Raw genomic sequence first — 56289 nt, 5'->3', positions numbered from 1 at the left:
GACGGGGACCCTTCCGCGACGTCGAACGCCGCGGGTCGACGGGAGGGGAGGGGCCCGATGCCGGACGCGACCACCAGATTCTTCGAGGACCTGGACCGGCGGGGGTACGAGCCGCTGCTGGTCAAGACATCCGGAACCATCCGCTTCGACCTGCACGAGGGGCAGCAGACGACGCACTGGCTGGTCGCGATCGACCGGGGCCGGATCAGCGTCAGCCGGGAGGACCGCGAGGCGGACACGGTCGTCAACACCAACCCCGTCCTCTTCGAGGACCTCGCCGCCGGCCGGGAGGACGGCATCGCCGCGATCCTGCGCGGTGACATGACGGTCAGCGGCGACGCCCGGCTGGTGGTGCAGGTGGAACGCCTCTTCCCCGGCCCGCCGACCAGCCAGGGCCCGCGCCGGCTGTTCCAGAGGGAGGCACGCTGATGACGGAGGGCAACACGATCCGGATCCTCGACGGCAGCACCTTCGTCGTCTCCGAGGACACCGGCGACATCGAGGCGACCCCGAGCGAGCCCACCGGCATGTTCTCCCTCGACACCCGGTTCCTGTCCCGCTGGGTGCTGACCGTCAACGGCGAGCGGCTCAACACGCTGTCCTACGACGACCTCCAGTACTACGAGGCGCGGTTCTTCCTGGTGCCGGGGATGGCCACCCACTACGTCGACGCGAAGCTGTCGATCATCCGCGAGCGGGTGGTCGGCGGCAGCTTCCGCGAGCAGCTCACCATCCTCAACCACGACGAGAAGCCCGTCGACCTGCGGGTCCGGATGGACGCCGGCTCCGACTTCGCCGACCTGTTCCAGGTCAAGGACGAGATCGTCAACAAGAAGGGCGAGCTGTACGCCGAGGCGGAGGCCGACCGGCTGCGCCTGGGCTACCGCCGGGGCAACTTCCGGCGCGAGACGGTCATCTCCTGCTCGCGGACCGCCAGGTACGACCGCAACGGCTTCGAGTTCAGCGTCCACCTCGAACCCAACGAGCAGTGGAGCACCGACATCGACGTGCAGACGTTCGCCCTCGGGCCGGGCGGGCGGGACCTGCGGATGGGCGTGCGGGCGCACGGCACCGAACGGCTGGCCCTCCAGCAGGACCTCCAGGAGTGGATCGCCGCCGCGCCGAAGGTGAACACCGAGTGCGAGCACCTGGCCCGCACGTACCAGCGGAGCCTGGTCGACCTCGCCGCGCTGCGCTTCTCGCCCCTGTCGCTCGGTGGCAGCACCCTGCCCGCCGCCGGCCTGCCGTGGTTCATGACGATGTTCGGCCGGGACAGCATCCTGACCTGCCTCCAGGTGCTGCCGTACGCCCCGGCGCTGTCCAAGACGACGCTTCGCATCCTCGCCTCGTTGCAGGGCACCCGGTTCGACGACTTCCGCGACGAGGACCCCGGCCGCATCCTGCACGAGATGCGCTACGGCGAGACGGCCGCGTTCGAGGAGCAGCCCCACTCGCCGTACTACGGCTCGGTCGACGCGACGCCGCTGTTCGTGGTGCTGCTCGACGAGTACGAGCGGTGGAGCGGCGACGAGTCGCTGGTGCGGGAGCTGGAGCAGGAGTGCCGGGCCGCGCTGAAGTGGATCGACGACTACGCCGACCTGGTCGGCAACGGCTACATCTGGTACGAGCGGCGCAACACCGACACCGGCCTGGAGAACCAGTGCTGGAAGGACTCCTGGGACTCGATCTCCTACCGCGACGGCACCCTCCTGCCGTTCCCCCGGGCCACCTGCGAGGTGCAGGGGTACGCGTACGACGCGAAGATGCGGGCCGCCCGGATGGCGCGCGAGTTCTGGGGCGACCCCGCGTACGGCGACCAGCTGGAGCGGGAGGCCACGCTGCTCAAGGAGCGGTTCAACCGGGACTGGTGGGTCGACGACGGCCAGTTCTACGCGCTCGCCCTCGACCCCGACGGCCGCCGGGCGGACGTGCTCAGCTCCAACATCGGCCACCTGCTGTGGAGCGGCATCGTCGACGACGACCGGGCCGGACGGATCGCCGAGCACCTGGTCGGACCGAGGCTGTTCTCCGGCTGGGGGGTGCGGACGCTGGCCGAGGGGGAGGTCCGCTACAACCCCATCGGCTACCACAACGGCACGATCTGGCCGTTCGACAACTCGTTCATCGCGTGGGGGCTGCGCCGGTACGGCTTCGCCGAGGAGGCCGCCGTGATCGCCAACGGGATCCTCGACGCGGCCCGCTACTTCGACGGGCGGCTGCCGGAGGCGTTCGGCGGCTACCACCGGGAGCTGACCAAGTTCCCGGTGGAGTACCCGACGGCGTGCAGCCCGCAGGCCTGGTCGACGGGCGCGCCGATGCTGCTGCTGCGCACCATGCTCGGCATCGAGCCGCACGAGGGGCACCTGGCGGTGGAGCCGTGCCTGCCCGTGGGCATGGGCCGGATCGAGATGCTGGACATCCCGGGCCGGTGGGGCAAGGTCGACGCGTTCGCCCGGGGCCGGCTGGACCTGCACAACCTGGCCGACTGACGGGTCGCCACCGGGGGTGGCGGCCCGCCGGCCCCCGGTGGCGGCACACCGTGGGAGGGCGCGTGCGGCCCTGGCGTGTCCCCACCCCCAGCAGGGTAAAGTCGCCGGATGCCGGAACTCGTGTATCCGCCCGTGATCGCCGCCGCCAAGACGATGTTCCGGGTCCTCGACCTGCGCCTGACCGTGGAGGGCAGCCACCACGTGCCGCGCACCGGCGGGGCGGTGCTGGCCAGCAACCACGTGAGCTACCTGGACTTCATCTTCTGCGGCTACGGCGCGCACGCGTCCGGCCGGCTGGTGCGGTTCATGGCCAAGCACGAGGTGTTCGCGCACAAGGTCTCCGGCCCGCTGATGCGCGGCATGAAGCACATCCCGGTCAACCGGCGGGCCGGCGCCGGCTCCTACAGCACGGCGGTCGACGCGCTGCGCCGGGGCGAGGTGGTGGGGGTCTTCCCCGAGGCGACCATCAGCCGCTCGTTCACGGTGAAAGACCTCAAGAACGGGGCGGCCCGGATGGCGCAGGACGCCGCCGTGCCGCTGCTGCCGGTGGCGCTGTGGGGCACCCAGCGGCTCTGGACGAAGGGCCGCCCGAGGACGCTGACCCGCCGGCACACCCCGATCACCATCCTGGTGGGCGAGCCCATCGACCCCGCCGACCACGCCGACGCGAACGCGCTGAGCGCCGAGCTGAAGACCCGGCTGGCCGCCCTCGTCGACCGGGCCCAGCGGACGTACCCGGACACCCCGGCCGGGCCGGACGACACCTGGTGGCAGCCGGCCCACCTCGGCGGCACCGCGCCGACGCCCGAGGAGGCCGCCGCGCTCGACCGGGGCGGCCGGCGCACCTCCGCCGCCTGACCGGGTCCGCCCGGCGTCGCCGGGCGCGGGGTGCGCGGCTGGTCTAACCTCGCGGCCATGCGGAAGTTCAAGGGCGGCCGGGGCAGGTCCGTCGACCTGGTCGCGGAGGCCCGCGCGGACGCGGAACGGCGGCACGCCCACCCGCAGGCCGACGCCGGGCCGCGGGCCGAGCGTGGTGCCGCGCCGACGGCCCCCCGGCCCGCCCACACCGGGGCGCTGCTCGGCGTGCTGCTCGTGCTCGGCCTGGTCGCCTTCCCCATCGCGTCGGTCGTGATCGGCCCCGCCAGCCGGGAGTGGATCGAGGGGTACGCGTGCGCGGTCACCGGCTGCACCGGGCCCGGCATGGCCACGGCGGGCTGGCTGCTGATCACCGTGCCGTTCCTCTACGTGGTGACCGCCGTCGCGTTCTGGTCCCGGCTGCCCGGCCGGGCCCGCACGGCGGTGGCCGTGGTGGCCGCGCCCCTGGTGCTGGGCGCGTACCTCTTCATCCCCGGCCGGCGTCGCGACCTCGACGACCTCCTCGACGGCCCCGCCCGGTACGCGACGGCCACCGGCATCACCTGGGCCTGGGCGGGCCTCGCGCTCGCCCTGCTCGCCCTCCTCGTCGTCGCGGTGCTCGCCGACACCAGGAAGACGGTGCCCGCCGAGCGCAGGAGACCGGTGCCCGCCGAGCGTGGGAAGGCGGCCCTGCCGCCCGTCTGGGCGCCGCTGGTCGCGGCCGGGGCGTGCCTGGCCATGCTCGGGGTGGCCCTGGGCCGGGCCGACCCCGTGCCGGTCACCGCCGACCTGGCGTTCCCCGAGCGCACGTTCACCGTCGCGGGGGACACGCTCACCCGCACGTCCGCCGACGACCAGCGGGGCTGCGCCGGGGTGCTGGACGACGACGAGCGGCTGGCGGGCTGCGTGCGTACCGTGCGGGGAAGCTGGACCACCGACGACAGCGACGCCGTGGTGCGTCTCGCGGCGGTGCTGTTCCCGACGGAGGACGCGGCCCGCGAGCGCCGGGGCCCGCTGCGCTCCGGCACCGCGCAGGCCGGGCTCGACGGCGACACGGCCGACGTGGTGTCGACGTCGAAGAACTGGGTGCTGTTCGTCAGCGTCGGCCACGCCGACGGGCGGGCGATCGACCGGGCCGACCGGGGCCACCTGATGTGGGCGGCGAGCCAGGTCGTCTACCGGTTCATCGGGCACCAGGTGGGGCTGCTGGTCGCGCCCACGCCGAAGGACGGCATCGGCCCCCGCACGCCCTGACCGGATCCGGTGGGGCGCAAATCCGGTGGGGCGGCGGCGGGGTGGCCGGCTATGGTGCCCCGATGCCCACCCCACGCCTGGAGAAGATCACCCCGGCCAACCTCGACGCCGCCTGTGAGCTGCGCATCCGCCCCGACCAGGAACACCTGGTGGAGCCGGTCGCCCGGTCGCTGGCCGAGGCGTACGTCTGGCCGGGCGTCGCCTGGCCCCGGCTCGTCTACGACGGCGACGACCTCGTCGGCTTCCTGATGGGCTTCTTCCGCATCCCGTGGCGCGAGGACGCCCCGGGCGACCTGCGCTCCGGGCTGTGGCGGCTGAACATCGCCGCCGACCGGCAGGGGCGCGGCTACGGGCGGTTCGCCGTGCGGGCCGTGGCCGAGGAGGCGCGGCGGCGCGGCGAGCGGCGCATCTTCACCACGTGGGAGCCGGGCGGGGGCGGGCCGGAGGGGTTCTACCTGCGGCTCGGGTTCCGCCCGACGGGGGAGCGCAGCGGCGGCCAGACCGTCGGCGCACTCGACCTGTCGACGCCGTCACCGGCCGACACGGCGTCGGACGCCGGCTGAGAGCGTGCCTGACGCTGCGTCACACGCGCTGTAGGTTCCACTGGAAGGTGCGCAGCAGGGCGTCCCGCATGACCGGCGGTTGGCCTGGGGCCCGGCTGCCGAAGAAGATCTGCGAGTGCCCCTCCATCTGGAAGTCCAGGCGGATCTCCAGCGTGATGATGAGCGGATGGTGGGGGTCGAGGTTGAAGTCGACCCGGGGAAACTGGATGAATCCGGGCAGGTCGTGCACCTCAAGCCGCTCGCTGTCGGAGATGAAGAAGACGTTGCGGTGGTCGTGCCCCTCCGCGATCCGCGCGCCCGCCGGGCCGCCGTTGACGAACTGCGCCACGTGCAGCCAGCACTTGGACCAGTCGTCACCCCAGGTCCAGCCGGTGGCCCCCGTCATCTTGCCGAACAGTTCGCAGTGCGGCAGGGAGGTGAACCGTCCGGGGCCCGGCATCCGGTTCGTGTCCAGCACGAACTTCGCGAGGACCTGAAGGCTGCCCTTCCACAGGTCGCCGTCGGACCAGATGCGATTGCCGAAGAGGTGCGCGCCGTCCGGCTTGAACTCGACCTGGTAGCCGGCCGGGAACGTGGCGTCCGTGCGGGCCCACCACAACTCGCCGATGATGCCGGTGATGGTGCGGTCGATCGGGGGCGCGGTGAAGGCCCGTCCCAGCTCGACGTCCCCCCGCTGGCCGGTCGGCGACGCCTCGATCATCTGCTGGGAGGTCTCCTGGTGGGCCCGCAGCCAGCCCTGGTACTCCTCCTCCACGCCGATCTTCCGGGCGGCCGTCTCCCAGAGCCGCCGCTTCGCGTCGGCGACCCCGCCCCGTCGCACGACCTGCGGTCGAAGGCTCGCCTGGCCGGCCTCCTCCTGCGCCAGCAGGCGCTGCATGGCGGCGTGCACGGTGCCGTCGGCCGAGCCCCGGCCGTCTGTGGTGCTGAGCAGACCGGCAAGATCCGCTTCCAGTGACGGAACGCTCATGTGTCCTCCTCGGCGATGAGCTGTGACCGGCTTGTGCCGGGCCGACCCGGTCTGCGGCTGAGGCAGGCCCGATCTGCCGCTACCGTAGGCAGGCCGGCCGAGATCCTTTTCGCATTCGCCGAAGTTGGCTCGCCCGGCTGCGCCGGGCGGAACCGTCAGCCCGACAGGGGCTATCCGGTCGCGGTGTCGTAGGCGGCCTGGTTGGCGGCGACCTCGTCCGTGTGGGTCTCCGCCCAGACCTTCAGGCCGCGCATCATCTGGTGCAGGGAGAGACCGAGCTCGGTGATCTCGTAGGACACGGTGACCGGCACGGTCGGCGTCACCGTGCGGGTGACCAGACCGTCGCGTTCCAGCGAACGCAGGGTCTGGGTGAGCATCTTCTGGCTGACGCCGGCCAGGAGCCGGGACAGCTCGGAGTAGCGCATCGGCCGGGGCCCGCCCGCGCAGTCCGGGCCGCTGCCGAGGGCGGAGAGCAGGAGCATGACCCATTTGCCGGAGATCCGCTCCAACATCTTGTGGCTCGGGCACACCGCCAGGAACGCGTTGTACTCCGCCTTGCGCCGGGCCCGAACCTCGGCCGCTGTCGTCGTAGCCATCGGATGCTCCCCTCCCGCCATCGGCAGCCGCCACCCCGGACCGGCAACTACTTCCTGATGGAGAGTAGCGCCCACCGGTTGACGAGATCATTGGTGCGCGGGGCGTTGCGGTGCAGCGCCAGGTCGTGCGCCGCGTCCTCGATCACGACGGCGTCGACCCGCGACGCGGCGCTGAAGGCACGCTTCTGGTCGGCCCCGAACGCCGCCGGATCGCCGCCGACGTAGAGGTAGTCGTGCTCGCCGACGACGACCAGGACGGGCACGCGGACCGTCGCGGCGAACGTGCCGGTGGTCAGTTCCGCACCGAAGCCGGGGATCTCGGCGGCCGTCGTGGTGGCCTTGGTGGCCTCGTCGGCGGCGAGGGTCGCCGGATCGGTGTTGGGCAGGTGGTAGAAGAACGCCCGTGAGTTCGGCGCGGTGGTCAGGTAGCCGGCGGGCCGGGCCGGCACCAGCTCGGGGAAGCCCTCGAACGACGGCAGCGTCGCGCGGTACATGAAGCCGGTGACCACCAGCGCGTCGACCTTGTCCGAGACCCCGGCGACCCCTTCGGCGACGACGCTTCCGTAGGAGTGACCCACCACGACGATCGGGAGGTGGGGATACCGGCGGCTGAGGTCGTCGATGAAGTGGTCGATCGACGCGACGTGCACCGCGGTGGTGACCGAGTCGGCGGGGGGCCTGGTCGACCGGCCGGTCCCGATCCGGTCCAGGGCCACGGCCAGCCAGCCGGCGCGGGCCGCCTGCCGGGCCTGGGAGACGGTCCCGTTGCTGGTGGGGAGATCGAAGTAACGGTGGTCGTAGGTGACGCCGGGGATGAGCACCTGGATGCCGCGGGCGCGCCGCTTCGGCGCGTACTGCTCGGCGTGGATGGTCGCCGCCGGGACCCCGTCCACGCCCACGGCCACGCGCACGTCCAGCGAGCTGTGCTGCCAGGGCCGGGCGTGCGCGACGGCGGGTGACGCGAATCCGGCGACGCCGGTGGCGAGGGCGACCGCGGCCGCGACGGAGGCCAGCCAGGCCCGGATCGGGTTCATCGGCCGATCCGATCGAGCTCGGCGACGTCCTCGTCGGTCAGGGTCACGCCCGTGCCGGCGACGTTCTCGCGCAGGTGGGCCACCTTCGAGGTGCCCGGGATCAGCAGGATGTTGGGTGATCGTCGCAGCAGCCAGGCCAGGGCGACGGCCATCGGGGTGCTGCGCAGGCGGGCCGCGACCGCCGAGAGCGCCTCGGACTGCAACGGAGAGAAGCCGCCGAGCGGGAAGAACGGCACGTAGGCGACGTGCTCGGCGGCGAGCCGGTCGATCAGGGCGTCGTCGTGGCGGTAGGCCAGGTTGTACATGTTCTGCACGGCCACGACCGGCGCGATGCTCTGGGCCTCGGCGACCTGCTCGGCGGTGACGTTGCTGACCCCGAGGTGACGGATCAGGCCGTCCCGCTGGAGGTCGACGAGCGTGCCGAACGCCTCGGCGAGCGAACCGGCCTGCGGCCCCTGGGCGTCGCCCATGCGCAGGTACACCAGGTCGAGGGCCGCCACGCCGAGACCGTCGAGGTTGTCGTGCACCTGCTTGCGCAGGTCCTCGGGGCGTCGGGCCGTCGGCCACCCGCCCTGCGCGTCGCGGAACGCGCCGACCTTGGTGGCGACGAGCAGCGACTCCGGGTACGGGTGCAGGGCCTCGCGGATCAGCTCGTTGGTCACCCGGGGGCCGTAGGCGTCGCTGGTGTCGATGTGGGTGATGCCCAGTTCGACCGTCTCGCGCAGGACGGCCAGCGCGCCCGCGTGGTCGGCGGGCGGCCCCATGACGTAGGGGCCGGCGAGCTGCATGGCGCCGTAGCCGAAGCGGGACACGACCGAGCTTCCCAGGCGCCAGGTGCCGCCGGGGAGGGAGGTAGTGGAGTTCGTCATGGCTCTACTTTTACCCGGTAACTCTCCATCGGGTAGTACGTACTTCCAGGTGCGTTAGTCACCCGGGGTGAAGTCGAGGGCCCCTCGGGTGGCGTCGCCCCCGACCGCCGCCCGGCCCGGCGGCGGAGGAACGTGCGCCGTCGGCGGTTCGGCCGCCCCGATCGCATTCACCTCGTCACGATTTTCCTATCCGACGATGAGCGTCAATGTCTGTAGTATGCCCGGAGTGTCTCCCGCGCGACGTCAAGGAGAACTTCGTGTTTCGGTCCCGCAATGTCGCCAGCGCTGTCGCCACCGCCGTCGCAGCCATCACCGTCCTGGCCGGCACACCCGCTCACGCCGGCTCCCGACCCGGTCCACCACTGAGCCTCGACCTCGACCGGGCCGAGCTGCACCAGAGCATCGACGGCTTTGGCTACTCGATCGCCTTCCAGCGCTCCACGCTGGTCCACGACCTGTCCGAGGCGAAGCGCGCGGAGGTCCTCGACCTGCTCCTCGACCGGCGCAAGGGCGCCGCGCCGACGATCCTGCGGCTCGGCATCGGCTCGTCGGCCACCGACGTGTACGACAACATGCTGTCCATCCAGCCGACCGACCCGGGTGGCCCGGCGGCCACCCCGAACTACCAGTGGGACGGCTGGGACGGCGGCCAGGTGTGGTATGCCAAGGAGGCGCGTAAGCGCGGGATCAACCGGTTCTACGCCGACGCGTGGAGCGCGCCGGGATACATGAAGAACAACGGCACCGACGCCAACGGCGGCAGCCTCTGCGGCCTGTCGGGCGTGACCTGCGCCAGCGGCGACTGGCGGGAGGCGTACGCGCGTTATCTCGTGCAGTACGCCACGTTCTACCGGCAGGAGGGCATCCGAATCGACGAGATCGGGTTCACCAACGAGCCCGACTGGACGGCCCCGTACGCCTCGATGCGGTTCACCCCGGCGCAGGCCGCCGAGTTCGTGAAGGTCATCGGCCCCATCGCCGAGCAGGCCGGGGTGGGGCTGGTCTGCTGCGACTCGTTCGGCTGGCAGCAGTCGGACGCGTACGCGCAGGCGATCGAGGCGGACCCGGAGGCCCGCCGCCACCTGGACCTGTTCACCGGGCACGGCTACGCCAGCCCGTCGGACCGCCCGCTGCCGACGACGGCGCCGACCTGGATGACGGAGTGGGCCCCGTCGAGCACCTCCGACGGCTGGAACGAGGCGTGGGACAGCGGCAAGGTCACCGACGGCATCGCGGTCGCCCAGCGCATCCACGACACCCTCGCCAAGGCCGACGCCAGCGCCTTCGTCTACTGGCTGGGGTCGTCCCGGGGCGGGACGGCGGCCCTCGTGCAGGTCGACAACGCCACGGACAGCTACCGGGTGTCCTCCCGGCTCTACGCCTTCGCCGCGTACAGCAGGTTCATCCGGCCCGGGGCGGTGCGGATCGGCGTCGACGGCGCGCCGGCGGGCCTGGCGGTGTCGGCCTACCGCAACGCCGACGGCACCGAGGTGGTGCAGGTCATCAACACCTCGACCGAGGCGGTGCGGACCACCGTCGACCTGCGCAGGCCGACCGCCTACCTCACCGACTCGACGCACAAGCTGGAGAAGGTCGACGGGCTCGTCTCGGGGCACGGCGCGCACCGGACGGTAGAGCTGCCGCCGCGTTCGCTCACCACCCTGGTCGGTGGCCGGGGCTGAGTCGGCCGGTCTTCACCCCGCGTGGCCCCGGGGCCGCCCGCCGGCACGGTGGGCGGCCCCGGTCGCGGTGTCGGCACTGGTCGCGGCCCCGTCGCGGTGCCGGCCCTGCCGCGGGCCCGGTCGGCGCTGCCGGCTGTGGTCGCGGCCCCGGTCAGCGCGGGGGGCGGCCCGCCTGGTTGACGAAGGCGGTCCAGGCCGTCGGGGCGAAGCGCAGCGCCGGCCCGGCCGGGTCCTTGCTGTCGCGTACGCCCACGACGCCCGGCAGGTTGGCGGCCACCTCGACGCAGTCGCCGCCGCTCCCGCCGCTGCGGGTGCTCTTGCGCCAGACGGCACCGGCAAGGTCAGTCATGCGCGCTCCTCGATGATCATGTTGATCATTTTCTCTGATTCTGCCTCATCCGAGGCGAGCATTTCCAGGTCGGACCAGACGTGCTCGTAGGCGGCGACCTCGGCCGGCCGGTCGAGGTAGAGCGCGCCGGTGATGTTCTCCAGGTAGACGGTCGTCGGCTCGGTCGAGGCCCGGCCGAACGCCTGCGGGAAGTCGAGCACCACGAAGGTGCCCGTCTCGCTGGCCAGCGGCGGGCCGGCGGCCAGCGGGAGGACGCGCAGGCTCACGTTGGGCAGCGCGGCCATGTCGAGCAGGTGGCGCAGTTGCCCGGCCATCGCCCGCCGGTCGGGGATGGTGCGGCGCAGCACGGCCTCGCTGAGCACCGCCTTCAGCGTGGGCGCGCTGGGCAGCCGCCGGGTCAGCACGTGCTGGCGGTGCATCCGCACCTCGACGAGCTTCTCCCGCTCGGCCTCGGTCATCGTGGGATTCTTGCGGCGGAAGAGTTCGGCGGCGTATTCGCGGGTCTGGAGCAGCCCCGGGATAAGTTCCGAGTCGTATCGACGCATGAGCGCGGCGGTGCTTTCCAGCCCGACGTAGAGCGAGAACCACGGCGGGACGATTTCGCCGTACGAGTGCCACCAGCCCTTGGCGCGGGTCTCCTTCGCCAGGCCGGTGACGATCGCCTTCATGTCCTCCGGCGCGCGGTAGATCTCGCACATGGCGCGGGCGTCCACCACCCGCACCGGGACGAGGCCCTTCTCGATGCGCCACACCTTCTGCCGCGAGCAGTCCAGCCCCTCGGCGGCGGCGTCCAGCGAGACCGAGGCACCCTCGCGGAGCTGCGTGAGCAGCCTGCCGAGCTGCCGCCGGGGCACCGTCGACCCGCTTGTTTCATCCGTCATGCAACATCACCGCGCCCCTCGTGCAACATTCCGCTCCCATTCCCGCGCATTTCCTTCCTCCATTCCTCGGGGATTTATTTGAATCGAGGCTAGAGGGGATGGGTTGTGTTGCGCAAGGTGGTGGGCGGGTTGCAATCTGTCGAATGTCGGCAGGGTGGCGCGGGGCCGAGAATGGCGTCGGCAATAGCCCGTCGCCCCCCTGCCGGCCCGCTGTCCCGCTCGTTGCGAGTCACGCGCGGGCGGGGCGGCGCAATTCTTCGGCGGCGCTGTTCTTCGGCGGCGCCATCCCTCGGGAAGGACGCCCGATGTGCGCTCTGGAAGGACGCCCGACGCGCGTGACGTACGAGGAGTACGTGGTCGCCGTCGCCCTGACGCTCGCCCGCCGGCACCGGCCGGTGTGGAGCTGGAAGCGCTGGCGCAGGGTGTGCCGCTGCGGCGCGGAGCTGCCCTGCCGGGCCCGCCACCGCATCCCGATCGGCCGCGCGCACTGGCCGGGGGAGGACGGTCGGCCCGGGGCGGGGCAGGGTGGCCGACGCCCGTCCGGGAAGGGCGCTCGGCGCGGGTCGGGGGAGGGGCCGTGACCGGCGGTCGCCCGCCTTCGGTCACGGGCGCGGCGGTGCGGGGCGCGGAGGTGCGGGGTGTGGAGGTGCGGGGTGCGGCGGTGCCGAAGCCGGGCGACCTGGTGCAGGTGACCCGGGCGGCCAGCGTGCAGTTCGTCGAGCCGATCAGGTGCCGGGTCGTCCGGGTGCTCGACTGGATCACCTACGACGGGTGGGTGTGGCTCGACGTCTACCAACTCGACGGCAGGGGCGACGCCGTCGCCCGCAGGTCGATCTTCGTGCGCCCGGCCGGGCTGCGCGTGCTGCGGCCCGCCCCTGCACCCCGCCCGACCCCGGGCCGACGCGCGACGGCCGACGCCTGACCGAGCGCCGCCCCCACGCCCCTCACCGGTGCGCGCCCCCGTGCCCCCGTGCCCCCCGTGCGCCCCCGTGCCCCCCGTGCGCGGCGATCTTGCAGTTGTGGCCCCGGCAAAAGGGGTGAAGCGCCCTTCTGCGGGGCCGAAAGTGCAAGATCGGTGCGGGGAGGGCGGGAGGGAAAGTGCGGGGAGGGGCGAGGGGAGGGGTGAGGGGAGGGGTGGAGTTGCTTGTCTAGGGTTGAGCCATGTCGATCACCGATGTGGCGTTGGCCGTCGGCGCGGCGCAGGCCGGTGCTGCGGTCGTCCGGGCCCACTACGGATCGGCGCTGGGGCGCATCGACAAGGGTGGGGGCGACTTCGCCACCACCGCCGACGTCGAGGCCGAGGCGGCCATCGTCGACGTCCTGCGTGCCGCGCGTCCGGACGACGTCGTGCTCGGTGAGGAGGGCGGACGCGCGGGCCGGGAGGGGAACGGCCGGGTGTGGCTGGTCGACCCGCTGTGCGGCACGCTGAACTACGCCGCGAGGAACATGCTGGTCTCGGTCAACGTGGCGCTCCAGACCGGGGCGCGCACCGCCGTGGCCGCCTCGGCGGACCCGTTCGCCGGGGAGGTGTTCTGGACCGACGGCGACGCCGCGTACGTGCGCAGCCGGGGCGGGGACGAGCGGCTCGTCCCGTCGGCCGAGTCCAGGTTGGTCGACGTCAACCTCGACCCGCCGTTCCCGAACAGGGACACCTTCCTGGCCGCCCGGATGCTGGCCGACGAGGGCTTCATCGAGCAGTTCCGCCCCCGCGTGGTGTCCACGACCCTGGCCGTGGCCTGGGTCGCCGCCGGACGCCGCGCCGCGTACGTCACGGACGGCCACCTGCGCGACAGCGTCCACTTTGCCGCCGGGATCGCACTCTGCCAGGCGGCCGGTTGCGTCGTCACCGGAATCGACGGCCAACCGCTGCACACCGGCGTCGGCGGGCTCGTCGTGGCCGCCGACGATCGGACACACGCTGACCTGCTGGCTCTCGTCCGCAGCGGCACGTGAGCCCACCGGCTTGGGCGGGCCCACGACCTCCGGCGTAACACCTGCGCCACGGTCCTGATCGTCCTCGGCGCGCACGCGAACCGTGTCGCGGCAGTGCCGAGATCCCGGGCCGGGGCGACCGCGGGTGAGGTCCCGGTCGCGCTGGCCGCCGTACGCGCTGGGGTGTGGGAACCGGTCCGCCCGCCCGGCTGGGGTCCCGGGGGCGGACCCGGCTCCCCGCGTCGGGGCCCACCGGGTCGGAGAGGCAGGAACGCGCCCGCCGCCCCTCGGCTCGCCGACGATGGGCGAGGGGTGTGCCGAGGGTGCGGAAGGGTCGCCTGCCGCCGCGTCTCGTGCAGCATCGACTGCCGGGAACCGGGCCGCTCACCACGTGGATGAGCAGGACGCGGCCGGGCGAACGGCGTCGCCTGAATGTGGGCAGGGTGCTACGAGACGCGGGGATCCCGATCAGAACGGAACGAGCGCCTTTCCGGCCCCGGTGCCGGGGCGGATGGCGGGGAACTCCGGCCCTTTCCAGTGGCCGATCGGCGCGCGGGAGATGGCTGGAACGGCCTCGGGGGGCGTCTCCAAGCTCATGTCCACTCCCGGGTCGACGGGCCGGCGCTGTCTGTTGGAGAAGCTAGCCGCCGCCGTCTGCCCCGTCAACCGGTGAAGGCGGATCGTTACGCCTGCTCAACCCGCCTGTCGGTAGGCGGGGCGGCCGGCCCCGCCGATTCGATCCTTCGCGCGATGCGAGATCCCATTCCGCATCTTGACAGGGTTTCGGGTGCCGCGTACGTTCGCTCCAAGTCGGCGAGGCGTCAGGGTGCTGCTGGGGTGCAGCCCGAGCCTGAACCGACCGGCGACCAACCTGCTCGGCCATGCCGTGAATCCACCGGGGCCCCTGCGGCGTCGGGCCGGCTCCAGCCGAAGCGGGCACGCGGTCACCCACCCCCTTCCATGCCAGGGCAAGACCCGTCGTACCGAGACCGCAGGGCGATTCCACACGCCAGGCGGGCGGGTTCGCAGCGGTGGAGCCCAGATCGCGCAAGCGCCTACCCGCCACCAAGAACCGCCATTGCCAGCAGTGGTGGGAACACCGGGTCACCTGCGAGCACATAGGAGCGACAAGATGATTTCCCGACGTATCGGTGCGGCCGCGGCCGTCACCGCCATGCTTCTCGTGAGCGCCTGCGGCGGGGGCGACGACGCCGGCGACTCCGCGGACGCCACGACGAAGGTCTCCGTCACGACGTTCGGCTGCGAAATCTGGAACACCTGGGCGATCTCGAAGGGCGTCTACGCGAAGCACCGCCTCGACGTCGAGCTGGTCCGGTCCGGGGGCGGCTCGGCCGCCGTCGCCGCGGTGCTCTCCGGGGCGGCCGACTTCGGCTACGTCAACGGCTACACCGCGATCAACGCCTACAACACCGGCTTCCCCATCCAGATGGTGTCCGGCGCCAACGTCAACGCGCTGCCGCCGGCCAAGCCCGCGCAGGGCGTCTTCGTCGGCAAGGACTCCCCGATCACGTCGCCCGCCGACCTCGCCGGCAAGAAGATCGCGGTCAACGAGATCAACGGCATCAACCAGATCGTCACCGCGAGCTGGCTGAAGGCCAACGGGGTCGAGCCGGACAGCGTGAGCTTCGTGGCGCTGCCCTTCGCCGAGCAGATTCCCGCCGTGCTCAGCGGGCGGGTCGACGCCGCCCAGCTCGGCTACTCGCTGCTCGGCAACAACAACGACGGCGTACGCAGCCTGGCGGACCCCTTCGCCAGCAGCGACAAGGTCTACATCGCGACCTACGTCGCCGCGAAGAACTTCGTGGCCAAGGGCGACGCGGCGAAGCGCTTCCACGAGGCGATGACCGAAACCGCCCAGCAGCTCAACGACCCGGCCAACAAGGACGAGTCGTTCCGGCTGCTCTCCGAGTGCCAGAAGGTGCCGGCGGAGACCCTCGCCGCCCAGCCGCAGAACGCCATCGAGGCCGCCGTCGACCTCGGCGCGCTGGACCGGATGGCGCAGCAGATGGTCGACCTCAAGATGATGCAGAAGAAGCCCGATCTTGAGCCTTTCGTCACCGACTTCGCCCGGTCCTGAACCGTCTGCCGGCGACCGACCGACCGTCAAGGGAGAGGACGTGACAGGGGTGTCGAGTCACTCGGTCGAGTTTGACGTTCCCGCCCCGTCGCCCTCCGGCGTGCCCGCCACGGCACGCCGGAGGGGCCCGACGCCCGACTGGGCGTACGGGCTGGCGGGCATCGCCACGATGTTCGTGGTGTGGGAACTCGTGGTACGCACGGGGGCGGTCTCGGCGGACTCCCTGCCGTACCCGGCGGCCACCATGCAACGGGCCGGCGAGCTCCTCGTCGACGCGACGTTCCTGACCGAGGTGGCGCAGACCCTGTGGGCCTGGCTGCTCGCCATGCTCGTCGCCAGCGCCGTCGGCATTCCGCTGGGCCTGACCCTCGGCTACTTCTCCGCGTTCTACCGGCCGTCGTCCTCGGTCGTGCACGCCGGCCGGTCGATCCCCTCCTCGGCGTTCCTGCCGATCGCCATCCTGCTGTTCGGCCTCGGCACCCAGATGAAGGTGTCGCTGGCGATCTACGCGATCTTCTGGCCGATCCTGCTCAACGCCATGTACGGCGTGCGCGACACCGAACCGCTCATGCTGGCCACCGGCCGGAGCATGGGCTGGGGCAGGACGCGGCTGCTGACCAGGGTCGTGCTGCCCTCGGCGGCCCCGTCCATCGCCACCGGCCTGCGGGTGGCCAGCTCGACGGCGCTCATCGTGGTGCTCTCCGCCGAGCTGCTCGGCGCCACCAGCGGGGTGGGCACGGTGATCACCACGTACCAGCAGGCGCAACGACCCGACTTCGTCTACGCGGGGATCCTCCTCGTGGGGCTGCTCGGAATGGCCCTCTACTACGGCTTCAACCTGGTCGAACGCCTGGTGGTCCCCTGGGGCCAGGCCCAACGGGAGAGCGGACGATGAGCGAACACGGTGCGAAGCGGTCGAGCGTGGCCGCCACGGCGCAGGCGATGGGACGCGGCGTGCAGTCGCTGTGGCTGCTCGCGGCACTGCTGGTGGTGTGGGAGGTCGCCGCCCGGCTGGCCGGGTCCCTGTTCGTCCCGCCGGTGTCGCAGATCTTCGTCGCGTTCGTCGACACCTGGCTCTCCGGCTCGCCGTCGTCGCTCTTCCTCAGCGACCAGTTCCGGGCCGACGTCCTGCCCAGCCTCGCCCGACTCGGCCTCGGCTACGGCGCGGCGGCGGCGATCGGCATCAGCGCCGGCATCCTGATCGGGGTGTGGCGACCCGCCGGAGCGTTCTTCAACCCGTTGATCCGGCTGGGCATGTCCGTGCCGGTGACCGCGCTCCTGCCCATCGCCATCGTGATCTTCGGCATCACCAGCGGGATGAACGTCTTCCTCATCGCGCTGGGCTGCCTGTGGCCGATCCTCATCAACACCTACGACGGGGTACGCGGACTCGACCGCACGGTGGTCACCGCCGCCAAGAGCATGCGGCTGACCCGACGCCGTTACTTCCTCCAGGTCCTGCTGCCCGGTGCCAGCCCCGCGATCTTCGCGGGAATGCGGATCAGCATCGGGATCGCCCTGGTGCTCATGGTGATCTCCGAGCTCTACGCCGCCACGGCGGGCCTCGGCTTCTACATCGTGAGCCAGCAGCGGCTGTTCCGGTTCCCGGAACTGTGGGCGGCCATCGTGCTGCTGGCGCTGCTGGGCATCCTCTTCAACGCCATCTTCGCCGTGGTCGAAAGGGTGCTGCTCAGGTGGCACCGCAACGTGCGGCCGGAGGGCGCGGAGAGCCACTAGCGGGGGCCGCGCCCCCCAGTTCCCTGCCGCCAACCGCTCTCCGCACCGCCGATTCCCTGCCGCCACATTCCCGAGCCGCCGACGACAACGACGACACCACGTAGAGGAGTCCCGGATGAAGTCCGTGACGATCCAACCGCACCAACCGGGCCCCGGCACCGACACGCCCGTGTTGGCCGTGCAGGAACTCGGCAAGTCGTACCCCTCGCGCAAGGGCGACGTCCTGGCCGTCCGCAGCATCGACTTCGCCGTCCACGCCGGCCAGTTCGTGTCGGTCGTCGGCCCCTCCGGCTGCGGCAAGACGACCCTCATGATGTGCATCGCCGGGCTCCTGCCCATCACCACCGGGAGCGTCATGTTCCGGGGGGACCGCATGTCGGGCCCGCGGGACGGCGTCGCGGTCGTCTTCCAGGACTACAGCCGGTCGCTGTTCCCCTGGCTCACCGTCGAGAAGAACGTCGCCCTGCCCCTGCGGGACCGCGGGCTGCCCCGCACCGAGATCCGCGACCGCGTACGGGAGTCACTGGAGATGGTGGGCCTGGCCCACGCCGCGGCGCTGCACCCGTGGCAGCTCTCCGGCGGCATGCAGCAGCGCGTCGCCATCGCGCGGGGTCTCGCCGTACGGCCGGAAATGCTGATCATGGACGAGCCCTTCGCCTCGGTGGACGCCCAGACCCGGGCCAGCCTGGAGGACCTGCTGCTCAAGGTCTGGGCGGAGACCGGCACGACGGTGCTGTTCGTGACCCACGACATCGACGAGGCCGTCTACCTGTCCGACCGGGTGGTCGTGCTGTCGCAGGGGCCGTCCGTCGTCGTCGAGGACCTGCCGGTCGAGCTGGAACGGCCCCGCGACCAGATCGCGACCAAGCAGACGGCGCTCTTCGGCGAACTCCGCGAGAACGTCTACTCCCTGGTCATGGCGTCACAACGGCGCACCTCCCTGTCCGGCGACCCGCACTGACCCGTCGTGGGCCGAGGCCCGGTCGCGCCGCCCGGCAACCGTCGCCGGGCGCGTGACCGGGCACGTCGGCGTCGCGCCCCGCCCGCTGGTGCCGGCGTGCCCGGCAGGACCTGTGGCCCTGTGGCCCTGCTCAGCGTCTGGTCTCGTACCTGGTCAGGAGCACGCCGTCGGGGAAGGTCCGGGTCTCCACCAGGGTCAGGTTCACCCAGTTGTCGAGGGCGGTGAAGAACGGCTTGCCGCCGCCCAGCAGGACCGGGTGGGTGACGAGCGTGTACTCGTCGATCAGCCCGGCGCGCATGGCCCCGGCGGCGAGGGTGGGGCTGGAGATGTCCAGGGAACCGCCGTCCTCGGCCCTGAGCCGCGCGATCTCGGTGACCGCGTCGCCGGTGAACAGGCGCGCGTTCCAGTCGACCGTGCTGATCGTCGAGGAGAACACCACCTTCGGCATGTCCCGCCAGCGGCGGGCGAACTCGACCTCCGCCGGGGTGGCACCCGGCCGCTGGTCGGCGGTCGGCCAGTGGGAACTCATCGTCTCCCACAGCCTGCGCCCGTACAGCCCCGTGCCCGTCGCCCCCACCCGGTCGGACCACCACTGGAACAGCTCGTCGCTCGGCACGCTCCAGCCGAGGTCGTCGCCGGGCGCGGCGATGTAGCCGTCCAGGCTCAGGTTCATGCCGAAGGTCAGTTTCCGCATCGTGCCAGCCTTCCGTGGGTCGGTACTCGGCATACAGACCAGCACGGCGCGGGAGAATCATCGGTCAGGCCACACCGAAGGCTGGCTCACCGGCGGGAGAGGCGGCGGGCACCGGATGGCGGTGTCGGCCCGGCTGTCCTGATCATGGGCACCGGGCCGGTGGCCTGTGGTGGTGGAGGTGCGCCCGGCAGGATTCGAACCTGCGGCCTTGGGATTAGAAGTCCCCTGCTCTATCCGCTGAGCTACGGGCGCGCGCTGGTGGGTCTCGCGCCAAGAGGGTACCGCCGCGCCGAGGGTGCCCGGCGCGACGGGGCGGCCCGTCGACGCGCGTTCAGCGTCGCACGGCCCGGCGTCGCCGGGCACCCCTGTTTCGCCCGGTCAGCCCGCTGCGGCGGCCCCCGTGCTCTGCGTGGTCGCCTCCACCGACGACCGGCCCGTCGGCACCTGGGCCGACGGCACGCCGCCCTGCTCCCCAGGCGTCGAATCGTCGCCCGGCACGGTGGGCGTCGGCTGGTCGGCAGGCTGCTCGGGCGTCGGGCCGGCGGCGAGGAACGCCTCCGCCCACCGGCCCACCTCGACGAAGACCTTCTCCCGGACGGCGGGGCCGGAGAGGGTCAGGTCGTGCATGCCGCCGTCGAAGCGGGCCAGGGTCACGTGCCGGCCGAGGCGGGGGGCCCAGCGGACCATGTGCTCCACGTCCAGGACGGCGTCGGCGAGGGCCGCCGAGTCGTGCCACTTCGTGCCCCGGAAGGTGCGGGTCGAGCAGGCCAGCAGCACCGGCACCGGGATGTCGAGGCCGGCGCGGAGCTGCCGCTGACCGGCGCGCACGGCGTTCAGCCAGCCGGCCCGGACCGGGAACCCGGCGAGCGGCTTCCACGCCAGGTCGTACGTCCACTCGCCGCGATGGTCGGCGTGCAGGCTCTCGCCGTACACGGTGCCGAGGCCGAAGGGGAGGCGGCGGCGCGGCGCGCTGCGGCCCAGGCGCGAGACGGCGGCCGCGAGGGGTCTGCGGACCACCCACGGGGCGTTGATGTCGAAGAAGGGGCTGTTGAGCACCAGCCCGTCGACGATGCCGGCGTCGCGTCGGGCGTGCGCCCAGAGGGAGATGACGAGGCCGCCGGTCGAGTGACCCATGACCAGCAGCGTGTCGTGGCCGTCGTCGGTGCGGACGATCTTCGCGGCGGCGTCCAGCTCGGGGAAGTAGTCGCCGAGGTCGCGGCAGAAGTTCGGGGTCTGGTGCGCGAGCAGGCTGCGGCCGTACTTTCGCAGGTCGAGGGCGTAGAAGTCCCAGCCCCGCTCGGCGAAGAAGTCGGCCACGTGGGTCTGGAAGAAGTAGTCGACGTAGCCGTGCACGTAGAGCACCGCGCGGCGGGTCGGCCGGTCGGCCCGGCGGCGGACCAGGGTCGCGACGACCGGGCCCTCGTCGTCGGTGCCCAGGTCGATCGTCTGCCGCTCGTACGGCGGCCCCAGCACATCCGGTTCCACGACCGCGACGGTACGCCCGCAACCTACCCGACGGTAGCCCCGCCGGGGAGATGGCGGACCGCCGTGGCGGACACACCTCCCCGACGGGGGTCGGCTCAGGCGGTCTCGGCGTCGACCCGGTGCGCGTCGCCGCTGGTGCCGTCCAACTCCGTGCCGTCCTGCTGCGTGTTGGGCAGCTCGGGCAGCTCCGTGTCGGGCAGGGCCGCCTCAGGCTGGCCGGTGTCGCGCAGCCGCTTGTTGTTGCGCGGCTCCTGCCGGGTCTTGGCGTCGTTGAGCCGGCGGCGCAGGTCGTCGCGGACGTCGTTGAGCGCGGCGTGCAGGTCCTCCTCGGCGGAGGTGGTGACGATCTTCTGCCGGCCGGCGATCCAGCACTCCAGGGTGACCTTCTGCCCCCGGGCCTCCCGGTCCTTCACCGACACCTCCAGCTCGGTGGCGTCGGCGTGGAAGCCGGCGAGCCGGGCGTCGAGGGTGGCGAACTGCTCGGCGATCCAGTTCCGGTCGCCCTGGGAGAACCCGGCCCCGACGCGCAGGCACTCGGCCACGGTCGCGGGGTTCGCCACGGCGCTCATCGCAGCGCCTCGCCGTCCGTGCGGACGAAACCGGTCGTACGGGGTCGGCAGGAAGTCATGTCCCGTGGCCTTTCTCATCGGACGGCGTGCCGTCGGTGGTGCTCGCTTGATCGAATCTGTACCCCGTCACGGGCCGTCCGGAAACGCCTCCGACGGGGGCGCCCGGGCGGCATCCCGGCCGGGGTCTAGCACATCCGGGCTTGATCAGGTCTTTGTCCACAGGCCGCCGGCCTGTCCACAGGTGGCGGCCTCACGGTGGCGGCGGGCGGGCCGGAGCGGCCAGTGTCGGCGGCGGGTCGACTCACCACGGCAACCCCGATCTCTTCCCTGGAGGGACGATGTTCGACACCCACGTAACGATCGTCGGCAACATTCTGACGGCGCCGGAGTGGCGGCGTACCACCCAGAGCGGCACGCTCGTGGCCAACTTCAAGGTGGCCTCCACGGCCCGCCGGCTCGACCGGGGCAGCGGCCGGTGGGTCGACGGCAACAGCCTCCGCGTCCGCGTCAACTGCTGGCGGAAGCTGGCCGAGGGGGTGGCGGCCTCCGTGATGGTCGGCGACCCGGTGGTGGTCGTCGGCCGGCTCTACACCCGTGACTGGACCGACGACGCGGGCAACCACCGCACGGTGTACGAGCTGGAGGCGGTCGCCGTCGGCCACGACCTGTCCCGGGGGCGGGCCCGGTTCCTGCGCAACCGACCGAACGTGGCCACCAGCACGGTCGAGGACGCCGAGGCGGAGAGCCGGGTGCACGGCGAGCCGACCGAGCGGGTCCCGCGTGAGCAGGCCCCCAGCGGGCCGCCCCTCAGCGGGCCGGAGGGCCGCCCCTTCGACGAGGACTTCGAGCCGGACGACTTCGTTCCGGCCCACGTCTCCTTCGACCCGCGCGTCGTGGACGCCGCCCACGGCCCGGCGGCTGCGCAAGGGCTGGGTACTGCGCACGGGCTGGGGGCGGTGCACCGGCTGGGCGACGCCCCGCGTGGCCTGGACGACCTCGACGAGCGGGACGACCTGGACGACGACTCCGAGGGCGACTCCGACGAGGACGACTTCGGGAACGACGACTCCGGCCACGACGGGCTCGGCGACGACGGCGGGCGTGGGCAGGGCTCCGGCCTCGACGCCGGCTCCGGGTTCGGTGCCGGCACCGGCGGGGGCTCCGGGTTCGGTGACGACGGGGAGCCGGCCGAGGCGGGCGCGGCGGATGGCGGCCCGCCCCCGTCCGGTGGCGCCCTGGTCCCGCCCGCCGGGCGCGACGAGTCGTCCGCCGGGCTGGACCAGTCGTCCGCCGGGCACAGCGAGTCGTCCGCCGGACGCGACGGGTTGTCCGCCGGGGTCGGACCCGACGGCTCCGCGCCGCCCGCCGGAAAGCCCACCGGGGAGCTCGACGGGGTGACGCCGACCCGGCGTGGTCGGCGGGGTCGGGCCGGCGTGCCGGCCTGACGCCCCGACGGCGGACCCCCGTCGGGGCCCGGCACGGGGCGGGCCCCGACGGGAGAAGCGATCATGTCGGGGAGATGGGGGTGTCCCGGCGTCGGGATACCCCCATCTCCCCGACATGATCTTGCCTAGTGAGCCCCGGCCGGCATGAGGCCGCCCTGCTGGGGAGCGGCGGCTAGGCTGCCGGCCGGAGGTGGTGGCAGGTGCGGCAGTCGATCGCCGTGGCGAACGCGGCAGGGCTGGTGGCGGGGTACGCGCTGGACTCCCTCCTCGGCGACCCACGACGCTGGCATCCCGTGGCCGGGTTCGGCCGGGCGGCCGGGGCGCTGGAGCGGCGCGTCTACCGGCCGGACCGGGCAGCCGGTGCGGCATTCACGGCGCTCGCCGTGGGCGTGCCGGTGCTGGTGGGAGTGGCGGCGACGGTGGGCACCCGGCACCGGCCCCTCGGTCGGGCCGTGCTGACGGCCGCCGCGACGTGGACGGTGCTCGGTGGGCGCACCCTGCGTCACGAGGCGACGGTGATGGGGCGGGCGCTGCGTGGCGGGGACGTGCCGGCGGCCCGCCGCCGGTTGGGGCACCTGTGCGGGCGGGACCCGTCGGCGCTGGACGAGCCCGAGCTGGCGCGCGCCACCGTCGAGTCCGTCGCCGAGAACACCTCCGACGCGGTCGTCGCCCCGCTGCTGTGGGGGGCGGTCGCCGGGCTGCCCGGCCTGCTCGGCTACCGGGCGGCGAACACGCTCGACGCGATGGTCGGTCACCGCTCGCCCCGGTACGCCCGCTTCGGCACCGCGTCCGCCCGCCTCGACGACCTGCTCAACCTCGTGCCGTCCCGGCTGACCGGCCTGCTCACCGTCGCCGTGGCCCCGACGGCGCACGGCGACCGGGGACGGGCCTGGCGGGTGTGGCTGCGCGACCGCGACGACCATCCCAGCCCGAACGCCGGGCAGTGCGAGGCGGCGATGGCGGGCGCGCTCGGCGTGCGGCTGGGCGGCCGCAACGTCTACTTCGGGCGGTCGGAGGTGCGGCCGTACCTCGGCGACGGGCCGCGCCCGGAGGCGCGGCACCTGAAGCGCGCGGCGCGGATCTCCGGGGCGGTGGGCTTGGCCGCGCTCGGGCTGGCCGCCGCCTATCCGGTGACGGTCGGCCGGCTGGCCGGCGCGGCGGCGGGGAGCGTGCTGAGGAGGACCGCGGCGGCGACGGTGGGCCGGTGGGGCGGGGACGTGCGGTGAGCGGGGGGCTGCTGGTCGCCGGCACCACCTCCGACGCGGGCAAGAGCGTGCTCACCGCCGGGATCTGCCGCTGGCTGCACCGGCGCGGGGTGAAGGTCGCCCCGTTCAAGGCGCAGAACATGTCGAACAACTCGGCCGTGGTGGTCGGCCCGGACGGGCGGGGCGGTGAGATCGGCCGGGCCCAGGCGATGCAGGCGGCGGCCTGCGGCGTCGCCCCCGACCTGCGGTTCAACCCGGTGCTGCTCAAGCCGGGCAGTGACCGGTCCAGCCAGGTGGTGCTGCTCGGCGAGGCCGTCGACACGGTCACCGCCGGCAACTACCACGCCCTGCGGCCCCGGCTCGCCGAGGCGGCGTTCGCCGCGCTGGCCGAGCTGCGGGAGGCGTACGAGGTGGTGGTCTGCGAGGGGGCCGGCAGCCCGGCGGAGATCAACCTGCGGGCCGGGGACTACGTGAACATGGGGCTGGCCCGGCACGCCGGGCTGCCCACGATCGTGGTGGGCGACATCGACCGGGGCGGGGTGTTCGCCTCCATGTTCGGCACGGTCGCCCTGCTCGACCCGGCCGACCAGGCGCTGGTCGCCGGCTTCGTGATCAACAAGTTCCGGGGCGACCTCGGGCTGCTGCGGCCGGGGCTGGACATGCTGGCCCGGGTCACCGGCCGCCCCACGTACGGGGTGCTGCCCTGGCACCTCGACCTGTGGCTGGACGCGGAGGACTCGCTCGCGTACGGCCGGGTGCTCGGTCGGCCGGCGGCCCCGCACGGCACGGAGTGGCTGGACGTGGCGGTCGTCCGGCTGCCCCGGATCAGCAACGCCACGGACGTGGAGGCGCTGGCCACCGAGCCCGGCGTCCGGGTCCGGCTGACCGTGGAGCCGGCCGAGCTGGCCGCCGCCGACCTGGTCGTGCTGCCCGGCTCGAAGTCCACCGTGGCCGACCTGGCCTGGCTGCGCGAGACCGGGCTGGCCGACGCCGTGGCGGCGCACGCGGCGGCCGGGAAGCCGCTGCTGGGCATCTGCGGCGGCTTCCAGATGCTCGGCCGGGCCGTGCACGACGAGGTGGAGAGCCGGGCGGGCAGCGTCGCGGGGCTGGGCCTGCTGCCCGTCGAGGTCACCTTCGCCGCGCGCAAGACCGTCCGGCAGGCCGCCGGCACCGCCGCCGCCGACCCGGGCGTCCCCGTCCGGGGGTACGAGATCCACCACGGGCACGTCTCGTCGGCCGGCCCGGGGCTGCCGCCCCTGCTGGCGTACGACGACGGCACCGGCGAGGGGGCCGTGCGCGGCGCGGTGTGCGGCACCCACTGGCACGGGGCCTTCGAGTCCGACGCGTTCCGCCGCCGCTTCCTCACCGAGGCGGCCCGCCTCGCCGGCCGTACCGGATTCCGGGTGGCCCCGGACACCAGCTTCGCCGCCGCCCGCGAGCGTTCCCTGGACCTGCTCGGCGACCTGGTCGAGGAACATCTGGACACGACGGCCCTGTGGCGGCTGGTCGAGTCCGGCCCGCCGGCCGGGCTGCCGTTCGTCCCGCCCGGAGCGCCGCGTTGATCCGGGCTCCGTCCCGCCCGGAGTGCCGCGTTGATCCGGGCTCCGTCCCGCCCGGAGCGCCGCGCCGAACCGGCTTCCCGTGGCGCGCCGGCAGTGACGTGTCGCACATGTCCGGACACGCGCAGGTCGGCGACCGCGAGCCGGATGTCGGGTCGTCACCACCCCGGCCGTGGCCGTGCGGGGCCCGGCGCGCTCGCTAGGCTGCGCCGATGATCTTCAATCGCAGGGGGAAGCTGGCGGACCGGGTCGCCGACGTCGAGGCGGCCGTGCGCGGGCGCGACGGCGACGCCATGACCAGGGCCGTGGCGCGGGTCTGGCAGGCGGCGCAGCAGGCGTCCGTGGCGGAGCTGGACGCGGTGCTGCCCCGGTGCGTGGCGCTGCTGCCGCAGCTCGGCACTGGCGCGGGCGGCCAGTTCTCCGTCCTCTGCGGCGCGCTGGTCGAGCTGGGGGCCCGCCCCGACGAGCTGGTCGCCCCGGCGGCCGACGGGCTCGCCGCCGCGCTGGCCGGCGCGCACCGCTTCCGCTCCGGCTGGCAGCGGGTACGCGGCGACGACGCCCCGCCCGACCCCGACGACCCTGCCACGATGGACGAGGCGCTGGCCGCCCTGACCCAGGCGTACGACGACGAGGCAGTCGCCCACGACGCGGTGCAGGGCTGGTACGCGGCCGGCACCTGGGCGATGCCCGTGATCACCCTGTTGCAGCAGTCCGCGGCGGTGCGCGCCTCGTTCCCGCACCGGGAGGAGCTGCTGGAGGCGGGGGCGGGGCTGGCCGGCGAGCGGCCCGACCTGGAGTGCGTCCTGGGGCTGCTGCGGGTGCTCGACGGCGAGCGGCTGCTGGTGCTGCACCGGGCCACGGGCCGGGGCTGGTGGGTCACCATCGACGGGGTGGCCGACAACTTCCAGCTGCACACCCTGCTGGCCGGGGCGCTCGCCGGCCCGGCCGAGCGGGGGCTGATCGAGGGGTTGACCGTCGACCCGGCCTGGGTGGAGGTGGCCACCGACGCGCCCGAGGACCGGTTCGGTGGCACCGTCGTGGGCAGCTTCAACCTGGTCGACGGGCACGGCAAGTGGATCTGGAACGAGGGCGCCCCGGCGGACATCCCGCTCTTCGAGGGCGTCCGCGTCGTGGTCCTGGACCCGCCGCCGTACCAGCGGAGCTGGAACAACATCCGGCGGTTCCCGCTGATGGCGGCGGCCCTGACGGTCGACGGGGCGCTCACCGGGGCCGAGGCGGCGCACTGGCTGGGCCGGGTGGCCGAGCCGGCCTGACCGCCGCCCGGCCAGCCGCTACCGGGGCGTCGCCGGGATCAGTAGCGGATGTCGGCGGGGCGGTCGGACATCGGCAGCCCCGCCTCCCGCCACGCCTCGACGCCGCCGACCAGGTCGGTCGCGCGGTGCAGGCCGAGCGTCCGCAGGCTCGCCACGGCCAGGCTGGAGCTGTAGCCCTGCCGGCACACCACGACGATCTCCCGGTCGTACCCGGTGGCCTCGGGGATGCGCCACTCGCTTGCCGGATCGAGCCGCCACTCCAGCACCGTCCGGTCGATGACGACCGCGCCGGGCAGGTCGCCCTGTTCCCGGCGCTGCACGTCGGTGCGGGTGTCGACGAGCAGCGCGCCGAGGCGTACCGCCTCGACCGTCTCGTGCGGGGTCAGCCGGCGGACCCCCGAACGGGCCTGTTCCAGCAGGGCGTCGACGCCCGGGCTCATCACGTTGTGGCGCACGGCACGATCATGCCTGCGGCCCGGGGACTCCGCGCAACGAAACGGCCTCGGTTCGACCGGACGACGTACGGCCGACGTGCCCGCCGGGGCGGACCGCTAGCGTCGGGGCCGTGGGGGTGCCGGTCGTCGAGACGTACGCCGGGCTGGGCCTGCGGGTGCTGGCCGGGCCGGCGCGGTTGGGGCGTACCCGACTGGTGGCGGTCGACGGGCCGAGCGGCGCGGGCAAGAGCCTCTTCGCGGCGCGCCTCGCGGACGCCCTGGCGGCGCTGCCCGGCGGCGGGCGGCCACCGGTGGTGCACACCGACGACCTGCTCGACGGCTGGGCCGACCAGCTCACCTTCTGGCCCCGGCTGGAGCGGTGGGTGCTCGCCCCGCTGCGGGCCGGGCGGCCGGGGGCCTACCGGCGGTACAGCTGGGTGCGGCACCGCTTCCTGCCCCGCGAGCTGCCCGTCCCGCCCGCCCCCGTCGTGATCGTCGAGGGGGTGTCGGCGGCGCGGGCGGCCGTGCGGCCGGAGCTGACCCTGTCGGTGCTGGTCACCGCGCCCGCCGGGCTGCGGCTGACCCGGGCCGTCGCCCGGGACGGGCCGGGGATCCTGCCCGAGCTGCGCCGCTGGCACGTCGGCGAGCGCGCGCACTTCGCCGCCGACGGCACGGCCGACGCGGTGGACCTGGTCGTCGACGGCGCGCCGGAGGTGCCGCACGACCCCCGCACCGAGTACGTCCGCCGCCGGCGTCGGTAAGGCCGGCATACGATGCCGGTCATGACCTCACCGATCATGTCCGACGCCGAGGTGCGGGCCGCCGTCGCGCGCGAACTGCCCGGCGTCCGCGCCGACCTGGAACGACTCGTCCGCATTCCCGGCATCGCCTTCGACGGCTTCGACCACTCGCACGTCGAGCGGTCCGCCGAGGCGGTGGCGGAGCTGCTGCGCGGCTGCGGCCTCGACGTGCAGGTCGTGCGGTCCGGCGGGCAGCCGGCGGTGATCGGGACGCGGGTCGCCCCGCCCGGCGCGCCGACCGTGCTGCTCTACGCCCACCACGACGTGCAGCCCGTGGGCGACCTGTCGCTGTGGGAGTCCGACCCGTTCGAGCCCGTCGAGCGGGACGGCCGCCTCTACGGCCGGGGCGCGGCCGACGACAAGGCCGGGATCATGGCGCACGTCGCGGCGCTGCGCGCGTTCGGCGACCGGCTCCCCGTCGGCGTGGTGATCTTCGTCGAGGGCGAGGAGGAGTACGGCTCGGACTCGCTGGAGCGGCTGCTCGCCGAGCACCGCGACGCGCTGGCCTCGGACGTGATCGTGATCGCCGACTCGGCCAACTGGGACGTCGGCGTGCCGGCGCTGACCACGTCGCTGCGCGGCATCGTCAACTGCTTCGTGGAGGTCCGCACCCTGGACCACGCCGTGCACAGCGGCATGTTCGGCGGCGCGGTGCCCGACGCGCTGACGACGCTGGTCCGGCTGCTGGCGACGCTGCACGACGACGCCGGGGACGTGGCGGTCGCCGGGCTGTCCGCCCGGGCGGGCGCGACCGTGGACTACCCGCAGGACCGGTTCCGGGCCGAGGCCGGGCTGGTCGACGGCGTGTCCCTCATCGGCACCGGCCGGATCACCGACCGGATCTGGACCAAGCCGGCGCTGGCCGTGCTCGGCATCGACGCCCCGGCCACCGGCGAGGCCCCGAACGCCCTGGTCCCGGCGGCGAAGGCCAAGCTGAGCGTGCGGCTCGCGCCGGGCGACGACCCGCAGCGGGCGTACGCGGCGGTGCGCGAGCACCTGACGAAGCACGCCCCGTGGGGCGCCCGAGTGACGGTGACGCTGGAACACGACGGCGCCCCGTGCGTCATCGACGCGTCCGGCCCGATGTTCGACGCGGCCCGCGACGCCTTCCGTACGGCCTGGGACGGCACCGACCCGGTGGACATCGGCATCGGTGGCTCGATCCCGTTCATCGCCACGTTTCAGGAGATGTTCCCGCAGGCGGCGATCCTGGTGACCGGGGTGGAGGACCCGCACGCCCGGGCGCACGGCCCGAACGAGAGTCTGCACCTCGGCGAGTTCGCCCGGGTCTGCGCGGCCGAGGCGCTGCTGCTGGCGAAGGTGGCCGCAGCGGCGGAGCGGGGCCGGTGAGCATCGGGCGACGCCGCCGGCACGGAAAGGAGTCAGGTGACGGAACCGTAACGTCCCAGTTCATCGGGGTGTTTTCGGCGTGTCGCGGGACATCCTGGTATAGCCTTTCGAACATGAGTACGAACGAGGTGATGGCGCGGCTCGGTGCCGCCGTCGGCGCTCTGGGGGACGTGGACGTCTCCGCGTGGTCCGAGGACACGCTCAAGGAACAGCTCGGTGACCTCTCCACCGCCCTGGTGACGCTCGACGCGCTGCTCTCCCGCGTCGCCGACGAGGTGCGGGCCCGCGGCCTGCGCATCGAGGAGCCCGTCGCGGCCTGACCGGCCGTCGGCCCGGGGCGCGGCCCGACCCTCCTCGCGGTCGCGGCTGGCTGTCCGTGCGCGGTCGGCTCGACCGTCCGTGCGCGGTTGCGGCTCGACCGTCCGTGCGCGGTTGGCTCGCCATTCGTGCGCGGTCGCGGCTCGACCGTCCGTGCGCGGTCGGCGCGGACCGGGCTCCACCGAGACACCGGTCCCCGCACGCTGGGGGGCGTCGGGGACCGGGCGGTCCAGGCATCCGGCACGGATGCCGGGCCGGGGTGGCGCGGCAGCTCCGGAAGCGGCAACTTCCGGCGGCGTTCCGCGTATCCCCAGCGGTGTCGGGGGTGGCTGGCAGGATGAGGTGCGTGCGGTTCCTCGACCTGGCGGCCACCTCCGCCGCCGTGGGCGCGACCACCGGCCGGCGGGCCAAGGTGGAGCTGCTCGCGGCGGCGCTGCGGTCGCTCGACCCCGCCGAGATCCCGGCGGGCGCCGGCTGGCTCGCCGGTGAGCTGCGACAGCGGCAGACCGGCGTCGGCTGGGCCGGGTTGCGCGACCTGCCGCAGCCGGCCGCCGAGCCGACCCTGACCGTCCGCGCCGTCGACGCCGTGATCGACGACATCGCGTCGGTGGGCGGCCCCGGCTCGCAGGCCCGCCGCCGGCAGCTCCTGCACGGCCTCTTCGCCGCCGCCACCGCCGACGAGCAGCGGATGCTGCGCGGCCTGTTCAGCGGCGAGCTGCGCCAGGGTGCCCAGGCCGGGCTGCTCGCCGACGCGGTCGCCCGCGCCGCCGATGTGCCGCTGGCCGCCGTGCGCCGGGCGCTGCTGCTCGCCGGTGACCTGCGGGCCGTGGCGGTGGCCGCCCTGGGCGGCGGCGCGGCGGCGCTGGCCGAGTTCCGGCTCCGGGTCGGCCGGCCGCTCGCCCCGATGCTGGCGTCCAGCGCCCCCACCGTCGACGACGCGCTGGCCGCGACCGGCGTCCCCGCCGTGGTCGACGTGAAGCTCGACGGCATCCGCATCCAGGTGCACCGCTCCGGCTCCGACATCGCGGTCTTCACCCGCAGCCTGGACGAGATCACCGCCCGGCTGCCCGAGGTGGTCGCCGCCGTGCGGGCGCTGCCCGCCCGGGAGCTGGTGCTCGACGGCGAGGCCATCGGGCTGGACGCCACGGGCCGGCCGCTGCCGTTCCAGCAGACCTCCAGCCGGGCCGCCCGCCGCGCCGCGTCGGCCGCCGGGGGCGGCCCGCCCGGCGACCCGTCCGCGTCGGCGCCCGTCGGTGACGCCGTCGCCCCGGTCGCCCCGGCCGTGCGCGCCGCCGCCGAGAGCACGGGCGCGGCGGTGCTGACGCCGTACTTCTTCGACCTGCTGCACCTCGACGGCGACGACCTGATCGACCGGCCCGGCCACGAGCGGTGGACGGCGCTGGCCGGCGCGGTCGACCCGACGCTGCTGGTCGGCCGGATGACGGTCGACGACACCGGGGCGGCCGGGGCGGCCTTCGCCGCAGCGCTCGACGCCGGGCAGGAGGGCGTGGTGGTCAAGAACCCCGACGCGCCCTACGATGCCGGCCGGCGCGGCGCGGCCTGGGTGAAGGTGAAGCCGCGGCACACCCTCGACCTGGTGGTGATCGCGGTCGAGTGGGGCAGCGGCCGGCGCAGCGGCTGGCTGTCCAACCTGCACCTCGGCGCGCGGGACCCGGCGACCGGCGAGTTCGTCATGCTCGGCAAGACGTTCAAGGGGCTCACCGACGAGGTGCTGCGCTGGCAGACCGAGCGGTTCCTCGCCCTGGCCGTGGAACGCGGCGACTGGCTGGTGCGGGTCCGGCCCGAGCAGGTGGTCGAGATCGCGTTCGACGGGGTGCAGACCAGTTCCCGCTACCCGGGCGGGATGGCGCTGCGCTTCGCCCGCGTGGTCCGCTACCGCACCGACAAGACCGCCGCCGAGGCGGACACCATCGACGCGGTCCGGGCCATCCACGCCGGGCACCTGTCGGCGTGACGCCGGGCGGGTGGCGGCGTCCCGGGCTGCGGACACCGCCACCGGCCCGACCCGGCCGTCAGGCGGACAGCGACCGGGCGTAGTTGACCTGGTTGTTGATGTGCATGACCTGCCCCTGGTCGGTGACGGGGATGCGGGCCACATACTGGTGCGGGCCGTTGCTGACCGTCACCTGCACGGTGCCGTAGTGCCGGGTCTCCTTGATCAGCAGGAAGAGCAGGCTGAAGATCGTGAGGCAGAAGAACCCGAGCACGGCGCAGACGATCGCCCAGGTGGCGACCTTCTGCTCCGTCTGCCAGTAGTCGGCGACGTGCCACTGCGTCCCGGCCAGGGGCAGCACGCCGGCCGGGGTGCGGATCTCCGGCGGGGAGACCGTGATCTCGCCGATCTGCACCGCCACCCCGGAGGACGCCCCGTACTGCGGGGCCCCGAGCGGCGCCGCCAGCGCCGGCGGGTACGGCCCGGCCGGCGGCGCGGAGAACGCCCCGGTTCCCGGCGGTGCGGAGTACGGTCCGGCGGCCGGCGGTGCGGAGTACGGTCCGGCGGCCGGTGGGGCCGAGTACGGTCCCGTGACGGGCGGAGCTGAGTACGGCCCGGCGGCCGGCGGTGCGGAGTACGGCCCGGCGGCCGGTGGGGCCGAGTACGGTCCGGCAGCCGGCGGCGCGGAGAACGGGCCGGCGGCCGGTGCCGGGTGCGGCGCGACGGCCGGCGGCACCGGGAACGGCGCGGTGGCCGGCGGCGGGGCGAACGGGTCGGCCGTGGCCGGGAACCCCGCAGGCGGGGTCGAGTACGTCGTCGAGCGCGGCGTGACCGCCCACGGGTCGGTCGACGGATGCGTCGCCGTCACCGGGTCCGGGAAGGCGGGCCCCGCTGCGGGCGGCTCCGGAAACGCCGGCCCCGCTGCGGGCGGCTCCGGGAAGGCCGGCGGTGCCGGGAAGGCGGACGGCTCCGGGAAGGCGGGCCCCGAGGCGGGCGGCCCCGGAGCGGGCGGGCCCGAGGAGGGCGGCTCCGGCGGGTGTGGCGGCGGCGTGGGATCAGGGGTCACCGCGACCCCCCACGGTTCTCGATCACCCGGCGGACACTACAACTTCCCGCCGTGCCCCGGCGACCCGTCGAGTGTCCGGTTTCCGCAGCGAGCCGGAGCGGGGGAGGGCCCGGCTGCGGTCAGGCGGGGGCGCTCGGGGAGGGCTCGGCGGCCCGGTCGAGCGGCTTGCCCGGCCCGTCCAGCCCGGCCGCCCGGCGGGCCTCCCGCCGCGCCACCCAGCCGTAGCCGAAGAGCGTCATGACGGCGAAGATCCACCACTGCACGACGTAACCGAAGTTCTGCCAGTTGTTGGTGTGCCCGATCGGCACCGCCTGGAAGACCGGGTCGGCGGCCGGCGTCTGCTCGTCGAGCAGCACGTATGCGCCGTAGACCGGGTACGGCAGCTCCCGGGCCAGCCGGGGGACGGCGATCCGCCGGGTCTCCAGCCGGCCGTCGCGCCGGTCGACGGCCCCCGCGCCGCTCTCGCTCGGGTGCACCCGGCCCACCACGGTCACCTCGCCCTGCGGCACCGGCGGGAGCTGCGGCTGCGCCAGGGCCCCGCCCGGGGCGGGCGGCACCCAGCCCTGGTCGACGAGCACGGCCGTGCCGTCGGCGAGGAGCAGCGGGGTGACGACCTCGAAGCCGACCCGGTTGTCGACCGTGCGGCCCCGGACCAGGACGACGTTGGCCGTGTCGTACCGGCCGGTCACGGTGACCCGCGACCAGGTGGCCTCGTCGGCGGGGGCCGGGCCGGCCGTGCCGCCGCCCCCGGTGGGGGCCGGCACGGCGTCGCGCAGCGGCGCCGGGGTCATCCGGCTGCCGGCGTCGATCCGCTCGTTGATCGCGGTGCGGCCCCGGTAGCGGTCCAGCTGCCAGTTGCCGAGCAGCACCATCACGGCCGCGGCGACCAGGGTCAGCGCGAGGATGCCCAGCCAGCGTGGCGTCAGGAGGAACCGGTACACGGGTCGAGGCTACCCGCAGGACCGCAGCCACCAGGCGACCGGCCCGACCCCGTCGCCGGCACGCCGCGACCGGCCCGACCCCGCCGCCGGCACCCGCGACGCCTGCGGCCCTGCGGCGCGAAGCGACCCCTCCGGCACGCCGCGACCCCGGCGGCCCTGCGGCGCGACGCGGGCCGGTCGTGGCCGCCGGGTGTGCGTCCGGGCGGTATCGTCACGCGGGCGGATCGGGGGGCCGACCGCCGCCGCGTACCACCCTCGCCGGAGGAGTCGCTGATGACCGTCGTGCCGCGCCTCGTGCTCAGCGCGCCGTCCTCGGGCCACGGCACGAGCGCGGTGGCGCTCGGGCTGCTCGCCGCCTTCGCCGAGCGGGGTGTCGACGTCGCCGGGTTCAAGGTCGGGCCGGACCAGGTCGACGCCGGCTACCTGGGGCTCGCCGCCGGCCGTCCGGGGCGCACCCTCGACGCCCGGCTGGTCGGGCCCGACCGCGTCCCGGCCCTGTTCGGCCACGGTGCCGCCGGTGCCGGGCTCGCCGTGGTGCAGGGCACCATGGGGCTGTACGACTCGGTCGCCGGCCAGTCCGAGACGGAGTCCACGGCCGCCGTGGCGATCGCGCTGCGCAGCCCGGTGGTGCTGGTGGTCGACGTGGCGGCGATGGGGCAGTCGGTGGCGGCCCTCGTGCACGGCTTCCGGGCGTACGACGATCAGCTCTGGCTGGGCGGGGTGATCCTCAACCGGGTGGCCTCGCCCCGGCACGAGGCGATGCTGCGCGAGGCGCTCGACGACGTCGGCGTGCCGGTCTACGGCGCGGTGCGCCGCCACGAGCTGCCCCCGGTGCTGCCGCCCCGGCGGCACGGCCTGGCCCCGGTGGTCGGCCGCGACGCCGACGCGCTGCGGGCGGTCCGCCGGCTCGGCGAGGCGGTGGCCGCCACGCTCGACCTGGACCGGCTGCTGACGCTGGCCAGGTCGGCCCCGCCGGTGCCGGGCGAGCCCTGGTCGCCGGAGCCGGCCGAGCCGGCGGACCCGTCGGGGCCCGTGCCGGCCGGCGCGTCCCCGGTGATCGCGGTGGCCGGCGGGCCGGGCGGCGACTACGGCCCCGCCGAGACGACCGAGCTGCTGCGGGCGGCCGGCGCGGAGGTGGTCCGCTTCGATCCGCTGCGCGACGAGGCGCTGCCCGCCGGGGCGGCCGCGCTGGTCGTCGGCGGCGGCCTCCCCGAGTCGTACGCGGAGCAGCTCTCCGCCAACCGCCGGCTCTGCATCGCGGTGGCGGAGCTGGCCCGGACGGGGCGGCCGGTGCTCGCCGAGGGCGCCGGCGTGCTCTGGCTGGCCCGGGAGCTGGACGGGCTGCCGATGTGCGGCGTGCTCGACACGGTGGGCGTCAGCCGCGAGGGCGTGGTGGTCGGCTACCGGTCGGCGACCGCCCGCACCGACAGCGTGCTCGCCCCGGCCGGCGCGACGGTGGTCGGCTACAAGGAACACCGGGCGGTGCTCACCCCCCGCGCCGGCCAGTCCCCGGCGTGGAGCTGGGACGGCGGCGCGCCCGAGGGGTTCGTCTGGCGGGGCGTGCACGCCTCCCAGCTGATGGTGCACTGGGCCGGGCAGCCCGGGGTCGGTGCCCGGGTCGTCGCGGCGGCCCGGGCCGCCGCGGTGCTCGGGGCTCCCGCCTGATCGCCGCTCCCGCCTGATCGCCGCCGCTCACCTGGGGGACGGCCCCGGATGAGCGGCGGCGTCGTCACCCGACGATGGCGTCGGAGGGTGGGGTGAACTGGCGGGTGGGCTGGCCCTTCAAACCGTCGCGCAGGGTGTTCGCCACCGCCGCGATCGGGATCTGGGACTGCCCGTCGCCGACCGCGTTGAACGGGTTGTCCGGGTCCGCGATGAAGCTCGCCGCCGCCAGCTCCGGCGTGTAGCCGACGAACCAGGCCGACCGGGTGCTGTCGGTCGTACCCGTCTTGCCGGCCACCGGCCGCCCCACCGTGCGCCGTACGCTGTCGGCGGTCGACCAGCCGCCGCAGCTCCCCTTGGCCGGGGTGTCGCCGGTCGGGCAGCGGGCCGCGTCGGTGGCGGCGCGGGCCGCGTCGGCGCTGACCACCTGCCGGCAGCGCGGCTTGGCGACCTCCCGCTCGATCCCGCCCGCCGTCGTGTACGTGGCCGGGGTGCCGTCCCGCTTGCTGATGGACTGGACGGGCATCGCCTCGCAGTACCGCCCGTCGGCGGCGATCGCGGCGTAGGCGTTCGCCATCTCCAGCGGGGTGGCGTCGGAGACGCCCAGGGTGAACGCGCCCCACTTCTTCGCCTTGGCCGGCGACGCCTGCTCCCGGTCGACGTCGGTGCGCCAGCGCAGCCCGAGCTGCTCGGCGAGCCGCACGGCGGCGTCCGCCCCGACCTTCTCCTCCAGTTGGACGAAGTAGGTGTTCACCGACTTGCCGAACCCGGACCACATGGTCTGCCGGCCGGTCATCGCGCCGCTGGCGTTGGACGGGGCCCACCCGTCGTACACCTCGGAGCGGTAGCGGTACGGCGAGTCGTAGGCGGTGGACAGCGGCATCCCGGAGTTGAGCGCGGCCAGCATCGGGAACATCTTGAACGTCGACCCGGCCTGGTAGCCGGGGAGGTCGCCGCCGCCGAGCAGGGGCGCCACGGTGTTCGGATAGTTCGCCTTCACCTTCGGTGACGCCTCCGGGTTGGAGCTGGGCCCGTTCTCGCTGACGTCCAGCGAGTAGTTGCGGTTCACCGCCATCGCCTTGATCCGCCCGGTGCCCGGTTCGGCGACGACGATGCCGTTGGCGAACGGGCTGCCGGTGTTCTCCTTGGCCCCGACGTTCTTCTCGGCCGCCGCCTGGATCTTCGGGTCGATGCTGAGCACGATGCGGTAGCCGCCCCGGCGCAGCTTGTCCATCCGTTCCAGCCGGTTCTCCCCGAACGCGGGCTGGGCGCTCCACCAGTTCTTCAGGTAGTCGCAGGCGAAGCCCCAGGTCTGGTACGTCGCCGGCAGCGACGCGCAGTCGTTCGGCGGGTCGGTCAGCTTGAGCCGGATCGGCTCGGCCTTCGCCGCGGTGGCGGCGTCCGGGCTGAGGTAGCCGAGCTGCGCCATCCGGTCCAGCACGTAGTTGCGCCGGCCGGTGGCGTCCTTCTGGTCGGAGCTGGCCGGGTCGTACTCGGAGGGCGACTTGACCAGCCCGGCGAGGGTGGCCGCCTCGACCGGGCTGAGGGTGGCCGGCGTCTTGGAGAAGAAGATCTGCGCGGCGGCGTAGATGCCGTACGCCCGGTGGCCGAAGTACGCCGAGTTGAGGTAGCGCTCCAGGATCTGCTCCTTGGTCAGCTCCTTCTCGACGTCCAGCGCCATCCGCATCTCCTTGACCTTGCGCAGGCTGGTCTGCTGGGTGGCCTCCTGGACCTCCTTCGGGGTCTTGGCGCTGTCCCGCAGGGTCATCCGGACGAACTGCATGGTCAGGGTCGACGCGCCCTGGGAGACCCCGCCGGATTGGGAGTTGGCCACGAAGGCGCGGGCGGCGCCCTTCGGGTCGACGCCCCGGTGCTGGTAGAAGCGGCTGTCCTCGGCGGCCACGATGGCCTGCTGGATGTTCGGGGACATGTCGGACAGCTTCGTGTAGCGGCGGTACTCCTCGTAGAACATCGTCAGCACGGTCCGGCCGTCCGGCGCGTACACGTACGAGGTCTCGGCGGGCAGCGCGGTGCGCAGGATGTCGGCCTTCTGCTCCCCGGCGTGCGCGGTGGCCTTGGCGCCGAGGCCGGTGACGGCGGCCAGCGGGTAGAGCGCGCCGGCGATCACGATGCCGGCGATCAGCCCGGCGCGCAGGAGAGGGACGAGACGACCAACGGAGGCAAGGGGTCGGTTACTCACGGGGTCAAGTTATGACATTTCCGATTCGTCCGTGAGAACAATTCATAAACCGGCGGTGGGTGACGCGGCCCACGCCGGGATGCGCTGTCCCGCGTGGCGGCTTCCCGGCAGGATCGCGGACATGCGTGCTCACCTGGTGCCGCCACCACCCACCCGGGACGAGCCGGACGCCACCGTCGAGGCGGACCCCGGTCCCGACCCCGCCCCCGCCCCCGGCCCCCACCCCGCCCCCGGCACCGCCACCGGTCCCGACCTCGGGCACCACGGGGACGCCGAGGTCGGCGACGGTCTGGTCGACCTCGCCGTCAACGTCCGCCGGGCCCCGATGCCGGACTGGCTGGCCGACCCGATCACCGCCGCCCTGGGCGAGCTGGCCGCGTACCCGGACGCCCGGCCCGCCCGCGCGGCCGTCGCGGCCCGGCACGGCCGCCCCCCGGAGGAGGCGCTGCTCACCGCCGGGGCCGCCGAGGGCTTCGTGCTGCTCGCCCGCGCCCTGACCGGGGCGCGCCGGCCCGTGGTCGTGCACCCCCAGTTCACTGAGCCGGAGGCTGCGCTGCGGGCCGCCGGGCACCCCGTCGAGCGGGTGCTGCTCGACCCCGCCGACGGCTTCCGCCTCGACCCGGCCCGGGTGCCCGCCGACGCCGACCTCGTCATGGTCGGCAACCCCACCAACCCCACCTCCGTGCTGCACCCGGCGGTCGACCTCGCCGCGCTGGCCCGCCCCGGCCGCGTCCTCGTCGTCGACGAGGCGTTCGCCGACACCACCGCCGCGCCCGGCGTCGCCGGCGAGCCCGAGTCCCTCGCCGCCCGGCGGGACCTGCCCGGCCTGGTCGTCGTGCGCAGCCTCACCAAGACCTGGGGGCTGGCCGGGCTGCGGATCGGCTACCTGCTCGGCGAGGCCCCGCTGCTGGCCCGCCTCGCCGCCGCCCAGCCGCTGTGGGCGGTCTCCACCCCGGCGCTCGCCGCCGCCACCGCCTGCGCGTCCCCGGCCGCCGTCGCGGCCGAACGCGCGATCGCCGCCGAGCTGGCCGCCGACCGCGACCACCTGGTGACCCGCCTGTCGGCCCTGCCCGGGGTACGCGTCGCGGGCCGCCCGGCGAGCGCGTTCGTGCTGATCCACCTGCCCGGCGCGGCCGACGTCCGGCTGCGCCTGCGCGAGCGCGGCTGGGCGGTACGTCGGGGCGACACGTTCCCCGGCCTCGGCGCAGACTGGCTGCGGGTGGCCGTGCGCGACCGGGCCACCACCGATGCCTTCGCCGGGGCGCTGGCGGAGATCCTGGAGGCATGATGCTGCACACCACCATCGCGGCGATCCGGCCGCTCGACGAGCCGGCGATGGTCGCCGCCGGTGAGCTGCACGGCCGGCTCACCAAGCCGGCCGGCTCGCTCGGTGTCCTGGAGGAGCTCTCGGTGCGGCTCGCCGGCCTGGCCCGAGCCTGCCCGCCGCCGCTGCCCGAGCCGGCCGCCGTGGCGATCTTCGCCGGTGACCACGGCGTGCACGCCCAGGGGGTGACCCCCTGGCCGCAGGAGGTCACCGCCCAGATGATCGGCAACTTCCTCGCCGGCGGGGCGGTGGTCAACGCGTTCGCCCGGCAGGCCGGCGCCTCGGTCACCGTCGTCGACGTCGGCGTCGCCACCCCGCTGCCGCCGGCCGTCCCCGCCCAGGCGGACGGCCCGCCCGCCGGAGCAGACGGCGGCCCGGGCGGCGGCACGGGTGGCCCCGGGGGCGCCCGGGCACCCCGCCTCGTGGCGGCGAACGTGCGTCCCGGCACCCGCGACCTCGCCGTCACCGCCGCCCTCACCCGCGACGAGGCGCTCGCCGCCGTCGAGACCGGCATCCGCATCGCCCGCGAGCTGATCGACGCCGGGGCGGGCATCCTGCTCACCGGGGACATGGGCATCGGCAACACCACCCCGGCCGCCGCCCTGGTCGCCGCGTTCACCGGCGTCGACCCCGCCGAGGCGACCGGCCGGGGCACCGGCGTGGACGACCCCACGTACGCCCGCAAGATCGGCGTGGTGCGGGCGGCGCTGGCCCGGCACGCCCCCGACCCGACGGACCCGCTGGGCGTCCTCGCCGCCGTCGGCGGCCTGGAGCACGCCGCCCTGGCCGGGCTGATCCTCGGCGCCGCCGCCCGCCGGGTGCCGGTGCTGCTCGACGGGGTGATCGCGGTCAGCGCCGCGCTCGCCGCCGTCGCCTTCGCCCCGGACGCGGTCGGCGCGCTGGTCGCCGGGCACCGCTCGGCCGAGCCGGGGGCCACGGTGGGGCTGCGTCACCTCGGGCTCGACCCGCTCATCGACCTCGGGCTGCGCCTCGGCGAGGGCACCGGCGCGCTGCTGGCCCTGCCCGTGGTCACCGGGGCGGTCCGGGTGCTGCACGAGGTGGCCACCTTCGACTCGGCGGGGGTGGCCGAGAAGTGAACGCCCCGAACCCGTACCCCCTGGGTCTGCGCCTGGCGGGCCGGCGGGTGGTCGTGGTGGGCGGGGGAGCGGTGGCCACCCGGCGGGTGCCGGCGCTGCTCGACGCCGGCGCGGACGTCCTGCTGGTCTCGCCGGAGCTGACCCCCGCGCTGCGCGCCCACGTCGACGCCGGCCGGCTGCACTGGGAGCCGCGCCGCTTCGCCCCCGACGACCTGGACGGGGCCTGGCTGGTGCAGGCGGCCGTCGACGACCCGGTGGCCGCCGCGGCGGTCAGCGCCGCCGCCGCCGAGCGGCGGATCTTCTGCGTCCGGGCCGACGACCGGACCGCCGCGACCGCGTGGACGCCGGCCGTCACCCGGCACGGCCCGGTGACGGTCGCCGTCCTCGGCGGCGGCGACCCCCGCCGCGCCATGACGGTCCGCGACGCCATCCGCGCCCTCCTGGGTGCAAGGAAGGGCCCCCTGTTAACGGATTCTGTAGAGGAGGGGCCCCCTGTTAACAACGCTGCCGCCGGGCGCGGGCGGGTGGCGCTCGTCGGAGCGGGGCCGGGCGACCCGGAGCTGATCACCGTGAAGGGGTGGCGGCTGCTCACCGAGGCCGACGTCGTGGTCGCCGACCGCCTCGTGCCGGGGCTGCTCCTCGACGAGCTGCGCCCGGACGTCGAGCTGGTGGACGCCTCGAAGATCCCGTACGGGCCGTCGCGGGCCCAGGAGGAGATCAACCGGATCCTCGTCGACCGGGCCCTGGCCGGGGCGTTCGTGGTGCGGCTCAAGGGCGGCGACCCGTACGTCTTCGGTCGGGGCGGCGAGGAGCTGCTGGCCTGCGCGGCGGCCGGGGTGCCGGTGACCGTGGTCCCCGGGGTGACCAGCTCGATCGCCGCCCCGGCGGCGGCGGGCGTCCCGGTGACCCACCGGGCGGTGGCGCACGAGTTCACCGTGGTCTCCGGGCACGTCGCGCCCGACTCGCCGGCCTCCCTGGTGCGCTGGGAGGCCCTCGCGGGGCTGCGCGGCACGCTGGTGATCATGATGGGGCTGAAGAACCTCGCCGCGATCGCCGGGACGCTGATCGGGCACGGGCGGCCGGCGGACACGCCGGTCGCGGTGGTGCAGGAGGGCACGACCGGCGGCCAGCGCAGCCTGCGCTCGACGCTCGGGACGGTGGCCGCCGACGTGGCCGAGGCGGGCCTGCGGCCCCCGGCGGTCGTGGTGGTCGGCGACGTGGTGACCGCACTGGACGCCGGACCGACGCCGCCCGACGGCTGAGGCGGCCGTGCGCCGGCTCCCGCCCGGCGCTACCCGTGCCGGGCCCATCCGTGCCGGGCCCACGGTTGGGCGCGGGCGTTAAGAAGGGCCCCCTGCTATGCAGAATGCGTTAACAGGGGGCCCTTCCTTACACCTCGGTCACTGCTTGAGCATGTTGTCCAGCAGCAGGGCGCAGCGGATCAGGCCGAGGTGGCTGTACGCCTGCGGGTGGTTGCCCAGCCCGCGCTCGGCCAGCGGGTCGTACTGCTCGGGGAGCAGCCCCGTCGGGCCCGCCGTGTCGACCATCTGGGCGAACAGCTCCTCCGCGTCGGTGCGGCGGCCGGTGCGGAGGTATGCCTCGATCAGCCACGCCGTGCAGATGTGGAAGCCGCCCTCGCGCCCGGGCAGGCCGTCGTCCCAGTGGTAGCGGTAGACGACCGGGCCGCTGCGCAGGTCCGCCTCGATCCGCAGCACGGTGGACAGGAAGCGCGGGTCGTCGCCGGGGAGCAGCCCCGACAGGCCGATCCACAGCGAGGACGCGTCCATGTCCTCGTCGCCGTACGCGACGCTGTACGCCTCCACGTCCTCGTGCCAGCCGTACTCCAGCACGTTGGCGCCGATCCGGTCGCGCAGCTCCACCCACTCGGGCCGGTCCTCGCCGCCGTGCTGCCGCACCACGTGCAGCGCCCGGTCGACGGTCATCCAGCACATCACCTTCGAGAAGATGTGGTGCCGCGGGGGGAGGCGGGCCTCCCAGATGCCGTGGTCGGGCTCGTGCCAGCGGCGGCGGACCGCCTCGACCATGTTCTCCAGCACCCGCCACTCGTCCTCGCGGACGGTGCCCCGGGCGTCGGCGACGGCGGCGATGAGGTCGGCGATCGGGCCGAACACGTCGAGCTGGAGCTGGTGGTTGGCGAGGTTGCCGACCCGCACCGGCCGGGAGCCGGCGTAGCCGGGCAGGGTGTCGATGACCGCCTCGGCGCCCAGCTCGTACCCGTCGACGGTGTAGAGCGGGTGCAGCCGCTCGGGGTGCCCGCCGGTGCGCTCGATGCAGCCGTCCACCCAGCGCAGCAGCGCCTCGGCCTCCTCGGTGGAGCCGAGGTCGACCAGCGCCCGTGCGGTCATCGCCGCGTCGCGCAGCCAGCAGTAGCGGTAGTCCCAGTTGCGCACGCCGCCCAGCTCCTCGGGCAGCGACGTGGTCGCCGCCGCGAGGATCGAGCCGGTGGCCTCGTGGCAGAGGCCGCGCAGGGTGAGCGCGCTGCGGGCGACCAGGTCCCGGGCGGTGGTGGGCAGCCGCAGCGAGGCCACCCAGTCCTTCCACGGCTGCTCGGCGGCGGCCTGCCGCTCGTGGACCGTCAGCCGGTGGTGCTCCAGGCTGTGCGTGCCGAAGCGCAGCTCCAGCACCACCTGACCGCCGGCGGCGGACAGGTCGACGACGGCCTTCGCCGTCTCGTAGCCGCCGTCGTTGTCGACCTGCCACTGCACCCCGGGGGAGTAGAGCGCGATCGGCTCGTTGGAGCCGAGCACCAGCAGCCCGTCGCCGACCGGCTGGAGCTGCGTGGCGACCTGGCCGAACTCGGGCCGGGGGGCGAACTCCACCCGCACCGTCCCGGAGCCGGTGAGCACCCGCACCAGGGCGGAGTCGCCGGTGACGACCGCCGGGCCGTCGGGGGTGGTCTCCCGGGCCGGCTTGTCCAGCCAGTCGGTGACGGTGAGGCCCGACCAGCGGGTCTCCACGGTCATCGTGCCGGAGCGGTAGCGCTGGCCGAGCGGGATGCCGCCGCGCTCGGGGGCGACGCTGAAGTGCCCGGCCGGGCTGCCGCCGACCAGGTCGGCGAAGATCGCCGCCGAGTCCGGCTTGGGGTGGCAGAGCCAGGTGACCTTGGCCTCGGGGGTGAGCAGCGCGACCGTACGCCCGTTGGCGAGCATCGAGTGCCGCTCGATCGGGACGGCCCGCTCCCCGAACAGCCAGTGCCGCCGGGTCTCCAGCAGCAGGCCCAGCGCGCGGGCTGCCTCGATCGGCTCGCCGACGCGGTAGTCGGCCTTCGTCTCGCCGAGGCCGATCTTGATGCCCATGTCGGGGCCGTGCAGGTTGCCGAACGCGTTCTCGTCGGTGACGTCGTCGCCGATGAACAGCACGGCGCTGGCCGAGAGCTGGGTGCGGAGCTGGTCGACGGCGGTGCCCTTGTGGGTCGCCACCACGGACAGCTCGATGACCTCCTTGCCCTGGGTGACGGTGACGCCGTCCCAGGTGGCGGGGCCGGCGCGGACCGCGTCGACGGCGGCGGCGGCGACCTGCGGGTCCACCCCGCGGGTGTGCACGGCGACGCTGGCGGGCTTGCGCTCCAGCCGGACGCCCGGGTGGGCGTTGGCGATCTCGCGAAGCTCGTCGCGCAGCCGGGTGCGCACGGCGATCAGCTCGGGGGAGAGCCGCTCGACGAAGCCGATGTCGAACTCGGAGCCGTGGCTGCCGACGAGGTGGACCTCGCTGGGCAGCCGGGAGAGCGCGGCCAGGTCGCGCAGCGCCCGGCCGGAGACCACGGCGACGGTGGTCTGCGGCAGCGCCGCGAGCGCGCGGACGGCGGCGACCGACTCGGGCAGCGGCACGGCCTTGCTCGGGTCCTCCACGATCGGCGCGAGGGTGCCGTCGTAGTCACAGGCGACGAGGAGCTGCGGGACCCGGGCTATCCGCCCGATGGCCGCCCGCAGCTCGGGATCCAGCACTCCCGCGGCCGGGGCCGCCCCGTCGTGGACGGACGTGTTCACGCAACCTCCGTATCAGGCACACCGAGCTCGGTGAGGAACGACTTCGCCCAGTGCCCCACGTCGTGGGTACGCAGGTGGCGCTGCATGACCCGCATGCGACGGCGGGCCTCGGGCTTCTCCACGTGCACGGCCTTGAGCAACGCGTCCTTGACCGCGTCCGGGTCGTGCGGGTTACACAGGAACGCCTGGCGCAGCTCTGTCGCGGCGCCGGCGAACTCACTGAGCACGAGCGCGCCGCCCTGGTCGGCGCGCGATGCCACGTACTCCTTGGCCACCAGATTCATTCCGTCTCGCAGCGGGGTCACCATCATCACGTCGGCGGCCACGTACATCGCCGCCAACTCACTGCGACTGTACGACTGATGCAGGTAATGCACCGCCGGCACGCCGACCCTGCCGAATTCCCCATTAATCCGGCCAACCTCGCGCTCGACCTTGACCCGTAGGGCCTGGTAGTGCTCCACCCGTTCCCGGCTCGGCGTGGCCACCTGCACCATAACCGCGTCCGGAACTGTCAACTTTCCGTCAGCGAGAAGTTCGCGGAAGGCCTTGAGTCGGAGCTCGATGCCCTTCGTGTAGTCGAGCCGGTCGACGCCCAGGATGATCGTCCGGGGGTTGCCCAGCTCCTCGCGGATCTGCTTGGCCCGGGACTGGATCGCCGGGTCCTCGGCCAGCCGCTCCATCTCCCGGGTGTCGATGGAGATGGGGAACGCGCCCGCCTTCACCTGGCGGCCGTCGACCTGGATCATCTGCCCCTCGTAGCGCAGCCCGAGCAGGTGCCGGGCCAGCCGGACGAAGTTCTGCGCCGCCAGCCGCTGCTGGAAGCCGATCAGGTCCGCGCCGAGCAGCCCGCGCAGGATCTCGGTGCGGAACGGCATCTGCATGAACAGCTCGATCGGCGGGAACGGGATGTGCAGGAAGAACCCGATCCGCAGGTCGGGGCGCAGCTCGCGGAGCATCGCGGGCACGAGCTGGAGCTGGTAGTCCTGCACCCAGACCGTCGCGCCGTCGGCCGCGACCTCCGCCGCGGCCTCCGCGAACCGCGCGTTGACCAGCCGGTACGCCTCGCGCCAACGCCGCTTGTACGCCGGTGTCTCCACCGCGTCGTGATAGAGCGGCCAGATCGTCGCGTTCGACTGGCCCTCGTAGTAGCGCTCCAGCTCGTCGGCGCTCAGTGGCACCGGGTGCAGCCGGATGCCCTCCAGGTCGAACGGCTCGGGGGCGGGGCCGGTGCCGCCGGCCCAGCCGACCCACGTGCCCTGGTGTTCGGCGAGGACGGGGTGCAGGGCGGTGACGAGGCCACCGGGGCTGCGTCGCCACTGCCGCCCCTCGGGGGTGTTCACCTCGTCGACCGGTAGTCGGTTCGCCACGACGACAAAGGAACTACGGACGGTCACGTTCGGCCACCTCCGGGTGCTGACGGGTCCACCGCGCTGAGCGTACTGAGCGTAGCTGCGGCGTCTGGAGCCCCGTGCCGGAGTTACCTACCCGTCCCACGCTGGCCGAACCGTGAAGACGATCACGTCGCCCGCCCGGCTCACAGATCGATGATCGGCCATTCCTTCGGCAGCACCTCGCCCAGCACCTCGCGCCGGTCCGTCATGATCGGCGTCGTCGCCCGGGCGGCCTCCATCGCCGCCTGCGCCAGGTCCATGCCGCCCAGGACCCGCGACCAGCCACCGAGGATCGCGCACATGTCGTGCTCGACGGGGGTGACGACCACCTGTTCGAGGTCGCCGAGGACGTCCAGGAGCGGCCAACCGTCGCTGGTCACCTGCCGGTACGCGGCGGCCAGGCAGAGGGCGGGGACGACCACGGTCTGGAGCTTGTCCGCGAGCTTGGCGATCTGCTCGCCGACCGCCTCGGCCCCTTCGGAATAGGCGAGCAGGCAGGAGGTGTCGAGCACCAGGCCGGCCTCGCTCACGAGGCCGGCCGTCCGCGCGACGCCTCGCCCAGCAGCGCCGCCGCCTTGGCCCGCAGCTCGGGCGTGATCCTCGCCTGCGCCTCGTCGAGCCGCTGCCCGGCTTCGGTGAGACCCGCCTCGGTCAACCGGAAGCCGACCTGCCGCAGGGCCCGACGGGTGCGTTCCCCGGCCATCCGCTGCCGGACGCTCTCGGTGATGAACGCCGAGACGTTCGGCTCCTCGGCCAGCCGCTCCGCCACGTCGTCGGGAACGCTGATGGCGATCTTCTTGGTCATACCGCGAAAGCTATCCGGTTATACCGGGTGCGGCAAGGAAGCGCGCCGGGGTGGTCGCCGGGCGGGGTGATGTGGGCGCAGCTCGGCGTACCTGTCAGGATTGACGACGGCGTGCGTTGTGGCCGGCCCCCGGCCGGCGGTGGCGAGCGGCCCACCGAGCCCGCGCCCGTTCGTCGAGACCAGCAACCAACGGAGGTAGCCCGCACCGTGGCCCAGTACATCTACGTCCTGGAAAAGGCGCGCAAGGCGCACGGCGACAAGGTCGTGCTCGACAACGTGACGCTGAGCTTCCTGCCGGGGGCCAAGATCGGTGTGGTCGGCCCCAACGGCGCGGGCAAGTCCAGCCTCCTCAAGATCATGGCAGGGCTGGACAAGCCGAGCAACGGCGAGGCCCGGTTGATGCCCGGCTACACCGTCGGCATGCTCGCCCAGGAGCCCCCGCTCAACGACGCCAAGACCGTGCTCGGCAACGTCGAGGAGGCGGTCGCCGAGACCAAGGCCAAGCTGGAGCGGTTCAACAAGATCGCCGAGCAGATGGCGACCGACTACTCCGACGAGCTGATGGAGGAGATGGGCAAGCTCCAGGAGGAGCTCGACCACGCCGATGCGTGGGACATCGACTCCAAGCTCGAACTGGCCATGGACGCGCTGCGCTGCCCGCCGCCGGACGCCGACGTCACCCAGCTCTCCGGTGGCGAGCGCCGCCGGGTCGCCCTGTGCAAGCTGCTGCTGGAGGCGCCCGACCTGCTGCTGCTCGACGAGCCCACCAACCACCTGGACGCGGAGAGCGTCTCCTGGCTGGAGCAGCACCTGGCCAAGTACGCCGGCACCGTCATGGCGATCACCCACGACCGCTACTTCCTGGACAAGGTGGCCGGCTGGATCCTGGAGCTGGACCGCGGCCGGGCCATCGGCTACGAGGGCAACTACTCCACCTACCTGGAGAAGAAGGCCGCCCGGCTCTCCGTCGAGGGGCGCCGCGACGCCAAGATGAAGAAGCGCCTCTCCGAGGAACTGGAGTGGGTCCGCTCCAACGCCAAGGCCCGGCAGACCAAGTCCAAGGCCCGCCTCGACCGCTACGACGAGATGGCCACCGAGGCGGAGAAGACCCGCAAGCTGGACTTCGAGGAGATCCAGATCCCGCCGGGCCCGCGCCTGGGCAGCACGGTGATCGAGGCCAACCACCTCAGCAAGGGCTTCGGCGACCGGCTGCTGATCGACGACCTGTCGTTCTCGCTGCCGCGCAACGGCATCGTCGGCATCATCGGCCCCAACGGCGTCGGCAAGACCACCCTGTTCAAGACCATCGTCGGGCTGGAGCAGCCCACCGGCGGCGAGGTCCGGGTGGGCCCCACCGTCTCGCTGTCCTACGTCGACCAGAACCGGCAGGGCCTGGACGGCGACAAGACGGTCTGGGAGGTCGTCTCCGACGGGCTCGACTACCTGATGGTCGGCAAGGTCGAGATGCCGTCGCGGGCGTACATCGCGGCGTTCGGGTTCAAGGGGCCCGACCAGCAGAAGCCGACCAAGGTGCTCTCCGGCGGCGAGCGCAACCGGCTCAACCTGGCGCTGACGCTGAAGATCGGCGGCAACGTCATCCTGCTCGACGAGCCGACCAACGACCTCGACGTCGAGACCCTCTCCAGCCTGGAGAACGCGCTGCTGGAGTTCCCCGGCTGCGCCGTGGTCATCTCCCACGACCGGATGTTCCTCGACCGGGTCGCCACGCACATCCTGGCCTGGGAGGGCGACGAGGCGAACCCGGCGAAGTGGTTCTGGTTCGAGGGCAACTTCGAGGCGTACGAGAAGAACAAGGTCGACCGGCTCGGCGCGGAGGCGGCCCGCCCGCACCGGGTCACCTACCGCAAGCTCACCCGCGACTGAGCATGGCGGACCGCTTCGTCTACCACTGCACCCTGCGCTGGTCCGACCTGGACGCGTACGGCCACGTCAACAACTCGCGCTTCCTCACCCTCTACGAGGAGGCGCGGGTGGCGCTGATGTTCGCCGGCGGCAAGGCGTGGGGGGTCGGCTCGTTCGCCGACGGGGTCGTCATCCGCCGGCACGAGGTCGACTACCTGCGCCCGGTCGACTACGCGCTGGGCCGGGCCACGGCCGAGGCCGCCCCCACCGTCCGGATCGAGCTGTGGGTGGAGGAGATCCGGGCCGCCCGGTTCACCGTCGCCTACGAGCTGTACGACGGCGACACCCTCGCCAGCACCGCCCGCTCGGTGCTGGTCCCGTTCGACCTGGCCGCCCAGCGGCCCCGGCGGGTCACCGACGAGGAGCGGGCCTTCCTGCTGTCGTACGCCCCCGGCGGCGCGGCCGGGCGGCCGGCGTGAGCGACGCACCGGCGCGCCCGCAGCGGCCCGGCCCGGCTGGCACGGACCCCGGCCCGGCCGGCGGGCACGGGCTGACCGGGGTGGCCGACGCGGGCGCGTTCCTGGCCCGGCTGGTCCGGCTCGACCCGGCCGCGCCGGTCCGGCTGCGCCCGGCCGCGCCAACGGGCGGACCGGACGCGGCGGGCGGCCGGACGGCGCTCTGGGCCCGGCTGCCGTGGGGCGTGCTGGCCGTCCGCACGGTGGCCGGGCCGGGGTGCGGTGACGTCACGGTGGCCGCCGGGGAACTGCTGGACACGCTGTCGTCCGGCGCGGGCGGCCTGCCCGTGCGGCGGGACGCGCAGTGGCGCTGGCCGCTGCCGCCGCCGGCCAGCCGGTCGGTGGAGCTGTTGCCGGCCGGGGAGCTGTGGCGGATCGCCGAGGCGGCCGCCGGCACGCTGCGGGAGGCCGCCGCGCACGGGGTGGCCGGCCGGGCGGTGGGTCAGCGGGTGCTGCGGGACGCCCTGCTCGACCACGTCGCGGTGGTGGTCACCCCGGACGACCCGCCCGGGCCCCCCGTCGAGATCGCCCAGCGGCTGGTGCAGGGGCTGGTGCGGATGGGCTTCCTGGGGCGCCCCGGCGACGACGACACGGCCGCCGCGGGCCCTGGTGCGGGGGCCGGGGGTGGCGACGTTCAGGTGAGGACGGCCGGCCGGTGGGTCGGTCTGGTGGGACCATACGGAGCCGTGTGGTCGCAGAAGGTCGTGGATCTTGCCGTCATGCCGCTCGGGACTCATCCGAAAGTATGACCGGCGGTCGTTCTTCTGGCCTGGGGCTGCCGTTGGGGGGATGCCACAACCCGGCTGTCCGGGTACCGTCCATCCTCGGATCCAACGCACCGTAGGCGGCTGGATCCGCTGGGGAGTGAGGTGCGCGAGCGATGCCGTGGTGGTCATGGCGCCCCGGTCCCGCCATTGGCGGCGAACCGGAAACTCGAAGCGGGATCACAGTGGACAGCACCGTCCGGGTCGGACCACCGGCCCCACGTCAACCGGGCGACGACTGCCCGTCCGTCGATCGGCCGATGATCGCCGACATGTCGGCCACCATCGCGCCGGTCACCCTCCGCCGGGTCTGCGACGCGCTCGACCTGCTGGACGTGCGCTACCTGGCCGACGGCGACGGCAACCTGCTGGCCATGTGGGAGCGGCACGCGGTGCTGGTCACCCTGGAGGGGCCCGAGGACGAGATCCTGGTGATGCGGGCCCGCCCGCACGCCACGGTGCCACCGGACTGGGCCGACCGGGCCTACCGGGTGGTCAACGAGTGGAACCACACCCGACGGTTCTGCAAGGCATACATCGGTGACCCCACCGAGCGGGGGCAGCTGCCCATCTACGCGGAGCTCCAGGTGCCGCTCGGCGCCGGCGCGCACGACGCGCTGCTGGTGGAGATGCTCGACTGCGGGGCCGCGGTGGCCACCACCTTCGTGGACTGGCTGCACGACGAGGGTGCCCTGCTCTGATCCGCACGGTCCCGTCCGGGCCGCCGCCGACGGCGGCCCGGACGGGACCGCGGCAGGCTCAGGCCGGCCCGGCCGGGTCCTCCATGACGTTGACCATGAAATAGGCGGCCCGCTCCAGATAGTCCCAGAGCGCCGTGGCGATCTCCGGCGGCAACTCCAGCCGGTCGACGGCCCGTCGCATGTGGTGCAGCCAGGCGTCGCGCTCGGCGGCGCCGATCCGGAACGGGGCGTGCCGCATCCGCAGCCGGGGGTGCCCCCGCTGGGCGGAGTAGGTGTTGGGGCCGCCCCAGTACTGCATGAGGAACAGCGTCAGCCGGTCGGCGGCGGGGCCCAGATCCTCCTCCGGATACATCGGCCGCAGCAGCGGATCGGTGGCGACGCCGACGTAGAACTCGTCCACCAGCTTGCGGAAGGTGGGTTCGCCGCCGACCGCTTCGAAGAGGGTCACGGCACGCTCGGACTCACCGGTGGGATTCACCGTTCCATCCTGCCAGGTGCGGCCGGACCCGGCGGCGGCCTACCGGCCCGGCCACTGCCGACCTCGTCACAGCGGGATCACGGCGGCCCGGCGCGGCGGGGAAGGCCGGGGTGGCCCGCGACGGCAGCCCCCGGGCGGTCAGCTCACCGCCTGGCTGGCCCGGCCACGCTCGCCCGGCGCGCCGCCCTCGCGCCCGTCGCCCGGGGCGACGGGCCGGGGCCGGGGCTCGCCGGCACCGGCCGGTGCCGGCGTTGCGGCGTTGCCGGCGGCCTCCACCGCCGCGTCGATCGCCGTCCGCGTCGGCCACGCCGCGGCGGTGAGCAGCATCAGCAGCACGCCGGCCGCGCTCCACCCCCCGACCACCACCGGGATCGGGAAACGCTCGGCGAGCAGGCCGGTGACCAGCACGGCGAGGCCCTGGATCACCTGGACGCCGGTGGCCATCACGCCGAACGCCCGGGCCCGGTAGCCGTTGGGCAGCGCGCGGACGAAGAGGCCGTTGGCGACCGGGAGCAGCCCGGCGACCGCGAAGCCGCACAGGCCGGCGAGCAGCGCCACCACCAGCGGCGGCGGGTCGAGCAGCGACGGCACCAGGACGAGCGGGGCGAGCACCGCCAGCGGCCGGATCAGCACGAGCCGGCGGGCCGGGGCGACCGCCCGGCTGACCAGCAGCCCGCCCAGGATGAAGCCGACCGGGTTGGCGGCCATGATCACGGCCTGGGCGACGCCGCTGTCCATGCCGTCGTCGACGCCCTCGCGGGCCCAGGCGGCGGCCAGCCCCTCCGGCACGATGGAGAAGAGCATGGCGCTGAAGACCAGCAGGGCGATCGCCCGCAGCACCGGCGTGCCGAAGACGATCCGGAAGCCGTCGCCGGTCTCCCGCAGCAGGTGGCTGCGGTGGGCGCTGGTCATCGCCGGCGGCCGGTCCTGCACGCCGAAGCGGACCAGGGCCGCCGACAGGGCGAAGGTGGCCGCGTTGACCAGCAGGGCGAGGGTCGGGTCGAACGCGGCGAGGGCCGCGCCGACGAGATAGCCGAGCACCTGGGCGGCCTGGCCGGTGCTGCTGTTGAGCGAGAGCCCGACGACCAGCCGGTCGCCGGTCAGGATGAGCGGCATCAGCGCGGACCGGGCGGCCTGGCTGGGCGGGTTGGCCAGGGTGGTCGCGAAGAGCAGGCAGAGGATCAGCCACGGCTCGTTGCCCGGCAGGGCGACCAGCACCATCAGGGCCATCCGGATCAGGTCGCACGCCACCATCACCGAGCGGTAGCGGTAGCGCTCGGCCAGCGTGGCCAGCAGCGGGCCGCCGATCAACCAGGGCAGGAAGCTGACCGCGAACGCGGCGGCCGAATAGGCCACGGACTGCGTCTCGCGGTAGACCAGCACCGTGACGGCGGCCTTGGCGATGAAGTCGCCGATCCAGGAGAGCGCGCTGGCGGTGAAGACCGCCCTGTACTCCCGCTGGGCGAACACCTCGCGGAAGGTGGCCGGCCCTTCCTGGGAGGGTCGCTCGTCGGACACCGTGGCCTCCATCGTTCCCACGGTGGGCCACTCGTGATGGCCTGACCGGGAACCGTCGTCAGATCTACGGATCAGCGAGACGTGATCACGCTCCGGCAGGTGGCGTGCGTACCGGATTCTGCCCGATCGTCTGACAACTAGCTAGGGCGAACGGATTGATCGTCGCATCTCCGACTGAACGAACGGACGATACCCGAGGGGCCGCGAGGTCCGCGACCCCTGTATTCTCGGCCAACATATCCGCAGGTCATCGACGTTTCTCGGTGGCTCTGGCGGGTGGTGGCCCGCCCGCGGCGGTGGCGGCGGAGCCGGATCGGGGGCGGTGGGCCCGCTCAGGTGGCCCCGCCCTGGCCGGTCGCCGTGTCGTCCGGGGCCCGCAGCGGGACGCCCGGATAGAGGCGGGCGGCGGCGATCCTGGCGGTGATGCCCGAGTTCTCCAGCGCCTCGGCGAGCCGCCGGCGCAACTCCCGGCCCACCGCGAACTGCCCGTCCGCGGTGGTCTTCACCACCGTGCGGATCACCGCGCCGTCCACCGTCATCTGCTCGACGCCCAGCACGTCGGGCTGCTCCACGATCTCCGGGGCCAGGTCCGGGTCCAGGGCCACCGACGCGGCGGCCGTGCGCAGCACCGCCGTCGCCTCCTCGGTGCCGGCGAACCCGATCGGTAGGTCCACCACGACCAGCGCCCACCCCTGGCTCTTGTTGCCCACCCGGACGATCTCGCCGTTGCGGATGTACCAGAGCACGCCCCGGCCGTCGCGGACGGTGGTGACCCGCAGGCCGACCGACTCCACCACGCCCGTCGCCTCGCCCAGGTCCACCGTGTCGCCCACGCCGTACTGGTCCTCGACCAGCATGAACAGGCCGGCGATCAGGTCCTTGACCAGGCTCTGCGCGCCGAAGCCGAGCGCCACGCCGGCGATGCCCGCGCTGGCCAGCAGCGGCGCCAGGTCGAAGCTGAACTCCCGCAGGATCATCAGCAGCGCGATGCCGAAGACGAACGCCGTGACCATGCTGCGCAGCACCGAGCCGATCGCCTCGGCCCGCTGCCGCCGCCGCTCGGGGATGAACTCGCCGGGCTCGTGGGCGGCGGTCGGCACCCGCTCGCGCAGCGGACGCAGCAGCGTGGGCACCCCGTCGGCGGTGGTCCGGACCAGCCGCTTGATCATCCGGTGCAGCGCCCACCGGGCGAGGAAGGCCAGCGCGAGGATCAGCAGCACCCGCAGCGGCTTGAGCAGGATCCAGTAGCTGCCCTCCGCGAACCAGGCCGAGCCGCTCGTCTCGTACAGCCACTCGCAGGAGGTGCTGCCCTGACAGTCCGCGCTCGGCGACGGGCCCGGGGACGCCCCGGGGGCCGCGGTGGCGGGCGCGGTGACGGCCACGACGTCGGAGAGGGTGGCGAGAAACAGGCTGCGGGCGCTCACCCTGCTTTCGTACCCCACCGCCCGCGACCGGCCGGCGGCGGGGCGCGTGCCCCCGGGCGGACCGTGCGGAACCGGTCATCCTGACACAACCGCCGAATGCTTCGAGGAGGGACCCCGGATTAGTACGTGCAATCCGGGGCCTTATCAGGGACGATTGGCGCAACGGACGTCGGTGATCCCGCCGACGCCGGCGTCGTTCCGCCCTGCGCGGGTCGGCCCGGCGGGCCAGCGGCGGGAGCAGCTGGACCGGGAGGGTGAGCTCGATGCCTGACATACGACCCGCGGTGGGCTCTGGCGCGCTGGTTCTCAACGCCACCTACGAGCCGCTGTGTGTCGTGTCGGTGCGTCGCGCCGCCATTCTCGTGCTCTCCGCGAAGGCCGTCTGCGTCGCCGACGGCGAGGGGATCCTGCACAGCGCCCGCGACGCGCTCCCGGTGCCCTCCGTGGTCCGGCTCACCCGGTTCGTGCGGGTGCCCTACCGCGCCCACGTCGGGCTCTCCCGGCGGGCGATCTTCGCCCGGGACGGCTGGCGCTGCGCCTACTGCCGGGGCCCTGCCGAGACCATCGACCACGTCTTCCCGCGCAGCCGGGGCGGCCGGCACGCCTGGGAGAACGTGGTGGCCGCCTGCGCCCGGTGCAACCACACCAAGGGCGACAAGACCCCGGCCGAGCTGGGCTGGCGGCTGCACGCCCCGCCCGCCGTGCCGAAGGGGACCGCGTGGCGGGTGCTCGGGCACCGGGCCCCCGACCCGCGCTGGGCGGACTGGCTCGACCTGCGCGAGGCCGAGACCGAGGCGGCGGCCTGAGCCACCCGCACGCCCGCGCCCGCACGCCCGCGCCCGCGCACCCGCGCGGTGCCCGTCACCCGGTGCGGGCCTTCACCAGCGACGCGTACACCACCACGTTGTCGGCGTACCCCGTCTCGCCGCCGACCCACGCGCCGCCGCAGGTGATCAGGCGCAGCCCCGGGCGGCTGAAGTCGCCGTAGACCTCGTCCACCGGCAGCCGGGCCTTGGCGTAACGCCGCACCTCGTCGACCTCGAAGATCGCCACGGAGCGGTCGGCCCGGCGCACCTCGACCCGGTCGCCGGAGCGCAGCTCCTTCAGCTCGTGGAAGACCGCCGGACCGGTGCGGGTGTCGACGTGGCCGACGATCACCGCCGGGCCGTACTGGCCGGGGGTCGGGCCCTGGTCGTACCAGCCGGCCTCCTGGGCGCGGTCGGCGTCGGGCACCCCGATGCTGCCGTCCGCGGCGATGCCCACGTCGTGCACCGGGGCGTCGAGGCCGATCGGCGCGCTCGTGATGCCGACCGGCCGGCTGGCCGCCAGCACCGGGAACTTCTTCGGCGGGGGCCGCAGGCCGGCGATGAAGCGGTCCGGCAGGAGACTCTGCCCCGTCACCCGTTCGACGCCCAGCATCGCCACGATCAGCACCATCAGGGCGGCGACGAACAGCACCGGGAACCCCGGGCCCCGGCGGACCGCCCGCTGCCACCGCCGGGCGGCCGTACCGGATCGGGCCGCCGCGCCGACGGGCCCGGCGCGGCCGGGCGGCACGGCGGCGCGGCCGGGCGGTCCCACGGTGGTCACGCTGGCCGAGAAGGCCTGCCGGGCCACCCGGGCGAACCGGCCGTAGCCCCGGGCCACCAGCCGGGCCGCCGCCCGGACCGGCCTGCGCCGCGTCCGCCGGGCGCGGTCCCGCCGGTCGCGCTCGCGTCGGGTCGTGGCGGCGGCGCGGGTACGTCGGGCCATGACGGCTCCCGGTCAGGACCGCGTCCCGGTCTGCCGGCGGGAGCCGAACGCGCCGAGCCCGGCCGCGACGGCCGCCGCCACCAGGCCGCCGACCAGCAGCAGCGAGCCCGTGCCCCGGCCCTCGCCGGCCGTGCCCCCGGCGCCGGTGTTCGGGCCCTTGCTCGGCTGCGTCATGTTCAGGACGGTGAGGGTGGTGGTCGCGGTGCCGCCGTTGGCGCAGCGCAGCTCGACCGGGTAGTCGCCGGCCTGCTTGGTGCCGGGCACGGTGACCGCCCCGGTGAGGAAGCCGTTGTTCGGCCGGAGCACGACCCGCCCGAACGCGTCTGACTGCACGTCGGCCTGCCGGTTGTTGTCGTTGTCGCAGCTCGCCCGGATGTCGACGCGGGTGCCGGCCGGCGCGCTGTTCGGGGTGACCTCGACGAAGGTGTTCTCCCCGGCCCGGGCCGGCGCGCCGGCGAGCAGGACGAACGCCCCGAGCACGCCGAGCACGGTCAGCGCGGCCCGTACGCCCAGCCCGACGCCTGTGGTCCGCGCGGCGTGCCCGGCCGGCCGGGCCGGGGCCGGCGTGGGCGGCGTTGCCGGACGCATCCTGGCTGCCGGCGCGGCGCACATGGCCGGCCGGGCACGGTGTGACGTGGTGAGCCCCCGCATCGTTCCCCCCTCCCGGCGCCGAGGCACCGGAATCCTCCCCGGGACAAGTCCGCCCTGCATTCCCCCTGAGGTGGGGGCAAACCCGCCGGCGCCGGTCCGCGCGCCGGCTCGGCTGGGTGCTCGGCAGGGTGTTAGGAGGGGGCCCTTCCTATGCAGAAAGCGTTAACAAGGTGCCCTTCCTTACAGGCGGGTGACGGGGTGCCAGGCGAGGGGGGTGGAGAGGACCATCGTGCTCGACGGCTGGCCGTACGGGGCGAGCCGGTCGATCACCCGCTCGAAGTCCCCGATCGAGCCGGCCGCCACCCGCAGCACGCTGCACGCGTCTCCGGTGATCCGGTGGATCTCCATGATCTCCGGCCAACCCGGCACGTCCGGGTCGTTGAGGATGCACCGCGACCCGTAGCAGGACATCCGGATCAGGGCGACCACCGTGCGGCCGGCGCGGGCCAGGTCGACGTGCGCGTGGTAGCCGGTGATCACCCCCGACTCCTCCAGCCGGCGGACCCGTTCGGCCACGGCCGGCGGCGACAGGTGCACCCGGCGGGACAGCTCGCTGTAGGAGAGCCGGGCGTCGGCCTGGAGTTCCCGCAGCAGCGCCCAGTCCATGTCGTCCACGGGTCGCCTTCCTCTCCGAAAGGTGGATGGGGGTTTCGGCTTCGGCTTCGCAGGTCGAAGGGCGGCAGCGCCGTCGAATCGGCATTCCGTTCGGCCCGTCGACCGGGGCACCATGACGCTACCCGGCTCATGGAGGAGACGACAGGTGGAGCAGACGG

52 protein-coding genes, 1 tRNA gene and 3 pseudogenes (1 of these 56 only partly in view) are annotated in these 56289 nt (G+C 74.1%); 31 read left to right on the top strand and 25 right to left on the bottom strand.

What is annotated here, in order from left to right; all coding sequences use genetic code 11:
- Window positions 1-57 precede the first annotated feature (57 nt).
- The 5 genes from O7633_RS12685 to O7633_RS12665 all read left to right on the top strand — a co-directional run bounded on the left by O7633_RS12685 (window position 58) and on the right by O7633_RS12665 (window position 5161).
- A complete protein-coding gene (locus tag O7633_RS12685; protein ID WP_282327967.1) occupies window positions 58-429 on the top strand; it encodes an SCP2 sterol-binding domain-containing protein in 372 nt (123 codons plus the stop codon).
- Window positions 429-2489 carry a glycogen debranching N-terminal domain-containing protein gene (locus O7633_RS12680; protein ID WP_282327966.1) on the top strand — a complete coding sequence of 687 codons (2061 nt, stop codon included), beginning with the start codon at window positions 429-431 and terminating at the stop codon, window positions 2487-2489. Before O7633_RS12685 ends, O7633_RS12680 begins: the two co-directional genes overlap by 1 nt.
- 108 nt (window positions 2490-2597) lie before the next feature.
- A complete protein-coding gene (locus O7633_RS12675; protein ID WP_282327965.1) occupies window positions 2598-3347 on the top strand; it encodes a lysophospholipid acyltransferase family protein in 750 nt (249 codons plus the stop codon).
- A 57-nt stretch (window positions 3348-3404) separates the two neighbouring features.
- A complete protein-coding gene (locus O7633_RS12670) occupies window positions 3405-4598 on the top strand; it encodes a hypothetical protein (RefSeq protein ID WP_282327964.1) in 1194 nt (397 codons plus the stop codon).
- A 62-nt stretch (window positions 4599-4660) separates the two neighbouring features.
- Window positions 4661-5161 carry a GNAT family N-acetyltransferase gene (locus O7633_RS12665; RefSeq protein ID WP_282327963.1) on the top strand — a complete coding sequence of 167 codons (501 nt, stop codon included), beginning with the start codon at window positions 4661-4663 and terminating at the stop codon, window positions 5159-5161.
- Between the two features lie 19 nt (window positions 5162-5180).
- Here O7633_RS12665 and O7633_RS12660 read toward each other — a convergent pair whose 3' ends face one another.
- The 4 genes from O7633_RS12660 to O7633_RS12645 form a co-directional block, all read right to left on the bottom strand.
- The gene (locus tag O7633_RS12660) at window positions 5181-6128 is read right to left on the bottom strand and encodes a hypothetical protein (RefSeq protein WP_282327962.1); all 948 of its coding nucleotides are present in this window, start codon (window positions 6126-6128) and stop codon (window positions 5181-5183) included.
- 170 nt (window positions 6129-6298) lie between these two features.
- Window positions 6299-6724 (bottom strand): helix-turn-helix domain-containing protein, encoded by a 426-nt coding sequence (locus O7633_RS12655; protein WP_278128931.1) that lies wholly within the window; start codon window positions 6722-6724, stop codon window positions 6299-6301.
- Between the two features lie 47 nt (window positions 6725-6771).
- On the bottom strand, window positions 6772-7758 hold the full coding sequence (locus O7633_RS12650; protein ID WP_282327961.1) for an alpha/beta fold hydrolase: 987 nt from the start codon (window positions 7756-7758) through the stop codon (window positions 6772-6774).
- Window positions 7755-8627, bottom strand: a complete 873-nt coding sequence (locus tag O7633_RS12645) for an oxidoreductase (RefSeq protein WP_282327960.1) — start codon at window positions 8625-8627, stop codon at window positions 7755-7757. Before O7633_RS12645 ends, O7633_RS12650 begins: the two co-directional genes overlap by 4 nt.
- Before the next feature lie 257 nt (window positions 8628-8884).
- Here O7633_RS12645 and O7633_RS12640 point away from each other — a divergent pair, with 257 nt between their 5' ends.
- On the top strand, window positions 8885-10309 hold the full coding sequence (locus O7633_RS12640) for a glycoside hydrolase (protein WP_282327959.1): 1425 nt from the start codon (window positions 8885-8887) through the stop codon (window positions 10307-10309).
- Window positions 10310-10460: 151 nt separating this feature from the next.
- Here O7633_RS12640 and O7633_RS12635 read toward each other — a convergent pair whose 3' ends face one another.
- Entirely contained in the window at window positions 10461-10658 is a 198-nt protein-coding gene (locus O7633_RS12635) for a DUF397 domain-containing protein (protein WP_282327958.1), read from the bottom strand.
- Window positions 10655-11539: a helix-turn-helix transcriptional regulator gene (locus O7633_RS12630; protein ID WP_282327957.1), complete on the bottom strand. Its 885-nt coding sequence runs from the start codon at window positions 11537-11539 to the stop codon at window positions 10655-10657. The genes O7633_RS12635 and O7633_RS12630 overlap by 4 nt, the downstream gene beginning before the upstream one ends.
- 335 nt (window positions 11540-11874) lie before the next feature.
- On the opposite strand from O7633_RS12630, the gene O7633_RS12625 reads away from it, so the two are divergent.
- The 3 genes from O7633_RS12625 to O7633_RS12615 all read left to right on the top strand — a co-directional run bounded on the left by O7633_RS12625 (window position 11875) and on the right by O7633_RS12615 (window position 13492).
- Window positions 11875-12120 carry a hypothetical protein gene (locus O7633_RS12625; RefSeq protein WP_282327956.1) on the top strand — a complete coding sequence of 82 codons (246 nt, stop codon included), beginning with the start codon at window positions 11875-11877 and terminating at the stop codon, window positions 12118-12120.
- 80 nt (window positions 12121-12200) lie between these two features.
- Entirely contained in the window at window positions 12201-12461 is a 261-nt protein-coding gene (locus tag O7633_RS12620) for a hypothetical protein (RefSeq protein WP_282328545.1), read from the top strand.
- A gap of 239 nt (window positions 12462-12700) precedes the next feature.
- Complete coding sequence (locus O7633_RS12615) at window positions 12701-13492, top strand: inositol monophosphatase family protein (RefSeq protein WP_282327955.1); 792 nt, start codon at window positions 12701-12703, stop codon at window positions 13490-13492.
- Window positions 13493-13939: 447 nt separating this feature from the next.
- Here O7633_RS12615 and O7633_RS12610 read toward each other — a convergent pair whose 3' ends face one another.
- Window positions 13940-14068 (bottom strand): hypothetical protein, encoded by a 129-nt coding sequence (locus tag O7633_RS12610; RefSeq protein WP_278128908.1) that lies wholly within the window; start codon window positions 14066-14068, stop codon window positions 13940-13942.
- A 535-nt stretch (window positions 14069-14603) separates the two neighbouring features.
- Here O7633_RS12610 and O7633_RS12605 point away from each other — a divergent pair.
- From O7633_RS12605 to O7633_RS12590, 4 genes are all read left to right on the top strand, one after another.
- Window positions 14604-15569 carry an ABC transporter substrate-binding protein gene (locus O7633_RS12605; protein ID WP_282327954.1) on the top strand — a complete coding sequence of 322 codons (966 nt, stop codon included), beginning with the start codon at window positions 14604-14606 and terminating at the stop codon, window positions 15567-15569.
- Between the two features lie 40 nt (window positions 15570-15609).
- Complete coding sequence (locus O7633_RS12600) at window positions 15610-16464, top strand: ABC transporter permease (protein WP_282327953.1); 855 nt, start codon at window positions 15610-15612, stop codon at window positions 16462-16464.
- Window positions 16461-17306, top strand: coding sequence for an ABC transporter permease (locus O7633_RS12595; protein ID WP_282327952.1), 846 nt, complete (start codon window positions 16461-16463; stop codon window positions 17304-17306). Before O7633_RS12600 ends, O7633_RS12595 begins: the two co-directional genes overlap by 4 nt.
- A 115-nt stretch (window positions 17307-17421) precedes the next feature.
- Window positions 17422-18267, top strand: coding sequence for an ABC transporter ATP-binding protein (locus O7633_RS12590; protein ID WP_278128901.1), 846 nt, complete (start codon window positions 17422-17424; stop codon window positions 18265-18267).
- Between the two features lie 130 nt (window positions 18268-18397).
- Here the strand turns inward: O7633_RS12590 and O7633_RS12585 are convergent, their stop codons facing one another.
- The 4 genes and pseudogenes from O7633_RS12585 to O7633_RS12570 form a co-directional block, all read right to left on the bottom strand.
- The gene (locus O7633_RS12585; RefSeq protein WP_282327951.1) at window positions 18398-18961 is read right to left on the bottom strand and encodes a dihydrofolate reductase family protein; all 564 of its coding nucleotides are present in this window, start codon (window positions 18959-18961) and stop codon (window positions 18398-18400) included.
- A 179-nt stretch (window positions 18962-19140) separates the two neighbouring features.
- Window positions 19141-19213: transfer RNA gene (locus tag O7633_RS12580), tRNA-Arg, on the bottom strand.
- Between the two features lie 126 nt (window positions 19214-19339).
- A complete protein-coding gene (locus O7633_RS12575; protein WP_282327950.1) occupies window positions 19340-20446 on the bottom strand; it encodes an alpha/beta hydrolase in 1107 nt (368 codons plus the stop codon).
- A 218-nt stretch (window positions 20447-20664) separates the two neighbouring features.
- Window positions 20665-21015: pseudogene (locus O7633_RS12570) on the bottom strand (HPF/RaiA family ribosome-associated protein); the annotation flags it as partial.
- 338 nt (window positions 21016-21353) lie between these two features.
- On the opposite strand from O7633_RS12570, the pseudogene ssb reads away from it, so the two are divergent.
- The 4 genes and pseudogenes from ssb to O7633_RS12550 all read left to right on the top strand — a co-directional run.
- Window positions 21354-21785 (top strand): annotated as a pseudogene (gene ssb / locus O7633_RS12565) (single-stranded DNA-binding protein); the annotation flags it as partial.
- Between the two features lie 875 nt (window positions 21786-22660).
- Entirely contained in the window at window positions 22661-23686 is a 1026-nt protein-coding gene (locus O7633_RS12560; RefSeq protein ID WP_282327949.1) for a cobalamin biosynthesis protein, read from the top strand.
- Complete coding sequence (locus O7633_RS12555; RefSeq protein ID WP_282327948.1) at window positions 23683-25227, top strand: cobyric acid synthase; 1545 nt, start codon at window positions 23683-23685, stop codon at window positions 25225-25227. The genes O7633_RS12560 and O7633_RS12555 overlap by 4 nt, the downstream gene beginning before the upstream one ends.
- 209 nt (window positions 25228-25436) lie before the next feature.
- Window positions 25437-26498 (top strand): hypothetical protein, encoded by a 1062-nt coding sequence (locus O7633_RS12550; protein WP_282327947.1) that lies wholly within the window; start codon window positions 25437-25439, stop codon window positions 26496-26498.
- Window positions 26499-26536: 38 nt separating this feature from the next.
- Here the strand turns inward: O7633_RS12550 and O7633_RS12545 are convergent, their stop codons facing one another.
- Window positions 26537-26938: a rhodanese-like domain-containing protein gene (locus tag O7633_RS12545; RefSeq protein ID WP_221486935.1), complete on the bottom strand. Its 402-nt coding sequence runs from the start codon at window positions 26936-26938 to the stop codon at window positions 26537-26539.
- Here O7633_RS12545 and O7633_RS12540 point away from each other — a divergent pair.
- The 4 genes and pseudogenes from O7633_RS12540 to O7633_RS12525 form a co-directional block, all read left to right on the top strand.
- Window positions 26873-27737 (top strand): annotated as a pseudogene (locus tag O7633_RS12540) (hypothetical protein); the annotation flags it as partial. The gene O7633_RS12545 and the pseudogene O7633_RS12540 sit on opposite strands and share 66 nt — an antisense overlap.
- On the top strand, window positions 27730-29082 hold the full coding sequence (locus O7633_RS12535; protein ID WP_282328544.1) for a dipeptidase: 1353 nt from the start codon (window positions 27730-27732) through the stop codon (window positions 29080-29082). The pseudogene O7633_RS12540 and the gene O7633_RS12535, both read left to right, overlap by 8 nt.
- A gap of 113 nt (window positions 29083-29195) precedes the next feature.
- Entirely contained in the window at window positions 29196-29402 is a 207-nt protein-coding gene (locus O7633_RS12530; RefSeq protein ID WP_083302916.1) for a hypothetical protein, read from the top strand.
- A 335-nt stretch (window positions 29403-29737) separates the two neighbouring features.
- Window positions 29738-31375, top strand: coding sequence for an ATP-dependent DNA ligase (locus O7633_RS12525; RefSeq protein ID WP_282328543.1), 1638 nt, complete (start codon window positions 29738-29740; stop codon window positions 31373-31375).
- A gap of 58 nt (window positions 31376-31433) precedes the next feature.
- On the opposite strand, the gene O7633_RS12520 is transcribed toward O7633_RS12525, so the two are convergent.
- Together O7633_RS12520 and O7633_RS12515 are read right to left on the bottom strand one after the other, a co-directional pair.
- Complete coding sequence (locus O7633_RS12520) at window positions 31434-32222, bottom strand: hypothetical protein (protein ID WP_282327945.1); 789 nt, start codon at window positions 32220-32222, stop codon at window positions 31434-31436.
- 317 nt (window positions 32223-32539) lie between these two features.
- Entirely contained in the window at window positions 32540-33361 is an 822-nt protein-coding gene (locus O7633_RS12515; RefSeq protein WP_282327944.1) for an SURF1 family protein, read from the bottom strand.
- 273 nt (window positions 33362-33634) lie between these two features.
- On the opposite strand from O7633_RS12515, the gene O7633_RS12510 reads away from it, so the two are divergent.
- Window positions 33635-35026: a cobyrinate a,c-diamide synthase gene (locus O7633_RS12510; protein ID WP_282327943.1), complete on the top strand. Its 1392-nt coding sequence runs from the start codon at window positions 33635-33637 to the stop codon at window positions 35024-35026.
- A 64-nt stretch (window positions 35027-35090) separates the two neighbouring features.
- On the opposite strand, the gene O7633_RS12505 is transcribed toward O7633_RS12510, so the two are convergent.
- Window positions 35091-37223, bottom strand: coding sequence for a transglycosylase domain-containing protein (locus O7633_RS12505; RefSeq protein ID WP_278128880.1), 2133 nt, complete (start codon window positions 37221-37223; stop codon window positions 35091-35093).
- Window positions 37224-37344: 121 nt separating this feature from the next.
- Between O7633_RS12505 and cobC the strand changes: the two genes are divergently transcribed.
- The 3 genes from cobC to cobA are packed head-to-tail and all read left to right on the top strand — an operon-like array spanning window position 37345 to window position 40906.
- Complete coding sequence (cobC, locus tag O7633_RS12500; RefSeq protein ID WP_282327942.1) at window positions 37345-38511, top strand: Rv2231c family pyridoxal phosphate-dependent protein CobC; 1167 nt, start codon at window positions 37345-37347, stop codon at window positions 38509-38511.
- The gene (locus tag O7633_RS12495; RefSeq protein ID WP_282328542.1) at window positions 38511-39644 is read left to right on the top strand and encodes a nicotinate-nucleotide--dimethylbenzimidazole phosphoribosyltransferase; all 1134 of its coding nucleotides are present in this window, start codon (window positions 38511-38513) and stop codon (window positions 39642-39644) included. Before cobC ends, O7633_RS12495 begins: the two co-directional genes overlap by 1 nt.
- Window positions 39641-40906 (top strand): uroporphyrinogen-III C-methyltransferase, encoded by a 1266-nt coding sequence (gene cobA, locus O7633_RS12490; protein WP_282327941.1) that lies wholly within the window; start codon window positions 39641-39643, stop codon window positions 40904-40906. The genes O7633_RS12495 and cobA overlap by 4 nt, the downstream gene beginning before the upstream one ends.
- Window positions 40907-41044: 138 nt before the next feature.
- Here cobA and otsB read toward each other — a convergent pair whose 3' ends face one another.
- The 4 genes from otsB to O7633_RS12470 all read right to left on the bottom strand — a co-directional run bounded on the left by otsB (window position 41045) and on the right by O7633_RS12470 (window position 45850).
- On the bottom strand, window positions 41045-43651 hold the full coding sequence (gene otsB / locus O7633_RS12485; protein ID WP_282327940.1) for a trehalose-phosphatase: 2607 nt from the start codon (window positions 43649-43651) through the stop codon (window positions 41045-41047).
- Entirely contained in the window at window positions 43648-45048 is a 1401-nt protein-coding gene (locus O7633_RS12480) for a trehalose-6-phosphate synthase (RefSeq protein ID WP_074477581.1), read from the bottom strand. The genes otsB and O7633_RS12480 overlap by 4 nt, the downstream gene beginning before the upstream one ends.
- A 140-nt stretch (window positions 45049-45188) precedes the next feature.
- Window positions 45189-45575 carry a hypothetical protein gene (locus O7633_RS12475; protein WP_282327939.1) on the bottom strand — a complete coding sequence of 129 codons (387 nt, stop codon included), beginning with the start codon at window positions 45573-45575 and terminating at the stop codon, window positions 45189-45191.
- Window positions 45572-45850, bottom strand: a complete 279-nt coding sequence (locus O7633_RS12470; RefSeq protein ID WP_282327938.1) for a hypothetical protein — start codon at window positions 45848-45850, stop codon at window positions 45572-45574. Before O7633_RS12470 ends, O7633_RS12475 begins: the two co-directional genes overlap by 4 nt.
- Before the next feature lie 207 nt (window positions 45851-46057).
- On the opposite strand from O7633_RS12470, the gene ettA reads away from it, so the two are divergent.
- The 4 genes from ettA (at window position 46058) to O7633_RS12450 (ending at window position 49693) form a co-directional block, all read left to right on the top strand.
- The gene (gene ettA / locus O7633_RS12465; RefSeq protein WP_074477584.1) at window positions 46058-47734 is read left to right on the top strand and encodes an energy-dependent translational throttle protein EttA; all 1677 of its coding nucleotides are present in this window, start codon (window positions 46058-46060) and stop codon (window positions 47732-47734) included.
- A 2-nt stretch (window positions 47735-47736) separates the two neighbouring features.
- Complete coding sequence (locus tag O7633_RS12460) at window positions 47737-48192, top strand: thioesterase family protein (protein ID WP_278128869.1); 456 nt, start codon at window positions 47737-47739, stop codon at window positions 48190-48192.
- Window positions 48193-48263: 71 nt separating this feature from the next.
- Window positions 48264-48977 carry a hypothetical protein gene (locus O7633_RS12455; RefSeq protein ID WP_282328541.1) on the top strand — a complete coding sequence of 238 codons (714 nt, stop codon included), beginning with the start codon at window positions 48264-48266 and terminating at the stop codon, window positions 48975-48977.
- A 131-nt stretch (window positions 48978-49108) separates the two neighbouring features.
- The gene (locus tag O7633_RS12450; RefSeq protein ID WP_074477590.1) at window positions 49109-49693 is read left to right on the top strand and encodes a YbjN domain-containing protein; all 585 of its coding nucleotides are present in this window, start codon (window positions 49109-49111) and stop codon (window positions 49691-49693) included.
- Between the two features lie 58 nt (window positions 49694-49751).
- Here O7633_RS12450 and O7633_RS12445 read toward each other — a convergent pair whose 3' ends face one another.
- The 3 genes from O7633_RS12445 to O7633_RS12435 all read right to left on the bottom strand — a co-directional run bounded on the left by O7633_RS12445 (window position 49752) and on the right by O7633_RS12435 (window position 53113).
- A complete protein-coding gene (locus tag O7633_RS12445) occupies window positions 49752-50171 on the bottom strand; it encodes a globin (RefSeq protein ID WP_282327937.1) in 420 nt (139 codons plus the stop codon).
- A 138-nt stretch (window positions 50172-50309) separates the two neighbouring features.
- A complete protein-coding gene (locus O7633_RS12440) occupies window positions 50310-51701 on the bottom strand; it encodes an MFS transporter (RefSeq protein ID WP_282327936.1) in 1392 nt (463 codons plus the stop codon).
- A gap of 320 nt (window positions 51702-52021) precedes the next feature.
- Window positions 52022-53113: a mechanosensitive ion channel family protein gene (locus O7633_RS12435; RefSeq protein ID WP_278128865.1), complete on the bottom strand. Its 1092-nt coding sequence runs from the start codon at window positions 53111-53113 to the stop codon at window positions 52022-52024.
- A gap of 263 nt (window positions 53114-53376) precedes the next feature.
- Between O7633_RS12435 and O7633_RS12430 the strand changes: the two genes are divergently transcribed.
- Window positions 53377-53919: an HNH endonuclease gene (locus O7633_RS12430; RefSeq protein ID WP_074477598.1), complete on the top strand. Its 543-nt coding sequence runs from the start codon at window positions 53377-53379 to the stop codon at window positions 53917-53919.
- A gap of 55 nt (window positions 53920-53974) precedes the next feature.
- Here O7633_RS12430 and O7633_RS12425 read toward each other — a convergent pair whose 3' ends face one another.
- From O7633_RS12425 to O7633_RS12415, 3 genes are all read right to left on the bottom strand, one after another.
- On the bottom strand, window positions 53975-54865 hold the full coding sequence (locus tag O7633_RS12425; protein WP_282327935.1) for a class F sortase: 891 nt from the start codon (window positions 54863-54865) through the stop codon (window positions 53975-53977).
- A 12-nt stretch (window positions 54866-54877) separates the two neighbouring features.
- The gene (locus O7633_RS12420) at window positions 54878-55354 is read right to left on the bottom strand and encodes a hypothetical protein (protein WP_282328540.1); all 477 of its coding nucleotides are present in this window, start codon (window positions 55352-55354) and stop codon (window positions 54878-54880) included.
- Window positions 55355-55696: 342 nt separating this feature from the next.
- Window positions 55697-56131 carry an Lrp/AsnC family transcriptional regulator gene (locus O7633_RS12415; protein WP_043966285.1) on the bottom strand — a complete coding sequence of 145 codons (435 nt, stop codon included), beginning with the start codon at window positions 56129-56131 and terminating at the stop codon, window positions 55697-55699.
- Between the two features lie 145 nt (window positions 56132-56276).
- Between O7633_RS12415 and O7633_RS12410 the strand changes: the two genes are divergently transcribed.
- Window positions 56277-56289: the start of a tryptophan 2,3-dioxygenase family protein gene (locus O7633_RS12410; RefSeq protein WP_282327934.1), read on the top strand. 953 nt of this gene lie beyond the right edge of the window; only the first 13 of its 966 coding nucleotides appear in the window; its start codon is at window positions 56277-56279; the stop codon falls past the right edge of the window.

This window comes from Micromonospora sp. WMMD712, assembly GCF_029581295.1.
GTDB classification, from domain to species: Bacteria; Actinomycetota; Actinomycetes; order Mycobacteriales; family Micromonosporaceae; genus Micromonospora; species Micromonospora carbonacea.
This window is presented reverse-complemented; position numbering and strand designations above follow the sequence as displayed.

Excerpts from the sequence above, each read along its gene's own strand:
- O7633_RS12685 (WP_282327967.1), top strand. The coding sequence starts at position 58 with ATGCCGGACGCGACCACCAGATTCTTCGAGGACCTGGACCGGCGGGGG.
- O7633_RS12680 (WP_282327966.1), top strand. The coding sequence starts at position 429 with ATGACGGAGGGCAACACGATCCGGATCCTCGACGGCAGCACCTTCGTC.
- O7633_RS12675 (WP_282327965.1), top strand. The coding sequence starts at position 2,598 with ATGCCGGAACTCGTGTATCCGCCCGTGATCGCCGCCGCCAAGACGATG.
- O7633_RS12670 (WP_282327964.1), top strand. The coding sequence starts at position 3,405 with ATGCGGAAGTTCAAGGGCGGCCGGGGCAGGTCCGTCGACCTGGTCGCG.
- O7633_RS12665 (WP_282327963.1), top strand. The coding sequence starts at position 4,661 with ATGCCCACCCCACGCCTGGAGAAGATCACCCCGGCCAACCTCGACGCC.
- O7633_RS12660 (WP_282327962.1), bottom strand. The coding sequence starts at position 6,128 with ATGAGCGTTCCGTCACTGGAAGCGGATCTTGCCGGTCTGCTCAGCACC.
- O7633_RS12655 (WP_278128931.1), bottom strand. The coding sequence starts at position 6,724 with ATGGCTACGACGACAGCGGCCGAGGTTCGGGCCCGGCGCAAGGCGGAG.
- O7633_RS12650 (WP_282327961.1), bottom strand. The coding sequence starts at position 7,758 with ATGAACCCGATCCGGGCCTGGCTGGCCTCCGTCGCGGCCGCGGTCGCC.
- O7633_RS12645 (WP_282327960.1), bottom strand. The coding sequence starts at position 8,627 with ATGACGAACTCCACTACCTCCCTCCCCGGCGGCACCTGGCGCCTGGGA.
- O7633_RS12635 (WP_282327958.1), bottom strand. The coding sequence starts at position 10,658 with ATGACTGACCTTGCCGGTGCCGTCTGGCGCAAGAGCACCCGCAGCGGC.
- O7633_RS12630 (WP_282327957.1), bottom strand. The coding sequence starts at position 11,539 with ATGACGGATGAAACAAGCGGGTCGACGGTGCCCCGGCGGCAGCTCGGC.
- O7633_RS12615 (WP_282327955.1), top strand. The coding sequence starts at position 12,701 with ATGTCGATCACCGATGTGGCGTTGGCCGTCGGCGCGGCGCAGGCCGGT.
- O7633_RS12610 (WP_278128908.1), bottom strand. The coding sequence starts at position 14,068 with ATGAGCTTGGAGACGCCCCCCGAGGCCGTTCCAGCCATCTCCCGCGCG.
- O7633_RS12605 (WP_282327954.1), top strand. The coding sequence starts at position 14,604 with ATGATTTCCCGACGTATCGGTGCGGCCGCGGCCGTCACCGCCATGCTT.
- O7633_RS12595 (WP_282327952.1), top strand. The coding sequence starts at position 16,461 with ATGAGCGAACACGGTGCGAAGCGGTCGAGCGTGGCCGCCACGGCGCAG.
- O7633_RS12590 (WP_278128901.1), top strand. The coding sequence starts at position 17,422 with ATGAAGTCCGTGACGATCCAACCGCACCAACCGGGCCCCGGCACCGAC.
- O7633_RS12585 (WP_282327951.1), bottom strand. The coding sequence starts at position 18,961 with ATGCGGAAACTGACCTTCGGCATGAACCTGAGCCTGGACGGCTACATC.
- O7633_RS12550 (WP_282327947.1), top strand. The coding sequence starts at position 25,437 with ATGATCTTCAATCGCAGGGGGAAGCTGGCGGACCGGGTCGCCGACGTC.
- O7633_RS12545 (WP_221486935.1), bottom strand. The coding sequence starts at position 26,938 with ATGAGCCCGGGCGTCGACGCCCTGCTGGAACAGGCCCGTTCGGGGGTC.
- O7633_RS12535 (WP_282328544.1), top strand. The coding sequence starts at position 27,730 with ATGTCCGACGCCGAGGTGCGGGCCGCCGTCGCGCGCGAACTGCCCGGC.
- O7633_RS12530 (WP_083302916.1), top strand. The coding sequence starts at position 29,196 with ATGAGTACGAACGAGGTGATGGCGCGGCTCGGTGCCGCCGTCGGCGCT.
- O7633_RS12525 (WP_282328543.1), top strand. The coding sequence starts at position 29,738 with ATGAGGTGCGTGCGGTTCCTCGACCTGGCGGCCACCTCCGCCGCCGTG.
- O7633_RS12510 (WP_282327943.1), top strand. The coding sequence starts at position 33,635 with ATGACCGTCGTGCCGCGCCTCGTGCTCAGCGCGCCGTCCTCGGGCCAC.
- cobC (WP_282327942.1), top strand. The coding sequence starts at position 37,345 with ATGCGTGCTCACCTGGTGCCGCCACCACCCACCCGGGACGAGCCGGAC.
- O7633_RS12495 (WP_282328542.1), top strand. The coding sequence starts at position 38,511 with ATGCTGCACACCACCATCGCGGCGATCCGGCCGCTCGACGAGCCGGCG.
- O7633_RS12470 (WP_282327938.1), bottom strand. The coding sequence starts at position 45,850 with ATGACCAAGAAGATCGCCATCAGCGTTCCCGACGACGTGGCGGAGCGG.
- O7633_RS12460 (WP_278128869.1), top strand. The coding sequence starts at position 47,737 with ATGGCGGACCGCTTCGTCTACCACTGCACCCTGCGCTGGTCCGACCTG.
- O7633_RS12450 (WP_074477590.1), top strand. The coding sequence starts at position 49,109 with ATGCCGTGGTGGTCATGGCGCCCCGGTCCCGCCATTGGCGGCGAACCG.
- O7633_RS12440 (WP_282327936.1), bottom strand. The coding sequence starts at position 51,701 with ATGGAGGCCACGGTGTCCGACGAGCGACCCTCCCAGGAAGGGCCGGCC.
- O7633_RS12430 (WP_074477598.1), top strand. The coding sequence starts at position 53,377 with ATGCCTGACATACGACCCGCGGTGGGCTCTGGCGCGCTGGTTCTCAAC.
- O7633_RS12425 (WP_282327935.1), bottom strand. The coding sequence starts at position 54,865 with ATGGCCCGACGTACCCGCGCCGCCGCCACGACCCGACGCGAGCGCGAC.